Origin of the sequence: Actinomadura sp. NPDC047616 (assembly GCF_040642915.1) — a bacterium.
Classification (GTDB): Bacteria; Actinomycetota; Actinomycetes; order Streptosporangiales; family Streptosporangiaceae; genus Spirillospora; species Spirillospora miaoliensis.
This window is the reverse complement of record NZ_JBEYTB010000017.1, coordinates 129,309-184,902: the sequence shown is the minus strand read 5'-3', so window position 1 is coordinate 184,902 and position 55,594 is coordinate 129,309. Positions and strand designations below refer to the sequence as shown.

The window sequence follows — 55,594 nt, the reverse complement described above, 5'->3', positions numbered from 1 at the left end:
CAGACGACTTCGTCGGCGTCTTCTACCGGTGGGTGCGCGGTGTCTCCGGGATCGCCGCGGGCATGCAGCTGGCGCTGTCACCGCCGTTCGTGCTGCTGGTCGTGCTGATCGGCGGTGCGTATCTGATTACTACCGGTGGCATGGCACCGGCCGACCTGCTGCCCTTCCTGCTGCTCGGGCTGGGACTGACCGCCCCGGTGGCGGCCCTCGGGCACGGCTTCGACGACATGCAGGCCGCACGGCGCGCGGTCGGCCGGATCCGGGACGTGCTCGCCGTGCGGTCGATACCGGAGCCCGCGCACCCGGTCGCGCCACAGGGGCACCGGGTGGAACTGCGTGACGTCCGATTCGGTTACGAACCCGGTCGCGAAGTGCTGCGCGGGATCGACCTGGTGCTCGAGCCGGGGACGGTCACCGCGATCGTCGGGCCGTCGGGAAGCGGTAAGTCAACGCTGGTCCAGCTGTTGCCGCGGTTCTTCGACCCGACCCACGGTTCGGTCGTGCTCGGCGGCGTCGATCTGCGCGAGGTCGGCAGCCGGGAGCTCTACCGGATGGTCTCCTTCGTCTTCCAGGACGTTCGCCTGCTGCGCGCGTCGGTCGCGGACAACATCGCGCTGGCGGTACCGCACGCCGACCTCGACGACGTGGTCCGCGCCGCCCGGCAGGCGAACATCCACGATCGGATTCTCGAACTGCCGCGCGGATACGACACAGTGATCGGCCAGGAGGCCGGACTGTCGGGCGGCGAGGCGCAACGGATCGCGATCGCCCGCGCACTGCTCGCCGACGCGCCCGTCCTGGTGCTGGACGAGGCGACCGCCTTCGCCGACCCGCACACCGAACAGGCGGTGGGCCGGGCCCTGGCGGCGCTCAAGGGCGATCGGACGATTCTGGTGATCGCCCATCGCCTGGAGACGGTCGCCGGCGCCGACACCGTCGTGATGCTGGAGGGCGGGTCGATCGTCGAGCGCGGTGCACCCGCCGAGCTGCTGGCACGAAACGGAAAGTTCGCCGCGTTCTGGCGGTCCCACCGGTCGGTGGCCGCCGACGAGGCCGAACCCCATGGTGGCGTACTGCAAGGAGACGAGCCCCGATGATTCGAATGCTGCTGCGCGTGCTGGGACACCAGTACGCCCAGCCGGTCCGTCGCACCGTGGCCTTGATGACGGTGACCGCGGTGGCCGAGGGTTTGTCCTACGCACTGCTGGTTCCCGTGCTGCGGGCCCTGTTCGGGAGCACACCCGAAGACGCCCGGCCCTGGCTGATCGCGTTCGGGGCCGCGGTCGCGGCCTACGCGGCGCTGCGCTATGTCAGCGACCTGTCCGGTTTCCGTGTCGGGACGACACTCTTGCGGGGCATGTATCACCGGCTCGGCGATCATTTGGCCCGGCTGCCCATCGGCTGGTACAGCGCGGGCCGCGTCGGGGAGGTGTCGGTCCTGGCCGGCCGCGGCGTCCTGCAGGCGATGAGCGTGATCGCGCATCTGCTGGCCCCGTTCATCTCCGCCTGCGTGACTCCCCTGACGATCGTCGTCGTGATGCTCGCCTTCGACTGGCGCATGGGACTGGCCGCGTTGGCCGCCGCACCGGTCGTGGCGGCGATCCAGGTCTGGACGGGACGCTCGATGGCCGCCGCCGATACCGAGCGCGCGAAACGCGACCGTGAGGCCACCGCGCGAGTCATCGAATATCTCCAGGCGCAGCCGGTGCTGCGAGCCGGCGGCCGGACCGTCGAACGGTTCCGGTTGCTCGACGACTCGCTCCAGGAAGTGCAGCGCGCGTCCCGCCGCACCGTGCTGTCGGCGCTGCCCGGCACCTTGGGCCTGACGCTCGCGGTGCAGGCGATGTTCACCGTGTTGCTGGTCCTGGGCGCCTACCTCGCGCTCGGCGGGAACATCGGGGCGGCGGAGCTCCTGGCGATCCTGGTGCTGGCCGCCCGCTGCGCCGATCCGCTGCTGTCGCTGTCGGACATCGGGGGCAAACTGCGCGGTGCGCGTTCCGAGCTGGCGAGACTCGACACGGTGCTGCGCACCGAGCCGCTGCCGGAAGCTCGCGAACCGATTCAGCCGGTGGGCCATGACCTGGAGTTCGAGTCCGTTACCTTCCGGCACGGCCACCGCACCGTGCTCGACAACGTGTCGTTGTCCGTGCCGGAGGGACAGCGGCTCGCCGTCGTCGGACCGTCGGGCGCGGGCAAGAGCACATTGCTGCAGTTGCTCGCGCGGTTCTACGACGTGGACGCGGGCGTGGTGCGCGTGGGGGGCGTGGACGTACGCGCCATCAACACTGAGGTGTTGATGGAGCAGATCGCCATCGTCTTCCAGGATGTCTATCTCTTCGAGGGCACGATCGAGGAGAACGTGCGACTCGGCCGTCCCGACGCCGACGAAGCCGAGGTGCGGGCGGCGGCGACAGCGGCGCGGCTGGACGAAGTGATCGAGCGACTGCCCGGCGGTTGGGAGACGAATGTCGGTGAGGGCGGCGCACTGCTGTCGGGAGGTGAGCGCCAGCGCGTCTCGATCGCACGAGCACTGCTGAAGAACGCGCCCATCGTGCTGCTGGACGAGGTGACCTCCGCGCTGGACCCCGTGAACGAGGCGGCCGTCCACGACGGCATCGAGCGGCTGATGGCGGGCCGGACGGTGGTGATGGTGGCGCATCGGCTGCGGACCGTCCAACGCGCCGACCGCATCGTCTTCCTGGACGGCGGCCGAATCGTGGAGGAAGGCAGCCACGAGGAGCTGCTGCGTCACGGCGGCCGCTACGCCGATTTCTGGAACATGTCCCTGACAGCGGCGGCGAGTGGGTCGGACGTCAGTGAACTGGGGCACGACAGCGGTCTGTGATCATGACTGGTCGCGACATCGGCGGAATCGGCCACTCCCTCGCGACGGACGCGTCCCCATGCTTCGCCTTGCCTCATCCGCGCTCGCGGAGGTAGGTCTCCAGCTCGGCGGCCCCGGCCAGCATCGCGCGCCCGCGGGCGCACAGCCGGCCGCGCCAGTCGCGCAGGGCGGCCTCCAGCGGCTCCAGCCCGCCGGCCGCCCGCACCTGGGCGATCAGCGGGGCGATCTGCTCCAGCAGGTAGCCGCCCCGCCTGAGCTGGTGGGTCAGCCGGGCGTCCCGCACGGCGGCCTCGTCGTAGACGCGGTACCCGGTCCGCGGGTCGCGGCGCGGGCGCACCAGCCCGGCGCGCTCCCATTTGCGCAGCGTCGCGGGCCGGATTCCGAGCTTGCCCGCCAGCGGTCCGATGAACATGCCGCCGGGGTCGGACACCGCGGCCGGCTCGGACACCGCGCCGGGATCCAGGTCGCGGAGGGCGCTCTCCACGGCCTGGAGGGTCCGGCGGTCCTCGAGGAGCTGGGCGTGGCTTTCGTCGATGATGCGGAACGCCTCATCGACCGCGCCCTGGTTCACCGCCCGCATGATCGACGCCGCCGTCTGGTGCCCGTGGCCGGACACCAAGGCGAGGAACGCGCTCAGGGCCAGCGCGTGCAGCGGGGTGTAGATGCGGTAGCCGTGGGCCGTGCGACCGGCGGCAGGAAGGATGCCGGCCTCCTCGTAGTTCCTGACCGCCTGCGTGGACAGACCGTGCCCGCGCGCCAGGTCGACCGGTCTGAGCCGCTTGCTGGTTTGAAGGTCCCGTCCCATGTTCCTGCCGACGCCGCGCTGAAGTCTCAATTATCAGTCCAACGATACCGTCAAGATCATGGCTATTGACATCAAGGACATCGCCCATGCCGTCAATGCCGCCCGGCCATGGGTGCTCCCCCAGGGGGGCACCCATGGCGAGGACACTTTGCTCAACCTGCGCAACGAGCTCTTCCGGCAGATCGTCGGGCAGGAGGGCTGCCGATCGAGCATGACGGGCCTGGTCGTGGACGACCGCGTCGCCTCGGGCACAGGCACCCTCGACGAGGTCATGGAGCGCGGATTCAGCTTGGGTGTGACGTGCCGGCGCAGGCTGCGGAGCCGACGTGCGGCAGAGACTGCACGAGGTCCGGCTGAGCGAACTGCCGGAAAGCTCGACTGGTCCCGGCGTTGATCGACAGCTCCCAGTGCGGGCGCTCAAGGCGCCCAGAACCGGCCGATGCCGAGTCGGCCGCCGCCGGGGCTCTTGAGCGCCATGCCCTGGCCGAGACGATTCTCGCTGTTGCCCCCTCGAACGTCCTGGATCCCTCTCGTCCTGATCAGGGAGCACCCGTGGCTCGGGCACGCAGAAGGTCCAGCACGTCGGTCAGGGCCATCTGAATCCGGCCGTGGATCCGCGGGTTGAGCAGGGTGGTTCCGTCGAAGTCCCCTGCGGAGGCGAAGATCGCGACGGGCACGGTCAACGCCTGGAAGAAGCCGAAGAGGGGGCGCAGGGCATGTTCCAAGACGAGCGCGTGGTGCTCGCCCCCGCCCGTCGCAACGAGCATGACGAGCTTGTTGGCGAGCGCGTACTGCTCGATGAGATCGAAGAAGTGCTTGAACATTCCCGGATAGGACCCCCGGTACACCGGCACCGCAGCGATCAGGAGATCGGCGCTCTCGGCCAGCCGGAGGGCGGCCTCGACGTCAGGAGTAACGTCGTCGCGCTCGACGGCCCCGGTGAACGCCGGACCGAGTTCGTAGACGTCGATCCGGGACGTCTCGACGGGGAGCATCTCTGCCAGTGTCTCCAGGACGACGTCGACGAGGCCCATCGTCTTGGACGGGCGGTTCGGGCTGCCGTTGACGACCACGACTCGCAGAGCCGGCCCGGCCATGAGGGCGGCCTGCGTCGCGTCGGTGGCGGACGTTGTGGTGGTCATGCCGTCCGCCTCGCGGGCACGGCGGCCTCACGGCGTACGACAGGCGCGACCTCGGTGCCGAGGCGCTCGATCGCCTTGAGGTGCTCCTTCTGCGGCATGCCGCCGAAGCCCATCTGGATGATGGCGCGGCTGACGCCGTACAGCTCGTGGTAGGTGAGCAGCTTGTCGATGACCTCCTGCGGGCTGCCCACCAGCAGGCCGGATCCCGGCGACGCCTGCGCGTCGAACGCGGCCCGGGAGAGGGGAAAGCCTGCCCCGCGTTGGTGGTTGTTCTCCGCCATCCCCAGCGCGAAGTAGGGGTACATAGTCTCGCGCGCCTCCCGGGTGGTACGCCCGACGTATCCGTGGGTGTTGATGCTGATCGGCAGCGCGGCCGGATCGTGCCCGGCCCGCTCAGCGGACGCACGGTACAGCTCGACCGTCTGCTCGTGGAACGTCACCGGTCCCAGCAGGAGCGCCAGCGCCATCGGCAGGCCGAGCCTTCCGGTGCTGATCGCCGACGCGGGCGAACCGCCGACCCCCACCCAGATCGGGATGGGGTCGCCGTCCGCGCGGGGTGCGATGTCGGCGTCGACCAAGGGGGCGCGGAAACGCCCGGACCAGGTGAGCGGGTTCTGCTCGCGGATCTTGAGCAGCAGGTCGAGCTTCTCGCGAAAGAGCTCCGCGTAGTCCCGCAGGTCGTACCCGAACAGCGGGAAGGACTCGGTGTAGGAGCCGCGGCCCGCGATGATCTCGGCCCGGCCGCCCGACAGCAGGTCGATGGTCGCGAACTGCTCCCAGACGCGCACAGGGTCCTCCGAGCCGAGCACGGTGACCGAGCTCGTCAGCCGGATGTGCTCGGTCGCCTCGGCCGCGGCGGCCAGCAGAATCGTCGGGGCCGACCCGACGAAGTCGGAGCGGTGGTGCTCCCCGACGCCGAACACGTCGAGGCCCACCTCGTCGGCGACCTTCGCCTGCTCGATCGTCTCGCGCACGCGCTGCCGTGGTGACGGCAGCCGCCCCGTGGCGGGGTCCTTCGTGACCTCGCCGAAGGTCATGATCCCGATCTCGAACGTCATCTGTCGTTCCTCTCCGCTGCGTCCGCCTGCCGGGCACCTCCCGTGGCACATCTCTCTATAAGTTGTCTGCACAGCAAGCTATTCCGGGCGATGCCTGCGTGCGCAGGCATCTTTCGCAGTGCACGCCACCGATGCGGTGCGGCCATGGCCACTCGTAACCTGCAAGGTCATCTGCTGGGGCCTGCGCCCGGGTATCACAGCGTTTGTGCAGGTCAGCAGTGCCATCGTTGTATTCACGGCAGTTGTTTGAAACCCCGGCCCCGCGCATGGCTTCACGCTGGCTTTGTTATCGGCTCCCAGAGAACGGAGGTCCGCCGGTCGCGGCTGTTCATGGTCTTGCGCCGGGGTGCCGGGCCGTTCGCCACACCGCAGGGCTCCGCCGAGGCGGCGTCGACCGGCCGCGCACCGTCATCTCGGCCGAGGTGGCGGTCGGCACCCGCCCGGCTGGTGGAGCACACCGCCGCGCATCCGGACGCGTTCACCGACGTGGCCGGCACCCAGGGCACTGTCACCGTCTGGAGTGCTGGCCGTGGCGTCGCGTTGCTCAATATCATCACCCGATGACCTCACTGACGTTCGATCGCTACTGCGCGGAGATAGTCGCCCAGACCGATCTGCTGAGATCGCACGTCAAAGACGCGGACATGACCGCCCCCGTGTCCTCGTGTCCTGGCTGGAATCTCGGCCAGTTGCTACGGCACGTCGGCGGTGACCACCGGTGGGCCGACACGGTCGTACGGACCAGGGCCACCGAGCCCGTCTCCGACGAGCAGGCCAACGACCTTGCCGGCTACACCGACGAGGATGGAGCGGTGCTGGATCGTTGGCTCGCCGAGGGCGCCGCCCGACTGGCCGCGACCCTGCGCGCCGCCGGACCCGACGTGATCGTATGGAACCCGTCCGACACCGGCTGCAGGTCCGCCTCGTTCTGGGCTCGCCGCATGACGCACGAGACCGTCGTACACCGAGCCGACGCCGCGCTGACCACGGGTGCGGAGTACGAACTCGACGACGACGTCGCGCTCGACGCCGTGGACGAATGGATGGAGTTCTCCACGGTCCCCGAGGCGTACGAGCCCACGCCGGACGCACCAGGCCTGCTCGGGCCCGGCCGTACGCTGCATTTTCAAGCGGGCGCGGCGGCACGGTGGCTGATCGACCTCACCGGCGCCAGACCGACGTGGCGACGCGACGGCGACGGCTCATCCGACGAGCCCGCGGTTGTGGTGCGCGGACCGGTGAAGGACATACTCATGTTCCTCTACCGGCGGCCTACGCCCCACGTCGAGGTACGCGGCGACACGGACCTGCTCGACCTGTGGCTGACCCGCACCGGATTCTGGCTCGGGGCATAGCCCACATAAGGCCGGGAAGTTAAGGAATCTCGCCGGAACGGGACTGTCACCGCGTGCGGGCCGCCGCGGCGGTGCCCGCGCATCCTGCCAGGTAAAGGGAACTCGCCGGAACGGGACCGTCACCGCCCCGTCCCATATGCCGAGGCGCGCGACGCTCCGGGCCCGGGTCTTCGACAGGCGTGTCCCTGCTGCCGGGTACGCCGAGCGTCGCAGTCCTGCTGCCGCATTCCCCGACCAATGAGAGGTCGCCGGAGGCGATCAACGGCCCGGCGTAACGGAAAGAACCGCCAACGCACGGTGCTGGCGCCGCCCCGGCGCGCTTCTTATGTCGGCCCACGAACGGTCCGCACTGCGGCCGGGGTGTAAGGCTCCGGCGTGTGCATCGTCCCCTGGCGAGACGACGCCGCGTCAGCGGGCGAGGTCGGCCGTCAACTCGACTGCGGTCGCGAGGTCCTTGGCGAGGGCCTGGCGTTCGGCCGCGGTCAGTTCCATCGTTTCGACGTCGGCCAGCACTGCCGCCGCGCCGTCCCGGTCTCCTGTGCGCAGTCGCAATTCGGCCAGGTAGACCAGCGCGGGCAGGCGCTGGGCGGGCGGCGCGTCGGCGTGCCTGGCCAGCCCGTTCTCCAACACGCGGATTCCCGCAGTTTCGTCACCGCGGGCATCGGCCTGCCGCGCGGCCGTGGCCACTATCCGCGCCAGCCGGCCCTCCGACGGGTCGGGCTCGTCGGCGTCGTCCTTGTACCTGCTGATCCGCACCCAGTTCCCGCCGGGATCGACCACCATGAACCCGCCCGCGGTGCCCTGCATGCGCCGTGGCCGGGTCATGCGCGGTATCCCCGACACCGGGATCTTGCCGTATGCGCGGCGCAGTCCCGCCGCGAACGCCGCGTGCAGCGCCTCGGTGTCCGGGACGAGCACGACCACGGTCGCCATGGACTGCGCCGGGTCGAACTCGGGGACACCGAAGAAGTGCAGCTCGATCCCGCCGCGAAGGACGGCGGCGTACGGGTTGGGGCGCTCTTGACGGTAGGTCACCTCGAAGCCGAGCGCCTCGTAGAACGGCAGCACGTCGTCGAGGTGGCGGCAGGGCAGGCACGGGATCACGGTTTCGGCGCGCATGCAAAACATCGTACAGCGTCCAGAGTTTTGGGGTCGGTCGCCGAGCCCTGACGGGCCTTGAGGGGTAGCCGAGGACGACCAGCGCCTGGTGGGCCGGCACCGGCACCAGTGAAATCTCCGCGTGCAGCACAGTGACCAGGGTCGACTCGCTGCCGACCAGGGCACGCGACGCGACCTGCGGGCCCTGCGCGACGCCAACCTGGCGCGGATCCGCACCCGCTACCCCGACATCCCCCACCGCGTGTCCGGCTACAACCTGGACGCGTTGCTGGCCAGCCGGGTATCGCTCGTGGACAATCCGGCCGGGATGCGTCTGGTCTCGCCAATGCCTGCCGTCGGCACGCATTGGCGACACCCCGCTACAGCTCGCGCGGAGCGGATTCGCCAGGCCACCGCCGGAACCGAACATGAACACGACCCGTTCAGCTCCGCCGGTCATCAGCGGCAAACGGCCCCCTGCAGCCTGCCCACCAGCAGCATCGAGATCGCGGCGAAGATCAGGTGGATGGACATGCGCCACCGCCAGGACAGGTAGGTGGTGAGCGCACCGCCAAGCAGCAGCCCCAGGCCTTCGCCGGCGGCCGAGACCGCCCCGTAGACGCCGAACGCCTTGGCCCGCTACCTCTGGAACTCGACTCGTCGTGTTGTGGGCCGCCTGGATCGTTCGTTCGCGCGGGGTTCTGACGACCACGAGACGCCGGCGCCCCGATCTCTGTAACAGCGCGGCTCTGTGACATAGGTCATCCACCGGGGGTGTTACAAAGCGATGGGGGCTGGCGTCTTGTGCGTGTGGCAGTGCGAGGAGCGATCAGGCAGGAGTCGGGCATGAGCGAGCGCAGCGAACGAACCGGGGGCACAGCCGAGCCGCTCGATCACGCCGGCCGCGTGGACTCGGTGGACTCTGCGACTGAGGCGTTCGTTGCCCACCGAAACCTGCTGTTCACCGTCGCCTACGAGATGCTCGGTTCGGCCACCGACGCCGAAGACGTCCTGCAGGAGACCTGGCTGCGATGGGTGGGCGTCGATCAGGCCACGGTGCGGGAGCAGCGTGCCTACCTGGTGCGGATCGTCACCCGGCAGGCGCTGGACCGGCTGCGCGCGCTCGGCCGGCGCAAGGAGTCCTATGTCGGACCATGGTTGCCCGAGCCGTTGCTGACCGCACCTGACGTGGCGGAGGACGTCGAACTCGCCGACAGCGTCTCGATGGCGATGCTGCTGGTGCTGGAGACGCTGCAGCCGACCGAACGGGCGGTGTTCGTGCTGCGCGAGGTGTTCGACCTGGACTACGACGAGATCGCCGAAGCCGTCGACAAGACCCCCGCCGCGGTCCGCCAGCTCGCCTACCGGGCACGGGCGCACGTCGCCGCACGCCGACCACGGGGCACCGTCTCCCCCGCCGAGACCCGAGCCGCACTCCACGCCTTCCAACGAGCGGTCCAGACCGGCGACCTGCAAAGCCTGCTCGACATCCTGGCCCCGGACGTCGTCGCCCTCAGCGACGGCGGCGGAGTCAAGCATGCCCTGCTGCGTCCCGTCGTGGGCGCGGAGAAGGTGGCTCGCCTGCTGGCGAGCGGATGGAACAAGCACGGCGTCAAAAGGTCAGTCGAGCCGATACAGGTCAACGGCAGCCCGGGCCTGCTCGTCCGGCTCAACGGCGAGATCGACGGCGTGCTGGCGGTGCGGGTCGACAACGGCTACATCGCCGGCCTCTACCACGTCCGCAACCCCGAGAAGCTGTCGCATGTGGAGCAGCAGACCGAGGTAAGCCGCTAAGGCAAACGACCTGCAACCGCTACGCCCCCGCACACGGCCAGTGTCACGAGAGGCTTCCGGCGGACGAGACGTCGGCGACACGGCCTCGACCGGTGCTCCATGGGGGCGTGGGCGGCGGCGCCGCAGGTCGCGAAGCCGCCCGAGTTGTGTCCGATGACGACCGTGTGCCCGGTGCAGGGCGTTGGCGTCGGTGATCAGGGCGACGATGCGCATGCTGCCGTCCGGCGGGAGTTCGTGGGCGTGAAGCCCCGCGGCCTCATCGGAGCAGGACGACCCGGGGCGTGGCACGCCCACCCGCGGAGCTGATCATCGGCGTGCGTCTTGGGGTTCGCCGCTGCTCCAGTTCCATTGGGTGAGCGTGCTGCGCATCAACCGGGCGGCGGTTGACAGGTGGCTGTCAGCGCTCCAGTAGACGGTGACCGTACGACGGCAGTCGGGGCTGTCGACGGCGATCCAGGCGGCGGGGACGCCCGTGGCGCTGCGGCGGGCGAAGACGGGGACGAGGCCGATGCCGAGTCCCGCGCCGATCAGCTCCGCGATGGCGCTGGGTTCGTCGCCTTCGCAGACGATGTTCGGGGTGAGGTCTCGTGCGGCGAAGAGCCGATCGAGCAGTCCGCGCAGCCAGTGCCCTTTGCGGGCGGTGATGAAGGGCTGGTCGGCGAGTTCGTCGATGGTCACGGACGTACGGCCGGCCAACGGATGGTCGAGTGTCGTGACCACCTCCACCGCCTCGTCGAACAGCCGTGCCGACTCCAGGCCTTCGGCGTGCAGCGGCTGCGAGGCGACGCACAGATCGACCTCTTGTGCGCGCAGGCGGCGGGCCATGTCCTCGGCCGGCGACCAGTAGAGCTCGATCTCGACGGAGGGATGGGCGCGCTTGTAGGCCGCCAGCGGCCCGGTGAGGGTGAGGAAGGTCTCCGACGCCAGTCTCACGGTGCCCAGACCTCCGCTGGTGGCCTCGGCGACGGCGCGTCGTCCGGCCTCGAGTTCGCCGAGGGCCCGTTCGACGTGATCGCGGAAGAGCTTGCCCGTGTCGTTCAGCCGGAGCCGGCCGCTCCGGTCGAACAGCGGTGTGCCCAGCTCGCTCTCCAACCGGGCGATGGTACGGCTCAGCGAGGGCTGGGCGATGTGAAGCTCGTCGGCTGCCCGGCTGAGGTGCTCCAGCCGCGCCACGACCAGGAACTGCTTGAGCGAGTTCAGCTCCATCATGCCTCCGGCGACATAACCCCATAGCAATATTGATCTTAGACAAGATAACTCAAAGGTCATAATCTCCGGGGGCGTTCATACATGGAGATCACAGTGAGGAGGATCCCTCATGGCCCCCAGCAGTCCGGGATCCGCTGCCGCGCGTCGGACAACGCCGACCGGGTGGGTCTTCCGGGCCGTCGTCAGCGCGCACGTGGTGGCGATCACCGGCCAGCCGGTGTTCGCCGGGGTGTATCTGACCGGCGACTTCGACAGCCTGCGCTGGCACGCGATGGGTGCCGACGTGGTCACCTCCGTCGGCTACGTGCAAGTGATCGCAGCGATCGCGGTATGGGTGCGGTTGCGTCAGCGCTGGCCGTTCCTGGGCACGATGGCGGTGGTGGCGGCCGAGACGGTGCAGTACTTCGCCGGCCTGGAAGGCGCACTGTGGTTGCACATCCCGTTGGGAGTGATGACCGTCGTCGCGCTCGTCGTGCAGTTCCTCGCCGTCTGGCGTCAGCCTCTGCTGCGGCGGGAGGCCCGCGATGCGTGAGCAGGAGGAGGGCCGCGGCCTGACCAGGCGGCGGATGCTCGGCGTCGGCGGGGCGCTCGGGCTGGTGGCGGCCGCCGGGCTGTCGACCTCGGCCGCGCTGGCCCGCCGGCCGTCGATCACCGGTGCCGAGCTGCGCAGCGCCGTACCGCTGCCGCCGCCCTTCCAGGTGCCGCTGCCGATTCCCGCCGTGCTGAAGCCCGTCGGCACCTCGGGCGGCGCCGACCATTACGAGATCACCCAGCGCGAAGCGAGCGCGGAGATCCTGCCCGCCGTCAAAACGCCGCTATGGACGTACGGGGGCACCTTCCCGGGGCCGACGATCGAGTCGCGCCGCGGCCGTCCGGTCACCGTGACGCACCGCAACGAACTGCCCCTGCCGACCGTCGTGCACCTGCACGGCGGACGCACCCCGGCAGCCTCCGACGGATACCCGACCGACCTCGTCCTGCCCGAAGGCCGGCACGACGCCGCCACGCACACGGGGCACGGCTCCGGGCATGGCATGCACGATCCACGGGCCGTGGTGACCAAGCTGACGCGGGACTACACCTTCCCGCTGGACCAGCGGCCGACGCTGCTGTGGTACCACGACCACCGGATGGACTTCACCGCGCCCGCGATCTGGCGGGGCCTGGCCGGGCTGCACATCGTCCGCGACGACGCCGAGGACGATCTCGGCCTGCCCGCGGGGCCGCGTGAACTGCCCCTCATGATCGCCGACCGTGCGTTCGCCGCCGACGGCGGCCTCGCCTACCCCGCGCTCGACCCCACCCTGCGGGAGCGGCCGGGTGTCCGCGAGGCGTATCTCGCCGGAGTCCTCGGCGACGTGATCCTGGTCAACGGCGCCCCGTGGCCCGTGCACGAGGTCGACGCGGCCCGGTACCGGCTGCGCGTCCTCAACGCCTCCAACGCCCGGCACTACGAGCTCGAAGCGGTCACCGACGACGGACGTCGGCTCGATCTCGTCCAGATCGGCGCCGACCAGGGACTGCTCGCCGCCCCGGTCACCCACGCGTCGCTGCCGATCGCGCCCGCCGAACGCTACGACGTGATCGTCGACTTCTCCGGTGTCCCGATCGGCGGCCGCGTCAGGATCCTCAACCGGCTCGGCTCGGGCCGTACCCGCGACGTGATGGCCTTCCGCGTCGCACGCCGCGCCGCCGATGACAGCCGCATCCCCCGCACGCTCTCTCACGACCTGCCGGTCTGGAGACGATCGGAGGCCGTCCGGGTGCGCGACTTCGCCTTCCGCGCCGGGCGCATGCGCGGCGACCATGGCTGGCTGATCGGCGGGCTGCCGTTCGATCCCGCCCGCTCCGATGTCACCACCCGTCTCGGCGACGTGGAAGTGTGGCGGCTGGTCGCCGACGTCCACCATCCCGTCCACCTGCACCTGGTCGGCTTCCGGGTGCTCTCGCGCAGCGGCAGGCCGCCGCTGCCGCACGACGCGGGCCTCAAGGACACCATCTCGCTCCGGCCGGGCGAAGCAGTGGAGATCATCACCCGTTTCGACGGCTACCGCGGCCGTTACCTCTTCCACTGCCACAACGCCGAACACGAGGACATGGGGATGATGGCCAACCTCGAGATCATCTAGAGGCGTCGCGTTGCCTCACTCCAGCGCACGACCGTCATCGACCCCGTGCCCGCACCGCTCCACCACGGGCTGGACGAACATTCGAGCCAGCCGTGGTGGGGCCGGCGACGGCGTTCCGGCCCGGGACAAGCCGCGTGACGTCTTCGGTGAGGCTTCTCAGCGTGGCGGAGAACACCCCCGGGACGCACCCCACCAGATTGCCGTTCGTAGTGCGAACTAATATTGTTCGTTCTACGAACGAGATGTGGAGGAATCATGGGTGCTGTCGTTGCGGTCATCGGTGGAGGGTACGGGGGTGCGGCGGTCGCCAAGGCACTGGACGCCGAGACCGACGTGGTGTTGATCGAACCCAAGGACGCGTTCGTCCACAGTGCCGGAGCGTTGCGTGCGCTGGTGCAGCCCGATTGGGCGGGCAACATGTTCTTCCCGTATGACCGGCTGCTCCGGCGCGGCACGGTGGTCCGCGAGCGCGCGGTGTCGGTGGATCCGGGCGGTGTCACCCTGGCGTCGGGCGGACGTGTCGACGCCGATTTCGTCGTCCTGGCGTCCGGGTCCGGCTATCCCTTCCCCGCCAAGATGGACACCGACTCGTCCGACGAGGGGCTGGCGCGGTTGCGGGCTGCGCATGACGAGCTCGCGGGTGCGCAGCGGGTGCTGATCGCCGGCGCCGGGCCGGTCGGGCTGGAGCTGGCGGGTGAGATCAAGGCGGTGTGGCCGGACAAGCACGTGGTGATCGTCGATCCGGCCGAGCGGCTGGTGGAGGGCTTCATGCCGGAGCTGCGTGAGGAGCTGCACCGCCAGCTCGACGCGCTGGGCGTGGAGCTGAGTCTGGGCACCGCCCTGGCCGAGCAGCCGCCCGTCGAGCCGGGACGCGCCAAGACGTTCGACGTCGCCACCACCGGCGGAGCGATCACGGCCGACATCTGGTTCCGCTGCTACGGGGTGCGGACCAACGCTGACTACCTGGCCGACGGCCGGGTCGCCGTGCGCACGCCGCAGGGGCGGGTCCGGGTGACCGAGACGCTCAACGTCGAAGGGCACGACCGGATCTACGCGATCGGTGACGTCACCGATCTGGCCGAGGCCAAGATGGCGGCGAACGCGATGAAGCACGCCGAGGTCGTGGCGCAGAACATCATCGCCCAGGCGCGGGGTGAGCGGCCCACGGCCGTGTACCGGCCGTCTCCCGTCCCGGCGATCCTGCTGCCGCTGGGGCCGAACGGCGGCGTGGGACAGGCTCCGTCGCCGGACGGTCCCAGCCTGCTGCCGGCCGAGGTGATCAGCGAGTACAAGGGCAGGGAACTGCTGGTCGGACGCTTCGCCGAGCTGTTCGGCACCGCCTGACACAGCCCGGAGCGCTCAGCGGTCGGGCGAGGCGGAGGCTTCCTCCTCCCAGGGGAGGAAGACCTCCGGCACCTCGTTCTCCTCGACCAGGCGGCCGAGCAGATCGGCGAGCGTGGCGCGGCCGGTGTCGTCGAGGCCGGACGCCAGGGCCTCGACGCGGCGGCAGGTCTCGGCGTAGAACTCCTCTGCCAGCCGCGCGCCCTCGGGGGTGAGTTCGACGCGGACCATCCGTCCGTCCTCCGGGGTCTGCGCGCGGCGCACCAGGCCGCGCTGGGCGCTGCGGTCCACCAGGCCGGTGAGGCTCGACTTGGCCAGCCCCAGCACCTGCCCCAGTTCCCTCATGCAGTACGGCCGCGCCATCAGCACGCACAACAGCTGCCCTTGCTGCTGGGTCAGCCCAAAGGCGCGGCTCGACCGGGCGTATACGGCGTCCACCAGGAAAGACGAACGCACCAGCGCGGTCACGACCCCCATGTGCTCACCGACGGTTTTTCCCACGCAGCCAGCGTACGGCAGGCGGTGAGGACTTGACATCGGCGGGGTTCGTGACGCGAACTACCCGACTAACGCAAGAGCGAATCCTTTCGGAAATGACGATGACGGAACGCGGACCGATGTTCGGCATCGGGTCGTAGATGCCGGTCAGCGGCCCGGACAGCAGATCCGGCTGGATCCCGTCCGCCTGCAGGGCCCCGCCAGGGTCATCAGCTCAGCGGCGTTGCGTGCCAGCCGCTTCATCTCATGCACGGTGAGGATCACTGGCTGCTCCAGGGCGGGCCGGGGTCGGTGGCCGTCACCGGCAGAGGGGATTCCGGGGCGGGCCGCGGACTGGTTCAGCGAGCGGTACCGGTCGTCCCGGCCGGTCATCGACGAGGCGGCGGTGGCCGTGGGCCGCTCCCCGCCGACATCGCCACCGTCTACAACCTGCCGGGCGTCATCACCGACGCGCCGGTGCCGGTCACGCGCGACGGCGACGGCCGGTGGATCGGCGGTTCGGTCGGGCAGTGGGCCGAGGAGCTCACCGGCGCGGTGCTGGGGCACGGCGCAGCCGGCTTCGTGTACTTCCCGGCGCGGCGGCACGCTGCGTGACGTGGCGCTGGGACGCTGGGCCAGGGAGATCGTCCCGGCGGTGCGTGAGGCCGTCGCCCAGTCCGGCCGGGGCGGGACGGGACGGCCGTGATCCCGGTACGCTCCTGGGTTTCCGCACGAGCTTGTTGACCAGAGCCTGGGGGGATGACGGGGCATGACCATCGGCTGGGACGCGGTCGCGGACGTCGACTGGACGCGTTTGTTCCACGCCTATGGCGCGGCGGGTGACACCCCGGGCCACCTGCGGGCGCTGACCGGCGGGGACGTCGCCGCGCGGGGCGCCGCGCTCGAACATCTGTGGAGCGCGGTGATCCACCAAGGGACGCCCTGGGCGGTGACGGCCCCGGCGGCGCTGGTGGTGGCCGGGCTGGTGGCGGATCCGGCGGCCGCCGCGCCGGCCGCCGAGGGCGAGGCCGCACTGCGGGCGCCGCTGCTGGAGTTTCTCGCAGAGGTCGCGGCGGCGGGCCAGCCCGACCTCGGCGACGACGAGCTCTCCGCGATCGCCCATCCGCCCGGCGTCGCCGAGGAGGAGATCCAGGCGGCGTGGAACGCGATGCTCGACGACGACGACACCGAGGCGCTGGCCGATGCCGCGGCCGACGCGATCATCGCGCGGGTGGTGCTGGAGATTCGGTCGGTGGCCCCGGTCCTGCTGCCGCCGGTCGAGGCGGCCATCGCCGACAACGATCCGCGCGTGCGGGTCACCGCGGCCGACGCGGCGGCGTCGCTGCTGGCCCTGCCCGGGCTGGGCGGCCACCGCGGTCGGGTCGCCGCCCAGGTGGAGCAGGCCGCACGCCGCACCGCCCACCGGGACGAGCGGGCCGCGCTCGTGCTGACGCTGGGGCACCTGGGGGTGGCGCCGCGCGACTTCCTGGCCGACCCGGACCCGGCGGTGCGCGCCTGCGCGGCGCTCGCCCCGGCGCTGGAGGACGATCCGGCGGCCGCGGCGGAACTGCTGACGGCGCTGCGCCGTCCGGCCGAGGCCGACGCGTGGTTCACCGACCGGCCCCCGCAGTTCGGCATGCACGTGCGGTTCACCCTGCTGGACGCGGCGCTGCGCCGCGTCGGCGACTTCGAGCGGCTGCTGCCGCCGGCCCTCGCCATCGCCGAGATCACCAGCCCGTTCTGCGCCGACTCCGACTGGGGACGCCTGCTGGCCGCCGCGTTCCCCGACCCGGGCGATCCGCCCGCGCCTCCCGCCCGTCTCACCGACGCGCAGCGCGCCTACCTTCGCGCGCTGGTGGCCAACGAGAGCCTGTGGGACAGCAGGAACGGCAACGCCCATCTGGCGTTCAAGCGCGCCGGGCTGCCGCACGACCGCGACGCCTGCCGCCGTCTGGCCGAAGCGCCGTCCTGAACGTGCCCCCGGTCACATCGGCGCCCCGGTCACATCGGCGCCCCGGGATCCGTCATAGCGGTGACGAACCCGGTGAAGGAACTGTGAAGCATGAACGATCGTGATCTGCTGGCCGCCCGTTTCGAGGAGCACCGCGACCGCCTCAAGGCCGTCGCCTACCGCATGCTCGGCTCGCTCAGTGAGGCCGAGGACGCCGTGCAGGAGGCGTGGCTGCGGCTGAGCCGCACCGACGCCGACGAGGTGGCGAACCTGGGCGGCTGGCTGACCACGGTGGTCGGCCGGGTGTGCCTGGACATGCTGCGGTCGCGTACCTCGCGGCGTGAGGAGCCGCTGGAGCGGGGGCTGCCCGATCCGATCGTCAGCCGCGCCGACGGGCTCGATCCCGAGCAGGAGGCGCTGGTGGCCGACGCGGTGGGGCTGGCGCTGCTGGTGGTGCTGCAGTCGCTGGCGCCCGCCGAGCGGCTGGCGTTCGTGCTGCACGACATGTTCGGGGTGCCGTTCGAGGACATCGCCCCGATCGTGGACCGCACTCCGGCCGCGGCGCGCAAGCTGGCCAGCCGGGCGCGCGGCCGGGTGCGTGGTGCGGCCCCGGCGCCCGATCCGGACCCGCACCGCCAGCGTGCGGTCGTCGAGGCGTTCTCGGCGGCCGCGCGGGGCGGCGACTTCGAGGCGCTGCTGGCGGTGCTGGATCCGGACGTGGTGTTGCGGTCGGACGCCGGGCCGGCGGGCCCCGGCGTGCTGAACGTGATCCGCGGGGCCGCGACCGTGGCCCGGCAGGCGCTCACCTTCGCGCGGCTGACCGAGTCCGCGCGTCCGGCGCTGGTGAACGGGGCGGCCGGGGTCGTGTCGACGCGCGACGGCCGCCCGTTCTCGGTGATGAGCTTCACGATCCGCGACGGGCGGATCGTCGCGCTGGACATCCTGGCCGATCCCGAGCGGCTGTCCGCGCTCGACCTGACCGCCCTGGACGCGTCCTGACCTACCGCCCGGGTCGTCCGGTGGGCGGGACGTGGCGCAGCGCCCGCGCCGCCACGACCGCCAGCACCAGCGCGATGACCAGGCAGGTCAGCGCCGCGGCGGCCATCCCGGCGGTGAAGGCGTCGCGCGCGGACGCCAGCAGCCGGTCGCCGACCGGCGCGGGCAGCCGCCCGGCGGCCGACACCGCGCCCGCCAGGGTGTCGCGGGCGTCCGCCGGGACGGCCGCGCCGAGCCGGTCACGGTAGACGGCGGTGCCTGCGCTGCCGAGCACGGCGACGCCCAGCGCCACGCCCAGTTCGGTGCTGGTCTCCCCCAGCGCCGACGCCGCGCCCGCCTTGTCCTGAGGGGCCGAGCCGACGACGAGGTCGGTGCCCAGCGCCGTGGCGGGGCTGGAACCCAGGAAGACCAGGGCGAGTCCGGCCACCACCGGCGGCGGCCCCCAGGCCGCGTCGGCCTGGGCGAGCAGCAGGAACCCGGCCGCCGCGACCACCAGCCCGGCCGCGACGACATGGCCGGGACGCAGGCGCCGCGCGGCGATCGGGGCGGCGAGGGACCCGACGCCGAGGGCGGCCGCGGCGGGCAGCAGCCACAGCCCGGCCGTCAGCGGCGAAAGCCCCTGGACCAGCTGCAGGTACTGCGCGGCGAACAGGTAGATGCCGCCGCCGACGGCCGCGCCGAACAGCAGGATCGTCAACGCGCCGGTCAACGCGCGGTCGCGGAACAGGCGCAGGTCCAGCATGGGGGCGGGCGACCGGCGCTGGCGCCGTACGAACGCCGCGCCCGCGACGACGCCGAGCGCGACGGCCGCGACCACAGCGGGACGCGGCCCCTGGACGGGCAGCTCCTTGACGCCGTAGGTGATCGGCAGCGTGGTCGCCAGCGCCAGCGCCACGGCGGCCGGGTCGAGCCGCCCGGCACCGGGCACGCGGTGCTCCGGCAACAGGAAGGGCGCGGCGACCAGCAGCAACCCCATGACGGGCACGGCGAGCAGGAACACCGAGCCCCACCACAGGTGCCGCAGCATGACCCCGCCGACCACGGGGCCGAGCGCGAAGCCGGCCGAGAACGTCAGGGCCCACAGGCCGACGGCGAGCCCGCGCTGCCGGGGGTCGCGGAACATCGTGCCGATCAGCGACAGCGTGGACGGCATGAGGGTGGCCCCGGCGACGCCCATGAGCGTCCGGGCGGCGATCAGCATCTCGGGGCCGGTGGAGCAGGCGGCGGCGACGGAGGCGGCGCCGAACGCCGCCGCCCCGATCGTCAGCAGCCGGCGGCGGCCGACGCGGTCACCGAGCACCCCCATGGGAACGAGCAGCCCAGCGATCATGAAGCCGTAGACGTCGATGATCCACAGCATCTGGGTGGGGCCGGGCGCCAGGTCGGCGCCGAGCTGCGGCACCGCCAGGTGCAGGACGGAGGCGTCCAGGGACAGCAACAGGGTGGGCAGGGCCAGGACGGCCAGTCCGGCCCACTGCCGCGGGCCGGCGGACGACGACGCGGAAGACGACGCGGACGGAGCGTGCGCGCACACGGATTGACTCCAGGAAGACTCGACGCGATCAGACGCGATTCGACGAACGGAACCGAACGAGATCGCTTCGGCGTCGAGCACACGGCGTCAGTCGGGCCGTGTGGAGCGCGGCGGCACGGCGCGTCGCGCCGTCACCCGGGCCGGGTGCGGCGGGACGGGCGCAAGGAGCCGATCAGGCCGTGGCGGGCCCGGACGCCGAAGCGAACGCGGAGACCACGCCGGAAACCATGATCGTCAAGATCGTCCTCCAGGGCCGCGGGCGGGAACGTCACGGTGACGCTGCCACGTCCGGCCCGCCCGCGCAAGCGGCCCGGCCGGCGGCTCAGTCGACGCGCCGCGGCCCGGGTGCGACCTCGCGCACCACCACGTACCGGGGGTCGCCGCTCATCCGCGGCTCGGCCTTCCCGGACAAGCCCTCCAGCGCGGCGCGGATGGCGGCCATGCGGCCCTCGGTGTCGGAGGTCGCCTCGAAGTGCCGGTAGTCCGCCTCGGTGGCCCAGTGCACGATGTTGTAGACGCGGGTGCCGTCGATGCTGACGTGGAAGCGGGCCGACCGGTAGCCGGGGTAGAACCGCACCCAGCGTTCCTGGATCTCGGCGAACGCCTCCACGAGCTCGCGCTGGGTCTCGGGCCCGTCCACGGTGTAGTCGATGATCGAGTAGAACCCGTGGTCGGTGCTCATGGTGTCGCTCCTCGTCAGGATCGCGGTCCGGATCGGTTGTCTGGATCGTGCAACCTCGACCGCGGTTGAGGGCAAGTTCTCGGAGACGCCGCCCCGGGTGGACGCCGAGAAATTTTTCGGCTGGGATGTCGAGCCCGGGCCGGCCGCTCCGACTCAAGGGGCGACGGTGCCCGTCCAGGGCGCCGGACAGCCCGCAACACGGAGACCGAGACCGGAGACCAGACATGAAGTATCTACTGATGATCCACATGAACCCGGCGGCGTTCGACGCGCTGACCGAGGAGCAGCGCAACGAGATCATGAACGCGCACGAGCCGTTCCAGCGGGCGCTGAAGGAGTCCGGCGAGTTCGTCGGCACGCACGCCCTCGGCGACCCGTCCACCAGCGCGGTGGTGCGGGTGGAGGAGGGCGGGGCGACGGTGGTGACCGACGGCCCGTTCGCCGAGTCCAAGGAGCACCTGGCCGGGTTCTACGTGGTCGAGTGCGACAGCCGCGAGCGCGCCCTGGAGATCGCCGCGACGATGCCGGAGGCGCGGCTGCTGGGCGTGGAGGTGCGGCCGGTGGTGTTCTCCGCCGGGGCGGACGTGTGACCGAGCCCGCCGCGGACGTCGAGGACCTGCTGCGCGAACTGGCGCCGCGGGTCCTCGGCCCGCTCGTGCGCCGCTACGGCGACTTCGGCGCCTGCGAGGACGCGGTGCAGGAGGCGCTGCTGGCCGCCGCCGTGCAGTGGCCGCGTGACGGCGTGCCCGCCAGCCCGCGCGGCTGGCTGATCACGGTGGCGGCGCGCCGGCTGACCGACCAGGTGCGCAGCGACCGGGCGCGGCGCGAACGGGAGGCCGCGGTCGCGGCGCTGCAGCCGCCGGACCGGTTCCTGGCGCCCGCCGCCGACGCCGGGTCCCCGGCCGGGCACGACGACACGCTGACGCTGCTGTTCCTGTGCTGCCATCCGGCGCTGTCGCCGGTGTCGCAGGTGGCGCTGACGCTGCGGGCCGTCGGGGGCCTGACCACCGCGCAGATCGCCCGCGCGTTCCTGGTGCCCGAGGCGACGATGGCGCAGCGCATCAGCCGCGCCAAGCAGCGGGTCCGGGCCGCCGGGGCGCGGTTCGCGATGCCCGGCGCGGCCGAGCGCGCCGAGCGGCTGCGGGCGGTGCTGCACGTGCTGTACCTGGTCTTCAACGAGGGGTACACCGCGACCGACGGCCCCGAGCTGCGGCGCCAGGAGCTCAGCGGCGAGGCGATCCGGCTGGCGCGGATGCTGCGGCGGCTGCTGCCGGACGACGGTGAGGTGGCGGGCCTGCTGGCGTTGACGCTGCTGACCGACGCGCGCCGCGCGGCCCGTACCGACGCCGACGGCGAGCTGGTGCCGCTGGCCGAGCAGGACCGCGGCCTGTGGGACCGGGATGCCGTCGCCGAGGGGACCGCGCTGATCACCGAGGCGCTGTCGCGGTGCCCGCTGGGCCCGTACCAGCTGCAGGCGGCGATCGCCGCCGTGCACGCCGAGGCCGGACGCGCCGAGGACACCGACTGGCCGCAGATCCTGGGGTTGTACGACCTGCTGCAGACGATCGCGCCGGGCCCGATGGTCGCGCTCAACCACGCGGTGGCCGTGGCGATGGCGCACGGTCCCGGCGCCGGGCTCGACCGGTTGAAGGCGTTGGAGGAGGACGGCCGCCTGTCCCGGCACCACCGGCTGCACGCGGTACGCGCGCACCTGCTGGAGATGGCCGGTGACGCCGACGGCGCCCGCGCCTGCTACCGGACGGCGGCGCGGCTGACCACCAGCCTGGCCGAGCAGCGCTACCTGGAGCGCAAGGCAGGCGGTCTCACCCGGCCGCCGGCGCCGCGGCGGTGACCCCCGCCGCCGCCCGCAGCGAGGCGCGGACGGCGTCGGGCAGCGCGCGCAGGCGGTGCGCCGGCAGCTCCAGCGGCGTGACGTCGTGGGCCCACGGCGCGGTGTCGGCGACCACGGTGCGCGCCTGCCGTTTGGTGAGGCCGTCGTGCAGGGCGATCAGCTGGTCCCGCCAGGCGTTGGCGATCTTCCCGTGCGCCCTGTCCATGATCGCGCGCAGGACGCGGGCCGCGTCGTCGTCCGGGGCGGGTGGTGTGCGCACCGCGTCCACCACCGGGCCGTGGGCGGTCAGCTCGTACACCGGTCGCAGCAGCGCGGCCGCGTCCGCCAGGTCGTCCGGAGGTTCGGCCAGGAACACCCGGACGTGCTCGGCGCGCGTGGCCAGCAGGGTGCGCACCAGCGCCGGTTCCAGTCCCGCGGGCAGCGCGACGGCGGCGTGCCGGACGGTCGCCGCGTACGGCTTGGCCAGCCAGGTCGTCAGCCGGGCCCTGGGCACGCCCGGGAGAACCCGCTTGGGCCAGTCCCCCACCAGCACGCCGGGCCGCAGGTCGGCCAGGTCGTCGGCGGTGAGCCGCAGCGCCGCCCGGGATTCGACGGCCTGCGGGCCCTGGGTGTAGATCGCGGCGCTGAACCGTTCGGCGCGGGCGGTGGCGGCGGGCAGGCTCTTGCCGGTGGGACGCAGCAGGTACAGGTCGGCGGCCGACCCGATGGCCTCGGCGCCGAAGTACCGGTTGAAGTCGGGGTAGACGGCCTCGGTGACGAGGTTGAGGTCGCGCAGGGCGTTCTGGACCTTCAGCGCGAGCATGGGGGTGCGGTCGCTGGCCCCGTAGGCCAGCAGCACCCGGCCGTGCGCGTGGTCGCGGAGGCCCTCCAGCGCGCGGGCCACGAACAGCCCGACGCCCTCGGCGGTGTACGGCGGGTCGGTGACGGCCAGGTCGGCGTGGCCGGCGGCCGACGGCGGCAGGCCGAGACGCAGGTCGGCCCAGCGGGTCCGCACATTGAGGCCGAGGTCGGCGGCGCTGGCGTCGATGTAGGCCAGGATGCGTTCGTCGACGTCCACGACGGTGGTCTCGACGTCGGGGTGGATCATGCCGACGGCCAGCGAGGTCAGGTCGTGGTCGCCCACGCACAGCAGCCGCGTGCCCGGCAGCCAGAACCGGGCGCCCAGCAGCAGCGCCCGGCGCACGACGGTGTCGGGCGTGGCGGCGACGTGGTCGAGGACGTGCCGGCCGCGCGGCGCCCGCCTGATGAGCGCGTCCATCCGCTCCACCACGGTGGCGTGCTCGGGCAGCAGGTGTGCCACCGGGTCAGCCGGGTCGAGGGGGCGGTGCCCGGTGCGCAGGGCCCCGGCGATCCGCTCGGCCTGCTCGGGCGTGAGGCGGAACCGGCCGTCGCCGGCGCGTTCCAGGGACAGCGCCGCCAGCAGGGACTCGACCGAGCGTCTGGGCGCGGCCGTTTCGCGGATCAGATCGGCCAGTGTCCACCATCGCCGGTCGGCCAGCAGGCTGAGCGCGGTGTGCGCCCGCCTGGGGTCCATGTCGGCGACGACCGGCAGCCCCGGTGCTCCCCCTTCGCCCATTGCCAAATGCTATCGGCACGGTTCGAGCGGTCGCGGGGCCCCGCGGCGCGGCCCCGAGGGGGGAAATTCGGTTGGTCGGCCGTCGCTGGGTCGGTTAGAACGGTCGGCATGATCCGCAAATATCCCCGTACTCCTCATATCGAGGGGTCCCGGCTGCAGCCCGGCGACCACGACGTGGCCGCCGTGCCGTTCCGGGAGATCGCCGGGCGGTACCTGGTGGTGGAGGAGAAGCTGGACGGGGCGAACGCGGGCATCAGCTTCGGTCCCGACGGGGAGCTGCGGTTGCAGAGCCGGGGGCATTTCCTGACCGGCGGGCCGCGGGAACGGCAGTTCGGGCCGCTCAAGGCGTGGGCGTCGTCGATGCAGCAGGTGCTGTGGCCGCGCCTGCGCGACCGTTACGTGCTGTACGGGGAGTGGCTGTACGCCAAGCACACCATGTTCTATGACGCGCTCCCCCACTATTTCTGCGAGTTCGACGTGCTCGACCAGGAGGACGGGACGTTCCTGTCCACGCGACGCCGCCGCGAACTGCTCGAGGGCACGCCTGTCGTGTCGGTGCCCGTCCTGCACACCGGGCCGTTGCAGCGGGTTTCGGAGCTGACGGCGTTGCTGGGGCCGTCCACGTGCCGTACGCCGCGCTGGAAGGACGCCCTGCGTGAGGCCGCGCTGGCGGGCGGCGCGGACCCCGGGCGGGTCGCGTCCGAGACCGACGGTTCCGAGCACATGGAGGGCCTCTACATCAAGGTGGAGGAGGACGGCCGTACCGTGGGCCGCTACAAGTGGGTGCGGCCCAGTTTCCTGACGACCATCCTGGACTCCGGCTCGCACTGGCAGGACCGTCCGATCGTCGCCAACGGCCTGGCCGACCCGGAGGTGATGTATGCGGGTCTTTGAGGAGCTGTGCCCGGCGCCGCCGCACTGGACGGTGCCGTGGCCGGAGATCCGTGAGGCGTTCGACTGGGTGCGCCGCATGGCGGGCGTCCCGCAGGACGCGGTCCACCACGGCGAGGGCGACGTCGAGACGCACACGCGGATGGCGTGCGAGGCGCTGGCCGAGCTGCCCGGATGGCGCGCCCGCCCGGCCGGCGAGCGGGTCCGGCTGTTCGCGGCCGTGCTGCTGCACGACGTGGCCAAGCCGCACTGCACGCAGATCGACGCCGACGGCCGCATCACCGCGCACGGGCATTCGCGGCGCGGCGACCTGATGGTGCGGCGGATCCTGTGGGAGCTGGGCGCGCCGATCGCCTGGCGCGAGCACGTGGCGGCGCTGGTGCGTCACCACCAGGTGCCGTTCTGGGCGTTGGAGCGCCCTGACCTGCAGCCGATCGCCTTCCGGGCGAGCCTGGTGGCGCGCAACGACGACCTGGTGCTGCTGGCCACCGCCGACATCCTCGGCCGCGTCTGCGGCGACACCCGGGAGGTGCTGGACAACATCGCCCTGTACGAGGAGTACTGCGCCGAGCAGCGCTGCCTGGACCGGCCGCGCCGGTTCCCGTCCGACCACGCCCGGTTCTGGTATTTCCGCAAGCCCGGCCGCGACCCCGACTACGCCGCCTACGACGACACGCGCGTGGACGTCACGGTGCTGTCGGGCCTGCCCGGGGTCGGCAAGGACCACTGGATCGACCGGCACCGTCCCGGCCGGCCGGTGGTGAGCCTGGACCGGCTGCGCGCGGAGCTGGGCGTTGACCCGGCCGGCGACCAGCGCCGGGTGGTGGCCGCGGCGCAGGAGCAGGCCCGCGAGCATCTGCGTGCGGGCCGGTCGTTCGTGTGGAACGCCACCAACGTCTCGCGCATGCTGCGCGAGCAGTGCACCGGCCTGATCGCGGGGTACGGGGGCCGGATCGAGCTGGTGGCGCTCGAGGCGCCGCCGGACGTGCTGCGCGCACGCAACCGGGGCCGTCCCGCCCCGGTTCCCGACGCGGTGATCTCCCGGCTGGTGGACCGGTGGGAGACGCCCGACCCCACCGAGGCCCACCGGGTGCGCTGGCTGTCGACGGCGTAGGGGCGGGTTCACGGGAACCTAGGCGGCGAGCAGGCGGTCGAGCAGTTCCCCGACGGCGGCCTGGCCGTCGGCGATGGCGGCCGCGTCGCCGTCCCTGACGGCGATGAGCAGGGCGACCTCGTTCATGGCGGCCAGCAGCATGTGCGCGAACACCTCGACGCGCTCGGCGGGCAGGCGTCCCTCGGCGGCGACGTTGCCCAGCGCCGCCTTGAGCATGCCGAAGCCGTGGCGCGCCTCGATCTCGCGCCAGCGGTGCCAGCCCAGCACGGCGGGCGCGTCCAGCAGCACGATGCGGCGCACGACCGGGTCGCCGGCGAGCCGTACCCAGGCCAGGCATCCGGCGCGCAGCGCGGCGACGGCGTCGGGGGCGCCGGCCGCGGCCCGGGAGACCTCGGTGCCGACGCCGGTCTCCACGCGTTCCAGGACGGCCGCGAACAGCGCGTCCTTGCCCGGGAAGTGGTGGTAGAGCGCACCCCTGCTGACCTGCGTCTCGGCGAGCACGGCCTCGATCGAGGTGCCCTCGTAGCCGTGCTCGGCGAACAGCCGCAGCGCGATGTCCAGCAGCCGGTCGCGGGTGGCCCGGCCCCTGTCGGCCTTCTTGTTCACGGTCCTCCGTCCATAGACAGACCGACTGTCGGTCTGTAATGTGTGGCGCGTTCTCCCGAACCGACCGTCGGTCGGTTATTTCCGGTCAGCCTAGCGGAGGCACCAGTGGAACTCGCCGAACTCGACGCCCATCGCGCCAGTGTCACCACGTCCCACGGCCCCCTGTCCTACGTCGACGTCGGGCAGGGGCCGGTCGCGTTGTTCGTGCACGGCGTCGGTACCAACGCCGCGCTGTGGCGCGGTGTCATCGGCGCCGTCGCCGACATGCGGCGCTGCATCGCCCTCGACCTGCCCCTGCACGGCCGCTCTCCCGCCGCACCCGGCCAGGACTTCTCCCTGGGCGCGCTCGCCGACGTGGTGGCGGCGTTCTGCGACGCGCTCGACCTGACCAGCGTCGACCTGGTCGCCAACGACACCGGCGGCGCGATCGCGCAGATCTTCGCCGCACGGCACCCGGGCCGGCTGCGCACCTTCACGCTCACCAACTGCGACACCCACGACAACATCCCGCCGGAGGCGTTCAAGCCCACCGTCGAACTGGCCGAGGCCGGAGTGATCGCACAGACCGGCCCCCGCCTCGCGTCCGACCCGGGGCTGCTGCGCGCCGGCGCCATCGGCGCCGGTTACGAGCACCCCGACCGGATCGGCGACGAAGTCCTGCGGTACTACGCCGAGCCGGTGCTCGGCACGGCGGAGACCGCGCGGGCGTTCGAGCGCCTGCTGACCGAGCTGAAGCCGGACGACCTGGTGGCCGCCGAGCCCGCGCTGCGCGAGCTGCGGGCTCCCACGCTGGTGGTCTGGGGCACCGGCGACCAGTTCTTCGACGTCAAGTGGGCGTACTGGCTGCGTGACACCATCCCCGGTGTCACCGAGGTCGTCGAGGTGCCCGGCGGCAAGCTGTTCTTCCCCGACGAACGTCCCGGCGACCTCGTCCCCCACCTGCGGCGCCACTGGGACGCCCACCCCGCCTAGAGTCCGCGCGCCCGGGTCATCCGGTTCTGTCGGCGTGGGCGCGGAGGGTGTCGGCGAGACGGCGTACCGCGTCGCGCAGCTCGGCGGGGCGGCGGATGACGAACGGCCAGCCCAGCCCGGCCAGCATGCGCGCCATGCCGTCCAGGTCGTCGGCGCGGGTGGTCATCAGGACGCCGCCGTCCACGCGCGACAGCGTGGCGGTGGAGGCGGGGACGCGGCGCCGCGCCTCCTCCAGCGTGGTGTCCAGCACGACGTCGACCTGGTGGGCGTAGGGCACGCGCGCCAGGGACCGGGTGACGTGCTGCACGGGGTCCAGGTCGTCGGGGACGTCGTAGGTGTCGGTGCCGGGCTCGGCCGACAGCACCCGGTCGACGCGGAAGGTGCGCGTTTCGCCGCTGCGGTGGTCGTGCCCGGTGACGTACCAGCGTCCCGAGTGGAACACCAGCCCGTACGGGTCGAGCTGACGTTCGCTCTCGGTGCCCTGCCAGGAGCGGTAGCGCAGCAGGACGCGGCGTCGCGCGCGTGCGGCACCGGCGAGGGTGAGCAGGGCCGCGGTGGCGGGCGCGGCCGCGTCGCGGGGCGCGAGGGTGAAGTCCAGGGTGTCCTGCAGGGCTTGCACGCGTTCGCGCAGCGCGGCGGGCAGGACGCGCTGCACCTTGGCCAGGGCGCTTTCAGTGGCCTGGCCGGGGAGGCCGACGCGTCGTCCGGCCAGCAGGCCCAGGACGACGGCGGTGGCCTCGTCGTCGTTCAGCATCAGCGGCGGCAGCTTGTATCCGGGCATCAGCCGGTAGCCGCCGTAGCGTCCCCGTTCGGCCACGACGGGCACGCCCAGCTCCTCCAGGCGGGTGGCGTAGCGCCGGACGGTGCGTTCGTCCACGCCGAGCCGGCGCGCCAGTTCGGCGCCGCCCATGCGGTGGTTGGCCTGCAGCAGCTCCAGCATGGCCAGCATGCGGGTCGTGGGATGTGACATAAGGCACCCGATTAATCCGGACGTGGTCTGACCGGATTTGATTCTACGGTTGAGACTCCAGACAACAGGGAGGGCTTGACCATGGCGACGTTCGTGTTGGTGCCGGGCTACTGGCTGGGCGCGTGGGCGTGGGAGGAGGTGGCGCGCGACCTGCGCGCCGCCGGGCACGAGGCGATCACGGTGACGCTCACCGGCCTGGCCGAACGCGCGGACGAGGCGACACCGGAGGTCGACCTCGACACCCACGTCGACGACGTGCTGACCGTGCTCGACGGCCGCCGCGACGTGGTGCTGGTCGCGCACAGCGGGGCGACCATGCCGGTGACCGGCGCCGCCGACCGTGCGCCCGAGCGCCTGGCGCGCGTGGTGTACGTCGACAGCGCCCCGCTGCCGTCGGGCTGGGCGCAGCAGGACTTCAACGAGCCCGAGCAGCAGGCCGCGATCGAGAAGCAGGTCGCCGACGAGGGCGACGGCTGGCGCATCCCGGTGCCCGCGTTCGACCCGGCCGAGGACCCGCAGAGCCTGGAGGGCCTGTCCGAAGAGCACCTGGCGCGGATGCGCCGCCGCGCGACACCGCAACCGTTCCGCACCGCCACCCAGCCGCTGGTGCGCCCGGCGACGGTCCCGCCGACGCCCAAGGCGTTGATCGCCTGCACGTTCCCGCTGGACACGGTGCGGCACCTGGTGGCCGCCGGCAACCCGGCGTTCGCGATGCTGGCGGGGCCGGAGTGGACCTTCCACTCCCTGCCGACCGGCCACTGGCCCATGTTCTCCCGCCCCGCCGACCTGGCGGCCCTGCTGGACGAGCTTCGACCGTCGGCGGCGGCGTGATGTGACGTCGACGGCCGGATCCCCGGCGGCCTGTGGCCTGCCGGGGTCAGCGCAGCAGGGAGTAGGCCAGGGCCGCGGCGATCGCGAGGGCGTAGGCGGCCGACGCGGCCGCGACCGCGCGTGTGCGGCGCGCCTCGTCCCAGCCGGTCAGGGACAGCACGGCGGCCAGGGCGGGCAGGACCAGCACGCCGTGCAGGCTGACGGCGTGGACGGGCTTGAGGAAGCCGGCCACCCGGTAGGCCTCCTGCTGGTGGCCCGCCGACGCCTCGATCACCCCGCGGGCGATCATGGCGGCGCCGGTGGCGAGCCCGGCCATCAGCGTCGCGAACCCGGCGCGCACCGCCAGCAGCATGCTGGGGGTGACGCGCGGGTTGGGCCGCAGGGCGGCGACGGCCATGGCGGTCAGCACCACGATGAGCACGCCGCCTCCGGCCGCCAGCACCGTCGACACCGCCGAGTCGAACGGCGTCTCCCGGTTGAGGTGGGACGGCACGCCACGCCAGGCCTGCAGGGTGATCCCGCCGACCTCGACGACGCAGTCGGCCGTCAGCACGCCCAGCAGCACGGCGCGGGCGCGTTCGCCCAGCGGCAGGTGGGTGGCGACCCAGGTCACCGTGATCAGTGTCAGGCCGAACGACAGCCCGAAGGTGACCGGCTTGCGCCAGGACACCGGCCCGTCCCACGGTCCGCCGTCCACCGCGAAGACGACCAGGTGGAACAGGCCCGAGGCGATGAGCGCGGCGCCCACCGCCACACCGGCGCGTTCGGCGCGTCGCCGGAACGGCGCTGCCACCACGTGCAGTCTCGGTCGTGGCGGGTGGGCTGGACTCGTCGTCGGAGCAGGCATCGGACCGTTCCTTCGGGGCGCCGGGCGCTGACCCGTTCATGGTGGTGTCCGGTTCCTGCGCGGGCGTCGTCCGTGGGGCTACATCCGCACTACGCGAATCCGCGTACGCCGGGGGCCTGCGCGTACTCCGCCGCCGCGACGGGCGCGGTCACACGGCTTGGGCGACCGCCATCCCGCAGTAGGCGGCGCCCAGTCCGGCCGCGATCGAGGCGGCGGCGTTGAGCACCGCGTAGGTGCGGGCGCCGTCCTCGGCCAGGCGCAGCGTCTCGTAGCCGAGGGTGGAGTAGGTGGTGAGCGCTCCGCACAGGCCGGTGCCGGCCAGGGCCATCGTCCCGTGCCCGGCGGGCAGGGCGGCCAGGAAGCCCAGCAGCGCCGACCCGGTGATGTTGACGGTGAAGGTGCCCCAGGGGAAGACGCCGTCGTGGCGGGCCTGCACGAAGCGGTCGGCCAGGTACCGCAGCGGCGCGCCCACCGCCGCGCCCAGCGCGACCAGCAGCACGGCCGGGACGCTCACCGCTCGTCCCCGCGGCCGGCGTAGCGGATCACCTCGACGGGGTCGATGATGACCAGGCCCTCGGCGACCAGCTCGTCCAGCTGGGGCAGGAACGCGCGGATCCTGTCCTCGGCGTCCACGATGATGATCGCCAGGGGGAGGTCCTCCGACAGCGACAGGATGCGGGAGGTGTGGATGCGGCTGGACGCCCCGTAGCCCTCGATTCCACGCAGCACGCTGGCCCCCGCGAGCCCGGCGGCGTGGGCGCGGTGCACGATCTCGTGGTAGAGCGGCCGGTGGTGCCAGGTGTCGCTCTCCCCCACGAAGATCGTCAGGCGGAGCGCGGAGCCTTCCAGCTTCATGGTCGTCCTTCCGTGCGCGGGCGGTCCTCGCGGCGGCGCGCGACCGCGCGGGCCAGGGCGCGCGTCAGGTGCACCCCGGTGAACACCGCGGCCAGCGCGGCTGTGGGGGTGGCGGCCAGGTAGATCAGCGCGGTCCTGGGCGCGCCGGCCTGCAGGGCCTGCTGGGCGTCGACGACGTAGGTGGAGAAGGTGGTGAATCCGCCGAGCACGCCCACGCCCAGGAACGGCCGGACCAGCCGGTGCGCCTCCCGGATCTCGGTGATGGCGACCATGAGCACCCCGATCAGCAGGCACCCGGCGGTGTTGACGCCGAAGGTCGCCCAGGCGAAGCCGCCGGGCGCGTGGGGGAAGGCCACGGCGACGCCGTGGCGGGCGAGCGCGCCCGCCATCCCGCCGGTGGAGATGACCGCGAGCGTCGCCCACGGCACGCGGCGCCGGGCGGGAGGCCGGTCGGCGTGCAGGTCGACCTGCGCGGCGGTCCGGGCGTCGGGCATGCGGATCTCCTACCGGTATGACGACGTCATCGGTAGGGACCGTTGGCGTCCCTGTTCACAAGGACGCGGTTGCCCCGCACGTGGGCGGGGGCGGTGGGCCCCACCACCGCTCCCCCGAGGGTCGCCCTCGGGGCTCGCCCCAGCATAGCGACCGGCCGGTCCCGGCTGGACCACGGCCCGGTTGGACGACCGGCCCCGGGTCAGGGGGCGGTGAACGTGCAGGGCAGGCGTTTGATGCCGTTGATGAAGCTGGACAGCAGCAGGTCGGGCTCGCCGTCGGCGCGGATGTCGGGCAGCCGGGTGAACAGTTCCTGGAACATCACCGTGATCTCGCGGCGGGCCAGGTTGGCGCCCAGGCAGTAGTGCGGTCCGGGACCGCCGAACCCGACGTGCGGGTTGGGCGAGCGGGTGATGTCGAACCGGTCGGGGTCGGGGAAGACGGCCTCGTCGCGGTTGGCGGAGTTGTAGAACAGCATGACCTTGTCGCCCTTGGCGAGGGCATGGCCGTTCAGCTCGTGGTCGCGGGTGAGGTTGCGGCGGAAGCAGATGACCGGGGTGCTGTAGCGGACGATCTCGTCCACGGCGCCGGCGATCCGCGCGTCGAAGTCGTCCAGCAGCAGGTCGCGCTGGTCGGGATGGTCGGTGAGCAGCTTGAGCCCGTGGGCGATGGCGTTGCGCGTGGTCTCGTTGCCCGCCACCACCAGCAGCAGGAAGAACGTGCCGAACTCGCGGGCCGACAGCCGCTCGCCGTCGACGTTTGCGTTCACCAGCGCGGAGGTCAGGTCGCCGGTCGGCGCGGCGACGCGTTCGCGGCCGAGGCGGGCGGCCAGGCGGTGCAGCTCGCGGGCGGCCCAGGCGACCTTGGCCAGGCCGAGGCCGGTGCGCAGGCGTCCCATCTCGGGCGTGATGCCGGTGTACTCGGGGTCGGTGTTGCCCAGCACGATGTTGGTGAGCCGGACGACGCGCGGCTGGTAGTGGTCGGGGATGCCGAGCATGTCGCAGATGACCTCGACCGGCAGCCGCACGGCGACCTTGGCGACGAAGTCGCCGGGGCCGGAGGCGATCAGGTCGTCGACGATGCGGGCGGCGCGGCGCCGCACGTCGTCGTCGGTCTTGGCCAGCATCCGCGGGGTGAACGCGCGGGACACGATGCGGCGGATCTTGGCGTGCCGCGGATCGTCCATGTTGATCATGGAGTCGACGTAGCGGTTCAGCCAGCTCGGCGAGTCGATGACGCTGGTGGCGTTGGGCTCGCTGCTGAAGACCTGCGGATTGCGGCTGGCCTCGGTGACGTCGGCGTGCCGCACCAGCGCCCAGAAGCCGTCGCCGCGCCGGGTGAACGGGACGGGCGGGTCGGGATAGCGCACCGGCCCGGGCTGGGCGCGCAGCACCGCGAACGCCGCGGCCCGCTCGCGCGGTGCACGGGCCCAGAACCCCATGTCGCTCAGATTGATGGCGTCGAACGCCGGACCGGTCCGCTCGGTGGTCACCGCCGCGTCACCTTCCCTCGTCGCTGCCCCCATGCTCGAGTAAGCGATCATTTACGTCAATGCCTCGAATGTCCGGTGTGACCCGATAGACATCGATGCCGCCTCAGTGCACGAGCACGATCTTGCCGCGGGCGTGGCGGGTCTCGCTCAGTTCGTGTGCGGCTGCGATCTCGTCGAGGGGGAACGCCGCCGCGACCGGTACCCGCAACCGGCCCGCGTCGGCGAGGGCCACCGCCGTCGCGAGGCCGTGCACTGCCAGCGGGTCGGCGCCGGCTCCCAAGGCCGTGCCCGTCCGGTCGGCCGGCGCGCCGTGCGACAGGTGCACACCGTGGGCCGCGGCGGTGAGGTCGGCGGCGATCGTCACCACGCGCGCCGCGTCCCCGACGATTTCGATCAGGTCGGGCAGCGCCCCTCCGGCGCAGTCGAACACCGCGTCCACCCCGTTCGCTGCCAGCCCGCGGACCCGGCCGGCCAGCCCCGGACCGTACGTCGTCGGCACGGCACCGAGGGAACGCAGGAAGTCGTGGTTGTGCTCGCTCGCCGTACCGATGACGGCGGCACCGCGGGCGACCGCGAGCTGGACGGCGATCGTGCCCACCCCACCGGCCGCCCCCTGGACCAGCACGGTGTGGCCGGCGCCGACCCCGAGCCGGTCCAGGACCCGGGTGGCCGTCTCGACACCGCCTGCGGCGCCGCCCGCCTCCTCCCAGCTCCACGCGGCCGGTCTCGGCGCCCAGGCCACCAGGACCGCGTAGTCGGCATTGGCGCCGCGCGCGGACGGGTCGGTCATGCCGAACACCTCGTCGCCGACGCCGACGCCCGTGACGCCGTCGCCGACCTCGTCCACCACGCCCGCTGCCTCCATCCCGGTCCGGTGCGGCAGCGTCACGGGCACCACGTCGCGCAGCGCCCCCGAGCGGATCAGGGTCTCCCCGGTCGAAAGTCCCGAGGCCCGGACGGTGATGCGGATCTCGCCTGGTCCGGCGTGCGGCTCTTCGACCTCGGCGACGTGCATGACACCGGGTGGACCGTATTGCGAGAATTGGGCAGCTCTCATGTGCCGGACCGTAACGGAGCGCCCTGTCCGTCTCCCTAAAGTGAGAGCGGTGACGGCCCAAGTGGTTCAGAAACTGCGCTCGGACGCCCGGGACAATCGGGAACGGATCCTGGACGTGGCCCGCGCCGCCTTCGCCGCCGAGGGCCTCGACGTGCCGATGCGGGAGATCGCCCGGCGCGCGCAGGTCGGCGTGGCCACCGTCTATCGACGCTTCCCGACCAAGGAGGCGCTGCTCACGGCGGCTTTCGCCGAGCAGATGGCCACGTGCGTCGCGGTCGTCGAGGAGGGCTTGGCGGCCGCCGACCCCTGGCAGGGGTTCTGCCAGGTGATCGAGGGGTTGATGGCGGCGCACGCCCTCGACCGGAGCCTTGCCCGCGCTCTCGCCTCGCAGTATCCCCAGGTGTTCCACTTCGCCCAGAGCCGCGACCGCGCGCTGCGCGGCCTGGCCGAACTCGTCCAGCGCGCCAAAGACGCGGGCGGGCTGCGGACGGACGTCGGGGTGGAGGACATCGTGCTGGCACTGATGGCGAACGAGGGCCTCCGGGCCGCGTCACGGGAGACGAGGGTCGCGGCTTCGCGCCGCTTCGCGGCCCTGATGATCCAGTCCTTCCGGGCGGACCCGGTCCCCGCGCCCCTTCCCCCGGCGGTCCGGCTACCTCTCCCCATGCGCCCATGAGGCATGCGGACGGCCCACCGACGACGGCGACCAGCCTCCAGCCGACCGACCTGCGGTGACCGGTCTCCCTTCCGCAGGGCCGGCACGGCTGGGTCGTGGATGCGGTGGACGGTGATCGGATTTCGGCTTCGCCGGAGGGCTCGGCGGTGTATTCATGTACTTAGCCAAGTCCCTAAATGCCCTGGGGGGAACGTGTCCGACCTGCGTACAGACGACCGCGGGGCCACCGCGTCCGACGGCGGCGGCGACGGCGGCGGCGGCGGTTCGGCCTATGACCGGCTGATCGGCCTGCTGGAGGGGGGCGGCGCCCGCTACCGGCTCATCGACCACGCTCCCGAGGGCCGCACCGATCTGGTCAGCGCGATGCGCGGCAACGATCCGGCGCAGGCGGCCAAGTGCATCGTGGTGATGGTGAAGCTGGACAAGAAGACGCGGCGCTACGTGCTGGCGGTGGTGCCCGGGGACCGGCGCGTGGACCTGGGCGCGGTCAAGCGGCTGCTGGGCGGCGGCTACGCGGGGTTCGCGGCCACCGAGGTCGCCGAGCGGCTGGCGGGCAGCGTGAGCGGGACGATCCTGCCGTTCTCCTTCCATCCCGACCTGGAGCTGGTCGTGGACCCGGCGCTGCTGGAGCACGCGGAGATCTTCTTCAACGCCGCGCGGCTGGACCGGTCGATGGCGCTGGACACCGCCGACTACCGGCGGCTGGCGCGGCCGCGGCCGGCCGCGATCGCCGAACCGCCCGCCGACGCCTCCACCGGCACGTCGGCGGACGGCTCGGCGGACGGCTCGGCAGGCGGTGCGTCGGCGGGCGGTTAGGGGGCGGTCAGCGGGTGTAGCCGAGGCCGTGGCCGAACGGGTAGAGGGTCTGGCCGGAGTCGCCGGCCACCGGGATCGTCACCGGCAGCCTGCCCGACGGCGCCAGCTCGCCGAACAGCACCTTGGCCGCCGACCGCAGCGCCTCGGCGGTGTAGGAGTAGGTGGCCAGGTAGGTCGGCGCCTCGGTGAAGTAGGCGATGTCGTACGGGTCGCGCACGGCGATGACCACGACCGGTTTGCCGGTGGCGACCAGCGCCTTGACCAGGTTCGCCTGCCCGGGGCCGTTGTGGGGTTCGGTGGGCGTGGACGGCTTGACGTCCCACGCGCGGTTGGTGACGGCGACGACCAGGTCGGCGTCGCGTGCCGCGGCGACGGTCTCGTCGATGCGCTGCTGGGTGGGGCTCAGCCCGGTCTCGCGCACGGTGGCGGCGGCGCCGCGGCGGGCCAGCTCCTCGCCGAGGGTGCGGGTCGTGGCGGCGCCCCATCCGGCGACCAGCACGTTGCGGGCGCCGGGGCGCAGCGGCAGCAGCCCGGCGTCGTTCTTGACCAGCGTGGTGGTGCGGTCGGTGGCGCGCTGGGCGGCGGCCAGGTGCGCGGCCGCGCCGACGACCCGGTCGACCTTGGACTCGTCGGCGAACGGGTCGCGGAACAGGCCGCGCTTGCGCTTGAGTTCCAGGACGCGGTAGACGGACTCGTCGAGGCGGCGTTCGGTCAGCTCGCCCCTGTTGACGGCCTCGACCACGGCGCGCAGCTGGGTGGGGAACTGCCCGGTCCCGGCGGTGTCGGCGGGTGGTTTGAGCAGCATGTCGGCGCCGGCCTTGAGCGCCAGCACGGGGACGCGGTCGTCGCCGTACTTGTCGCGCACGCCCTGCATGTCCAGGGCGTCGGTGACGACGACGCCGCGGTAGCCGAGGCGCTGGCGCAGGATGCCGGTGAGGATGGGCCGCGACAGGGTGGCCGGGTCGCCGGACGGGTCGAGCGCGGGCACGACCAGGTGCCCGGTCATGATGGCGTCGACGCCGCGTGCGATGGCCGCGCGGAACGGCGGCAGGTCCAGGCGCTCCCACTGCTCGCGGGTGTGCTCGATGCGCGGCACGCCGGTGTGGCTGTCGGTGCGGGTGTCTCCGTGGCCGGGGAAGTGCTTGACGGTGGGCGCCACGCCGCCGGCGCTGTACCCGTCGACCTGCGCGGTGACCATGCGCGACACCAGTGCCGGGTCGGAGCCGAACGACCGCACCCCGATGACGGGGTTGGCGGGGTTGACGTTGACGTCGGCGACGGGGGCGTAGTCGGCGTTGACGCCGATGGCGCGCAGCTCCCGCGCGGTGACGGCGGCCAGCGCGCGGGCGTCGGCGGGACGGCGTCCGGCGGCCAGCGCCATGGCGCCCGGCGACTGGGTGGCGGGCGGCTGCACGCGGGCGACGATGCCGCCCTCCTGGTCGATGGAGATCAGCGCGGGGACGGGGACGCGCTGGGCCAGGGCGGCGCGCTGGATGCCGTTGGAGAAGGCGGCCAGCTGGCGGGGGTTGTCGACGTTGGCGGGGTCGGCGCCGTAGTAGATGATGCCGCCGGGTTTGTAGCGGGCGATGACCTGGGCGGCGTTGTCGACGCCGTACAGGCGGCGGTTGCGGGCCACGTCCGCGGGGTCGGTGGTGTCGGCGCTCTTGCCGTACACCTGCAGCACGAACAGCTGGGCGGCCTTCTCCTCCAGGGTCATCGCCTTGATGATCCGCGTCAGCCGCGGGTCCTTGCCCGGGGCGGCGAGGGCGTCGGTGACCGGAGTCACCAGCGTGGCGGCCAGGGTGGTGGCGGCCAGGAGGGACAGGCGTCGGCGACGGTGCATGACGGCTCCCTGCGATGGCATCGTCGCCGCCCCCGGACGACCATGATCATGTGTGTTCCCCCGGCACGCTAGACATCCGCGCGGGGCCCGTCAACGGCAGACGTCCACGACGTCGCCCGCTCGCCGGTCGCGTTCGCCGTGTCACCGCGCCGCCGTCGCGCGCCGTCGCCCGGCGCCCGAGGGAGCGCGCGGAGCGGGGGTGAGAAGGCGGGACGGGCGGCCGGCGCGTCCACCAGAGTTGTGACCGTTTCTCAGACGGTTGGTGCCAGACTTGGAATCTGGGGTCCGTCTGGTGCGCCCGGCTCAGTTCCCGCTCGTCATTCAAGTGGGCGCGGGCCCGTGAGGCAACCGGTTTATGCCACTGCCTCACACGCCGCGGCCCCGCCGCCCATGCCGTGGTTCGGCCCGTGCCCGGCTCACTGCGCGGTGTCGCCGGGCCAGGGGGCGAACAGGGAGGCGTACACGGCGCGGTCCCCGTCGGTGACGACCTGCCCGGCCAGGTGGGCGCCGGTGACCGTGGACAGCCGCAGGCCGAGGTAACGCTCCTCCTCGGTGAGCTCGACGGGGCCGGTGGGGACGTCGGCCAGCCATCCGGCGACCTGCGCGATGCGGGCGGCCCGGTCGCGGTCGAGCGCGGCGCGCAGCTCGGGCAGGCAGGTGGCCGGAAACGGCCGCGCCTCGGAAGGCGGCCCGGCCTCGGCGTGCCGCTGTTCGGCGTGCCAGGCGGCGACGCCGTAGGCGAAGCAGACCAGGGCGGTCCACACGTCGGCGAAGTAACCGGGGTCGGGGGCCAGCTCCAGCCCGGCCAGCCGTCCGTCGACGAAGAACAGCGCGCCCAGTTGCCCGGGTTGCAGTTCCAGGCGGCTCTGGAACTGGGTGAGCACGGGACGCTTGCGCGACAGGATCTGTTCCAGGTGCCCGCGCGCCGGCAGCCCGTAGCCGCGGTTGAGGGCGGCGATGTCGTCCCACAGCTTGGAGAAGTCGTGCACGCCGCGCCGCTGCAGCGCGCGGGCGCGCAGTTCGACGGGCAGGACGAAGAACCACTGGTCGCGTTCGGTGAGGTAGCCGCCCTGGGACGCCTGGACGCAGGCGGCGTCCTCGAACATCAGGCTCTGCCCGGCGGCGATGAACGCCGAGCGGCACAGCGCGTGGTTCTGCGCGGCGTCCTGGATGTAGCCGATGTGCAGCGGGACGATCGCCACGCCGTCGGCGGCGCCGTTGTGCAGCTCGACGCGGCCGTAGCCGTCGACGCGGGCGAGTTTGAGGCCGCGGCGGGGCGGGACGATGCCCGGGTAGGCGGGCCCGGAGATGGGGACCATGGTCAGCGCCCCGGCGCGCTGCGGGGTGCCCAGGCGGTGCCCGGCCAGGCTGAGCGGGCCGGGCATGAGGGTGTCCAGCGTGGTGGTGGCGGCGCCGGACGTCGCGCCGGGTGTGTCGCGGATCGTCATGCGGCGATCCCTCCGATCTGTGCGGCCTGCCGGTCCAGGGCGTCCAGGCGGGTGCGCAGGGCGGTGCGCAGCCACGGCTCGCCGGCGGCGCAGTGCCCGAACATCCAGGGCAGCAGTTCGTCGAAGTCGTCCTGGTGCCAGAACCCGCGTTGCGGCAGCGCCGGGGCGGGACGGCGCAGGGTCAGGTCGTCGGTGGGCGTGAACATGGCGTGGCAGAACAGCACGGGGGTGGTGACGCCGACGTGCGGCAGGGTGGCCGCGACGCGGGCCAGGTCGCCGGGGAAGACGTTCTCGTAGCCGTCGGACACCACGGCGACCAGGTCGGGGCCGGCGGCCAGCGCGTCCAGCACGCCGGTGGCCAGGTCGGTGGCGCCGCGCGGGACGCGTTCGTCGCCGCCGACCTCCACGACCTCCACCCGGTCGCAGACCTGCGACAGCACCATGCGCAGCGCGGCGGCCTGCGACATCAGGGCCCATTGGCGTTCGCCGTAGCCGCGCATGGACGCCGAGGCGTCCAGCACGAGCGCGACGGTGCCCGGGAAGCGGGGGTAGGCGGCGACGGCGGCGGCCAGGTAGCGGCCGAGCGCCACGTACAGTTCCTCGGCGGGGCCGCCGCGGTACAGGTGGACGAGGGTGGCGGCGATGTCGCCGCGGTTGGTGGCGGTGACGGTGCCGGGGTACCGGCGTGCGCGTTCGACGGCGAGCACGGGTTCGTGTGGGGCGGTGGCCTCCTGCGGGCCCGCCGCGTACAGCGCGGGGACGCGCCGGAGGGCGTGGTGCGGTGCGGTCAGGAACCGCAGCAGCCGTCGTTGCAGGTAGTCCGAGCCGGTGTCGCCGTCGGCGATGCGGCGGGCGCAGCCGCGTGCGGTGGCCTTGCCCAGGGCGTGTTCGAAAGAGTCCAGCAGGGCGGGGCGGCGCGCGGCGATGAGGGCGTCGGCGTCGGGGTGCTCCAGGACGAACCGCAGCGCGGCGCGGGTGGTGTGCTTGTGGTTGGCGCGCAGGCGGCGCAGGCCCAGCAGCACGGTGATGACGTGGGCGGGCGGCAGCGCCAGGGTCAGGACGCGGGCGAGGCGGGCCAGGGTGGCGCGGGTGGCGTCGTCGAGCCCGGCCTGGGAGGCGGCCAGCACCTGCAGCAGGACGCGGGCGCGCTGCCAGGGCCGCACGCCGGGGGCCAGGGCGAGCAGCGCGTAGCCCTCGGGGTCGGCGGTGTAGGCGGCCCTGTGCAGGTCGGCGTCGTCCCAGCACAGGGTGCCGCCTCGGGGCAGCGTGAGCGGGACGGCGTGCGTCTCCAGGTGGGTGAGGAGTGTGGGGGTGTCCATGATTGCCTCCGCACCCACGGAGTGTAGGAACGCGGGCGATCACCCCGACACCTATTTTTCGGTGTCGGGCTCCGGCGCGGACGTCTCGGACGATCCGTGCGGCAGGGCCGGCGGCGCGGTGCCGCCCGGGAGGCCGCGGCCGGGGGCGGCGGGTTTGGCGCCGTAGCCGCCGATGCCGCGTTCCAGCAGGTCGTAGGCGCGTTCGGCGGCGGCGTAGACGTCTTCGCGCATCTCTTCCAGCGACTCGCCGGCCATCTTGCGCTGCAGGATCTGCTCGACGAGCGTCCGCTGCACGGCGAAGATCATGGCGGCGGCGGCGCGGGCGGTGATGTCGTCGGGGTCGGCGTCGGTCTCGTCGGCGAGAACGGCGGCGAGCCGGCGCTGCGCGCGATGGGCGATCTCCAGTTGCTTGGCGGCCAGGGCGGGGCTCTGGCGGACGGTCCGGGCCCAGGTCTCCGAGCCCTCGTGGAACCCGGTCTGGTAGGCGTTCTGGTCCAGGCCTTCGATGAACAGGCGGCGGAACACCGCGGCGGCCGACTCGCCGGGAGCGCGTTCGGTGAACGCGCGCGCCGCCTGCTCGACGATCTCCTCCTGCCGGTCGAAGAACAGGTCCTCCTTGGTCCCGAAGTAGTTGAAGACGGTGTTGACCGACACGTCGGCGGCGCGGGCCACGTCGGCGATGGTGACGTTGTCGAAGCCGCGCATCATGAACAGCCCTGTGGCGATGTCGGCGATGCGCCGCCTGGTCTCGCGCTTCTTGCGTTCACGCAACCCGAGCCGTTCGGTGTCGCGCGCCTCCCCTCCCCCGGACCCGGCCTCGAATCCGGCCTGGGTCCCGGTCCCCGTTCCGGCCGGCGTCCCGGCCCCGCGATCGTCCGCCATGCCAGGAATTCTAGTCGCGATGGCGTCACTGAAAACTTGGTGCGACTCCAAATTTGTGGTTACTCTATCGACGTTTCCCCCATCCGATCCTGGAGGCAGACGTGATCGAGGCGAGCGGGCTGGCCCGCACCTTCACCACCAGACGCGGCACCGTGGAGGCGGTGCGCGGCGTCGACCTGTCCGTGGCGCCCGGCGAGATCGTCGGGTTCCTGGGCCCCAACGGCGCGGGCAAGACCACCACGCTGCGGATGCTGACCACGCTGCTGGCGCCCACGGCCGGCACCGCCACGGTCGCCGGGCACGACCTGCGCACCGACGCGGCGGGCGTGCGGCGCCGCATCGGATACGTGGCGCAGGGCGGCGGCGCCGGTCCCGCCGTTCCGATCGGCGAGGAGCTGGACCTGCAGGCCCGCCTGTACGGCGTGGGCGACCGCGCCGAACGGATCGCTAAGCTGTGCGCGCGGCTGGAGCTGGAGGGGCTGCTGGATCGTCCGGCGCAGGCGCTGTCGGGCGGGCAGCGCCGCCGGCTGGACATCGCGCTGGGGCTGGTGCACCGTCCGCCCCTGGTGTTCCTGGACGAGCCGACCACCGGCCTGGACCCGCACAGCCGCGGCAACCTGTGGGAGCACATCCGCCGCATGCGCGACGAGGACGGCACCACGGTCTTCCTGACCACGCACTACCTGGACGAGGCCGACGCGCTGTGCGACCGGATCCTCATCATCGACCACGGCCGGATCGTGGCCGAGGGCACGCCGGACGAGCTCAAGCGCCGCGTCTCCGGCGACGTGGTGATCCTCGAACTGGCCGACGCGCGGACCGGCGGCGGGCCCGACGCGGACACCGCCGGTGAGACCGGCGGAGGGGCCGACGGGGAGACCGGCGGGGCCGCTCGTGCGCGCGCCGCGCTGGCGGGCCTGCCGCAGGTGCGCGAGGCGGTGGTGACGGGATCGTCGGTGCGGCTGACCGTCGACCAGGGCGACCGCGCGCTGCCGCAGGTGGTGCGGGCACTGGACGCGGCGGGGGTGGAGATGACGGCGCTGCGGATGGCGCGTCCCACCCTCGACGACGTGTTCCTCACCATCACCGGCCGGTCGCTGCGCGAAGCCGCCGCCTGAATTTCCATGACACCGACGAGGAGGAGTTCCCGTGGATCTGCGACGTACCGTGCGTGACACGCGCCTGCTGTACATGCGTCATCTGCGTGCGACGCTGCGCGCCAGGGTGGCGGTGGTGTTCGGTGTGCTGCAGCCGCTGCTGTACCTGCTGCTGTTCGGGCCGCTGCTGACACGGCTCAGCGGCGTGCGCGGGTTCGGCGACCACGACGCCTGGCAGGTGTTCGTGCCGGGCGTGCTGGTGCAGCTGGCGCTGTTCAGCGCGGGCTATGTGGGGTTCGGCCTGATCGCCGACCTGCGCGCGGGCGTGGTGGACCGGCTGCGCGTCACGCCGGTCAGCCGGGTGGCGCTGCTGCTGGGCCTGGTGCTGCGCGACACCACGATCCTGGCCGTGCAGGCGGTGCTGCTGCTGGCGGCCGGGGTGGCGCTGGGGCTGCGCGCGCCGGTGGCCGGGCTGGCGATCGGCGTGACGCTGGTGGTGCTGCTGGCGGTCGGCATCGCCTCGCTGTCGTACGTGCTGGCGCTGGTGACGCGGCAGGAGGACGGGTTCGCGCCGCTGCTGGGGGCGGTGGTGCTGCCGCTGATGCTGCTGTCGGGGATGCTGCTGCCGATGAGCATGGCGCCGGGGTGGCTGGACGTGGCGTCGCACTTCACGCCGTTCCGGTACGTGGTGGACGCGGTGCGCGCCGCGTTCGTCGGTGACTACGCCTCGGCGACCGTCGCCGAGGGCGCGGCGGTGACCACCGTGCTGGTGATGGTGTCGGTGACGTTGGGCACCCGGCGGTTCCTGCGCGAGAACGCCTGACGCGGGGCCCGGCCCGGCAGGTTCAGCGGCTGAGGGCGTGCGCGGTGGCCGCGTCCCCCGGGTCTTCGGGGCCCCCCGCAGGGCCGGGACCGCCTGCGGTAACGGGGGCTCCGGCGGTGACGGGGCCGCCGATGGCGGACGCGGGGTCGGCGGGCACAGCGGTGTCGGCGGTGGCGCGCTGGGCGAGGAACGCGCCGGCCAGCACGATCGCGCCGCCCGCCAGCTGCACCGGCGCGAGCCGTTCGCCCAGCGCGGCCCAGGCCAGGAGGGTGGCGGCCACCGCCTCGGTGTAGCAGATGGCGCCGGCGACCTGCGCCGACAGCCGCTGCACCCCGGCCACGCCGGTCAGGTAGGCCAGCACGGTGCTGACGACGATGATCCAGGCGGCCAGCAGCCAGCCGGGGGCGGCGTGGTCGCCGACGGGCACGGTGGCGGGCAGCACGTCCCAGGGCAGCGCCCAGGGCGCGGCGGGCACGACCAGCACGGCCGCGGCGACCATCGTGCCCGCCGTGGTCATCACCAGCGGGTCGACCTGGCCGGTGAGGCGGTCGACGAGCAGGAAGTACCCGGCCTGGCAGGCGGCGGCGCCCAGGCCGGCGGCCAGTCCCAGGGCGTCCAGCCGCAGGCCGGTCCACACCTGCACCACCATGGTCAGGCCGACCATGGCGACGGCGACGCCGGCGACGGCCGAGCGGTGCACCGGCGCGCGCCGCACCAGCCGGGTCCAGCCCAGCACCAGGATGGGGCCGCAGAACTCCAGCAGGATGGCCACGCCGACGGGCAGCCGCGAGGCGGCCACGAAGTAGAACGCCTGCGCGCCGGCCACCCCGGTCAGGCCGTACCCGACCACGTACGGCAGGTGGGGCCGCACCGAGCGCGCCGCGGCCGCGCAGCAGCAGGGCCAGCGGCACCAGCACCAGGGTCGCTCCGGCGATGCGCAGCCACACCGCCTGCCAGGGGGTGAGCCCGGCGTGGATGAGGGCCTTGCCGAACGGCCCGGACGCGCCGAAGCACACCGACGACAGCACCGCCAGCGACAGCCCCACGGTGCGCGTGCGCGCGGCGTCCCGCATGGTCCCTCCCCTCACGCGAAGTACATGAGCATCCTGCCATAACGCTCCTTACAGCGTCGATGTCCGGACTCGTTCCGGCTCGTACCGGCCGGGTGGCGTTCGCCGGAACCGTCGGGCGCGTCATCGGGGAGGACTACTATTCGCGGGGTGAACTGGCACGCGGCCGGGGCGGGACTCGGCGGAACTGGGGGCGGAACGGCCGGCGACCTCTTCACCGCGGTGGAGGCCAACGTACGGGAGCTGGTCGCCTCGCCCTGGTGGCGCACCGCCCCGCCGCAGCAGCGCGCCGAGCAGGTCGTGGCGCGGATGCTGTGGGGCTCGGGCGAGTGGTGGCTGTTCGGCGCGTGGGGGCGCTGGTACCGCTGCGGCCTGGACGGCGTCTGGCACCCGTGCCCTCCCCCCACCGACCCGGCGGAACGACGCGTCGCCCAGCCGGCGCCGCGCGGCGCGGGCACTCCTCCGGTGCCGCCGCAGCTGTTCCCCACCGGCCCCGACCTGACCGCCGGACGCGTCGCCTCGCTCGGTTTCCTCGGGGCGCCGCCGGAGACGGCGGTGGTCGCGCGCATCCAGCAGGCGCTGACCACGGCGTGGGCGGTCAACCCCGCGCAGTTCGCCCAGCAGGACCCCATGTTCCAGCCCGGCACCCCCAGCACCGTGGTGGCGGCCTGGAGCGCGCTTCTGTGGTGCGCGGGCGCTCCGGTGGTGCTGACGGAGAACCCGCTGATCGAGTCGTTCATCCCGTTCCTGACCACGCCCGCCGAACGGCTGCACTGGATGATGCCGCCCGACTTCGGCACCCTGGCCGGGTACTACATCAACCGGCTGCAGGCCGGCGACGGCGCCGGGGCCGCGCACATCGCGCGGGTCATGTACGAGGTGGCGGCGGGGTTGCAGGCCGACGCGCGGTTCCGTCCCGGCGCCGACGCGCTGGCGGCGGTGACGGCCGCGTCGCTGCGGCTGGTGCAGCAGGACATGGCCACGGCCCGGTACGGTCCCGCGGCGATGCTGCAGGAGTGGCGGCGCCGCTGCCCCGCCGAGTTCGCCACGCCCATGGTGCGCGACGCCGCGCCCGGCGAATACCTGCGGCTGGCGTTGTACGACCTGCAGCAGGTGGTGGCGGCGCTGACGGGGGCGCGCGCGCCGGTGTCGACGGGGGGCCGTCCGCATGACGACGTGCGCCGCGCCGGGATCGCGTTGCTGGCCGCCGACCTGCAGGCCGCGCCCAACGCGGTGCCCGCGCTGCACCGCTGGCTGGATCCCGACAGCGCCCGCACGCTGCACGCGGTGCTGACCGACCCGGCCAACCCGTTGCGGCAGCTGTGGCCGCGCGACGGCCGCCTGCCCGAGGCGTTGCGCAGCACCGACGCCGACGCGCTGTCGTGGCTGCTGGCCACCACCTACACCATCGGGCTGACCTGGTGCCGTCTGGCGCAGGTGCCGCCCCCGGCCACGGGGTTCGCGGTGCCGCAGGCGGTGGCGGCCGAGCTGACCAGCCCGGCGCTGCACTCCCCGCCGTCCACCGACGAGCTGAGCGCCTGGGACATCATCAAGGCGGCGCGTGCGCACCTGGCCGCCGAGCGGCAGGCCGCCGGGGAGTCGGCCGACCAGCCCGTCGCCCCGCCTCCCCCCGAGCCGCCGCCCGCTCCCGCGCCCCAACCGCCGCCCCCGGAACCGCCGCGTTCGTCGGGCGCGCCCGGTGCGCCGGGTGGCCCAGGTGGGTCGAGCGCGCCGGCCTCGGCGCAGCCCGAACCGCCGCTGGGGATGCCGCCCGCGCCGGCGCCCGTGCCCCCGTCGTCTCCGTCTTCCCCGTCGTCTCCGGTGCCGCCGCCGTCGTCTCCGGTGCCGCCTGCGCCGCCGACCGCGCCGGTGTGGCCGGGCGCCGGCCCGAGCGCCGCGCCCGGGGCCGCGCCGGGCGCCGTCGCGGGGGGTGTGCAGCAGGGCGTGGGCGGAGCCGAGGTGGAGGCCACGCATCTGGATCCGGGGCCGTTCGCCACGCAGGTCGACCCGGAGGCCACCTCGCGTGATCCGCTGCCTCCCCCGCCCGCGCCGGTGTCGGATCCGCCGCCGCCGGTGCCTCCCGCGCCGTCGCTCGAGGCCGGTCCGCAGATCGCCGAGGCGTACGGCATCCGGTTCCTGTGCGGCGCCGACGACATCGAACGCGTCGTGACCGAGGTGCGGCGCCGCGGCAAGTGGGCGCAGCGGCTGCGCGGTCAGGAGATGTCCACCGCGTCCATGCCGGCGCTGCTGCTGATCGGCGCGCCGTCCAGCGGGCAGCGGCGGCTGGGGCGCATGGTGTCGCGTGCGCTCGCCGACGTGCGGGTGTCCAGCGGAGAGGTGCACGGCGTGCACGCCGAGGAGGTCCGCGGCCGCGGTCCGGCGGGGCTGCGCGGTGTGCTGGACGAGCACGCCGGGCACACGCTGCTGCTGGACGGCCTGGACGCGCTCGTCCTCGACGATCCCCAGGGCGCCGCCTACGCCGAGCACCTGTACGAGGCGCGGCTGGAGGGCGTCAGCGACACCACGCTGCTGGCCACGTGCGAGCCGGCGCGGGTGGCCGAGCTGTCGGCGGCGGCGCCGGAGCTGATGGCCGACCTGCGCGCGGTGCGGCTGCCGGACATGAACGAGCCGCGTGTGCGCGCGGGCCTGCTGGCGTTGCTGGCCGAGGAGCGGCGGCTGCGGCTGGGGCCGGACGCCTGGGAGGTCGTGCACCGTGACCTGGGCGGGCTGCGCGGCCGGGGGCGGCTGACGGGGGCGCGGCTGGTGGAGACCTATCTGGACCGCGCCGTCACCCGTCATCTCGGCCGGGCCGACGCCACGCAGGCGCTCGACAACGCCGACACCCTGACGTTGACCGCGGCCGACGTGGAGGGGCTGGCCGCGGAGCTGTCGCGCTGACGGACCGGGCCGCGGCCCGGTCCGCCGGGACGGCCGTCACCGGCCGCCGGTCAGGCCGCGACATGTGGCGCATGAGGGCGTGTGCCGCGGCCTGGCGTGCGGTCAGGCGCGCGCGGTTTCCAGGTGCAGCACGGCGATGCCGCAGTCGAACGTCCGCGAGCCGGCCAGGCGGAGCCGGTGGTAGCCGTCGCCGTCGGGGAACACGGGCATCCCGGAGCCGAGCGCGACCGGGTTGACGAACAGGTGCAGCTCGTCGATCAGCCCCTGGGCGATGAGCGCCCGGGTGAGCGTGCCGCCGCCGCAGACCATAATGTCGCCGCCGGATTCAGCATTGAGCTTGTTGATGGTCGCGGCGACGTCGCCGCCCGCGACGACGGCGTTGTTCCAGGGGGACTCGGTGAGGCTGTTGGAGATGACGACCTTGGGCGTGTTGTTCATCTTGTCGATGCCCTCCTGGGTCTCGCCCTCGGGGCCGGACTCCCAGGCGGGGATGAACCCTTCGGCGAGCCTGCGGCCCAGGACGATGCAGTCGACCGGGTCCCAGATCTTCTCGACGTAGGCGTTGATGTCGTCGGTCCAGGGGCCCGTCACCCAGTCGAGTTCTCCGTTGGGGCCGGCCATGTAGCCGTCGACGCTGATCTGGAGCTGCAGCTTGACCGTGCGCACGAGGCGGTTCCTTTCGGTGTTCTGGCGTGTCTGTTGTGGTGTGTCCGTGCCGGGGTGCGGGAAGGTGCGGCGGAGTGTGCGAGGGCCGCGGGTCGTCAGTCGGGTGACTCGGTGAGCAGGGCGTCCATCCGGCCGATCGACTGGGCGAAGATGTCCGTCGCGCCCAGGCGCACCAGCTGGTCCATCTGCTCGCGGGAGTCGAACACCGAGTGCACGTGCATGCGGGTGCCGCCGTCGTGCTCGGTGAGGCGCACCCGTACCTGGGTGGTCGGGATGTCGGGGACGGGCACTCCGTCGTCGTCGGCGAAGCCGTCGGTGAACTCCAGGGACGTCGGCGGTTCGACCGAGTCGATCCGCCACCAGCCGCGCGACGTGCGGCCGTCGGGGCCGGTCATGAGGTAGGTGACCGTGCCGCCGGGGGTGAGGTCGTGCTCGTCCACGGCGGTCGTGAAGCCGGGCGGCCCTCCCCACCAGCGCTCCAGCCGGCGCGGGTCGGACCACAGCCGCCATACCCGCTCGACGGGCGCGTCGAAGTCGGCGACCACGGTGAGGGTCAGGGCGTCGTAGTCCTTGTCGACGCGGGTCACGGTCATGTGTTCCGTCCTTGCGTGGTGGTGTCCGCCGCCGGGCCGGGATCCTCGGCGAGCAGCCGCGCCATGCGGTCGACGCGTCCGCGCCAGGTGGCCTCGAGTTCGTCGAGGGCCTGCCGCGCGCGGCGCACGGCGTCCAGGTCGGTGCGCACGAGCTGCTCCCTTCCACGGCGTTGCTTGGTGACCAGACCGGCCCGCTCCAGCACCGCGACGTGCTTCTGCACCGCGGCGAAGCTCATCGGATAGGCGTCGGCCAGCCGCGACACCGACAGCTCGTCGCGCACGCAGCGGCGCACGATGTCGCGGCGGGTGGCGTCGGCCAGCGCGTGGAACAGGTCGTCCACGGCCTCGTCGGTCAACCCATCTACAACCATTTGGTTGTACGTTAGCGGAGTCGTCGGTGTCCCGGCAACATCGACGCCGGAACGCGCGCGGACACGGGCGGACACGGACGCATCAGCGCGTTCGCGACGGTCCGGGAAACGCGCCCGAAGGGTAGGAATAATGTCGGCGGCGTCGGTGACCATGGAGGCGTGGATCGCGTGGACCGGCTGCTCGCCCTCATCGCCGAACTGCGCGCCGCCGCCCCCGACCCCCTGACCGTCGACGAGCTGGCCGAGCGGCTGGGCGTCAGCGCCCGCACGGTGCGCCGCGACCTGGAGCTGCTGACGCACGGCGGCCTTCCGGTGCGGTCCGAGCGGGGCCGCGGCCATGTCCTGGCGCCCGAGCCCGCGCCGCCGCCGATGAGCGAGGTCGCCTCGCTGGTCGGCCCGGTGCGCGACACGCTGGCGGCAGCGGTGCGCTCCGGCCGCGTGGTGCGCCTGGCCTACACCGACCAGTCCGGTGCGCGCAGCTTCCGCGACGTCGAACCGCAGGGCCTGGTGGTGGGCCCGCACGCCGACTACCTGGTGGGCTGGTGCCGCATGCGCGACGGGCCGCGGATGTTCCGCGTCGACCGCATCGGCGCCGCCTACCTGGCCGGCCGCGCCGCCGCCGCACGCGACCTGGACGAACTGCTGGCGGCGCTGCGGGTGCCGCTGCCGCGTCCGCCCGCCGACGACGGCCCGCACGGCCCCACCGGCGCCGGACGCGCCCGCGCCTGGACGCTGGACCGGCTGGAGTACGTGCGCGCGCGGCTGCGCGAGGCGACCGCCGAGGTGCGCGACGGCGGGCCGGGCGCGGCGGCCCTGCGCACGGTGCTGGCGCACCTGGCGCGATGGACGCGCTGGCAGGTGGCGGCGATCCGGTCGGCGGCCACCGGGGCGCCCCCGCCGGAGCGGGACGTGCCGCCGGGGTTCGGCCGCGCGATGCCGGCCGAGGAGCGGGAACGGGTCATCCAGGACGCGATGGCGCTGCGGTCGCTGGGCGAGCTGGCCCGCGACCTGCAGGAGGTGCTGGCGGGCCTGGGACACTGGGCGGCCGGGTGCGACGACGCGCTGTGGGAGCGTCCCGTCGCCGACCCTCGCCCGTCCGGGCCGCCGGGCCCGCGGCGGCCGCTGGCCGACGTGCTCGCCGGGTGGCGCGGCCCCCTGGCCCACATCGAGTGGCACCTGGACCGTCTCGCCGAACACCCCGAACGCCCCGTCGACCTGGACGAGGACGACGAGCTATGGGCCGTCGACCGCTGCCCCCTGCAGGCCTGACGGCTCGCGCGGGCCCGCCGCCCCCGGTAGGCCCGCCGGCCGTCTCAGGGCCTTTGCGCGCCGTTCTCCCAGCCCTCAGAGAGCGGACGCGGGGCGGTGCCCGTTGACGCCGCGCAGGACGCGAGTGAACCACACGACCTTCCCGGGCGGGTCGGGACGGCAGCCGAACGCGGTGGCCAGCGCGGCGACCAGCAGCAGCCCGCGGCCCTCCTCCGACCAGCGCGGCGCCTGGCCGCACGGGCGGGCCGGCGCCGCCGGGTCGGCGTCGGTGACCTCGGCGACCAGGCACGTGCCGTCCAGCCGCAGCCGCAGGCGGACGGGCGGGGCGCCGTGCACGACGGCGTTGGCGACCAGCTCGTCGATCATGAGGACGACGTCGTCGACGTCGGTGGCGTCGGTCACCCGCCAGGAGCGCAGCGCGCGTGCGGTGAGGGCGCGGGCGTGGGCGGCGGCGGGGGTCTCGGGGGCCAGCTCCCAGGTCGCGGCCCGCGCCGCCCTGCGTGCCGGTCCGTCGGTCTCCATGTCGGTGTTGGCGGCCACTGCCGGACTCCTCACCTGTGGCGGTTCCCGCGTCACTCCAGGTCGTTCCCGTTCCGCCCGCCGTACGACTCGTGCGATGGACGGATCTGGCCGTGCCGCGAGCACCCCGTGTCGGCGGCGGTCAGGGACGTTCGCACCCCGGCCGTGCACAAGGTGGGACGCCGCCCGGACCGGGCGGGTGCACGCGCCTCACACAACCCTCACTGCCGGGTCAGGTGGCCGTGGCGCACCCCGATGGGAATGAGCACTCCCCCGATGCCGTTATCGTGGTGGGTGTCGGTGTGGCATGTGTCCCCCGGGCTCTACCCTTTGCCTTCGAGGAATACCGCCGGGCCGTACGGCTCGGGCAGGAGCTTCGTTGTGCCTTTCGCCGCGAGGCGACCACCACACCGGCCTGAACGTCAGGGCCCCGGCGGGCGATGCGCCCGCCGGGGCCTCTCATAGCAGGGCGGGTGTGACGAGCGGAACCCGCCGCATCACCCGTCCTGCTACGAGATCGCGGTGAGCACCGCCGCGGCCACCGCCGTCAGCACCGCGAACACCGCGACCGCCACGGCCGCGATCAGGCGGATCCGGCGGCGCCGCCGCGCCCGGCCCACCTTCGCGCCCGCTTTCGACAGACGATGGGCCAGCCGCGGGTCGTCCTCGCTGAGGCGGGTCTCGATCTCGGCGAGGATCCGCTGCTCCTCCATCGACAGCGCCATGCCATACCTCCGGGGGCGGGTTGAAGTGCCTTGTTCTTGCCCCGGCAGCAAGATCATTATCCCCGTCGGGCGGTAACCGTCGCGCCCCGTGCGGGAGCGCTCTCACGCTGCATCCGGTCCAGGGCCGTGACGTAGTAGGTGTAGGTGCGGCCGGCCTTGGCGGTCGGGTCGAAGATGCCGCCGCCGCGCACCGCCGTCAGCAACGTCCCCGCCGTGACGGGGGCGCACGCGGGACGCTCGCCGTCCACCCGGTACACCGCGTAGCCCACCGCGTCCTCGGAGGCGCCCCACGTGACGCGCACACCCCCGTCGGCGCCCTCGGCCCGCACACCGTGGGCGGGCGCGGGCCCGTCCCCCGCCTTGCTCTTGTCATCGGCCGCGGGCGCCACGGGCGGCAGCGCGGGAGTCCCGTAGTGGTCCTTGCGCAGGCGGGCGGCGAACCCGTGCCGGTTCTCCGCCAGGTCCGAGGCGCTGAAGAACACGTCGCCGCGCACCTGCGGGTAGCGGGCGTTGAGCTTCAGGTGCCGCGACAGCTCCTCGGGCTTGCGCCAGGCCGCGTCCTCCCCGACGCGGTAGGCGGCCTGCCCGATCGTCAGCTGCACCTTGGTGCCCCGCACCTGGCGGGCCCACCACTCCACCAGCTTGGCGTAGTCGGCGCGCGCGTCACCGATCGTCCAGTACAGCTGGGGCGTGACGTAGTCGACCCACCCTTCGCGGATCCATTTGCGGGTGTCGGCGTGGATGTCGTCGTAGCTCTGCAGCGCGCGCGTGGGCGACCCGTCGGGGTCGCTGGTGTCGTTGCGCCACACGCCGAACGGGCTGATGCCGAAACGCACCCACGGCTTGGCCTGGTGGACGCGTTCGGACACGGTCCTGACGAGGGTGTCGACGTTGTGGCGGCGCCAGTCGTCCTTGCCCATCCCCTTGCCGTAGGTCTTGTAGGTGGCCTGGTCGGGGAACTCCCCCGCGCCGGCCTCGGGGTAGGGGTAGAAGTAGTCGTCGAAGTGGACCGCGTCGATGTCGTACTTGCGGACCACGTCCATCACGGCCTTGACGACCAGGTCCCGCACCTCGGGCAGGCCCGGGTCGTACCACAGGCCCTTGCCGTACTTGCGCACCCAGCCGGGGTTGCGGCGGGCGGGGCTGTCGGGCGCGAGCTTCTTCAGGTCGCTCTGGCGGCTCACCCGGTAGGGGTTGAACCAGGCGTGGAACTCCAGGCCGCGGGCGTGCGCCTCGTCCAGCATGAACTTCAGCACGTCGTAGCCGGGGTCCTTGCCGGGCGTGCCGGTGATCCACTGCGACCACGGCTCGTACGGGGAGTCGTAGAAGGCGTCGGAGTTGGGGCGGATCTGCACGAACACCGCGTTGAGGTTCATCGCGCGCGCGTTGTCCAGCAGCCGGCGGAAGTCGGCCTTCTGCTGGTCGGCGGCGCGGCGGCCGTCCCTGGGCCAGTCGATGTTGCCGACGGTGGCGATCCACATGCCGCGCAGCTGGCGTCCCTTGGACCCGTCGGGCGGCGGCACGTCGGGGCATTCGGCGCGCGTGCCCGCGGCGCCCGGTGCCCTGTCGCCCGCCCTGCGTTCGTCGGCGCCGCCCAGCACCGGCACGCAGCCGGCCGACGCGGTCAGCGTTCCCGTGGCCAGCGCGCCCGCGGTCAGCGCCCGCGCGAGCGCACCCGGCGTCCCCTTGTTCGTCCAGACCATGACGAGCCATTGTTACGCACCCGTTGCCGTGCTCGACGCCAAACGCGAATGCGCGTGTGATGCCCGGACGTCCCGATCGGCCCCGATCGTCCTCGGGTCGTCCTTCGAGCGCCGACCGTTCGGTGCGGGCGTCGTCCGCGGGCGGTCACGCAGGGTTGCGATCTTCGAACGTCCGTTCTATCGTCCAAACGTTCGATGGAACGGGGGTGGGGCCGATGCGCTGGGACAACCTGCGGCTCGACGACGGTGCGGAGCCCGGCCCGGTGGCACCGCTGATCGAACGGCGCGCGATCGCCCGCACGTTCGACACGCCCGGTTTCCGCGGCATGACCTTCTACGAGGTGCAGGCCCGTTCGATCATCAACCGTGTTCCGCCCGCGTCCCGCATGCCGTTCCAGTGGACCATCAACCCCTACCGCGGATGCTCGCACGCGTGCGTCTACTGCTGCGGCGGCGACACCCCGATCCTCATGGCCGACGGCCGCACCAAGCCTCTTCGGGAGGTGCGCGTCGGTGACCGCGTCTACGGCACGCGCCGCGAGGGACGCCACCGCCGTTACGTGGTGACGGAGGTCCTCGACCACTGGCAGACGGTCAAGCCCGCCCACCGGGTCACGCTGCGGGACGGCACCCGGCTCGTCACCAGCGGCGACCACCGGTTTCTGACCGGCCGCGGCTGGAGGCACGTCACCGGCGGGGAGCCCGGGGCCCGGCGGCGTCCGCACCTGGCACCGGGCGACGGCCTGGTCGGCACCGGGCGTTTCGCCACGCCGCCGAAGGTCGACGACGACTACCGCCGCGGGTACCTGTGCGCGGTCCTGCGCGGCCTGGGGCACATCGGCCCGCACCGGGTCCGCCCGCCCGCGGGCGAGGCCGACGTACTCGCCAGGGTGCGCCGGTATCTGGAGCATTTCGGCGTCGCCTGCGACGGCGCCCGGCCTGTCACCCGCGAGCGGGTTCCGCGTGGGCCGGCGGAGCGTCACGCCGAGGGGATCGGTGTCCGCGGCGCCGTGGCGGTGGCCGCCGTCGAGCGGCTGACACGATGGCCGCGACCGCCGTCGCGGTCGTGGCACACGGGTCTGCTCGCCGGGCTGTTCGACACCGGCGCCGACGATGATCACACGGTGTCACGGATCGCCGTCGCCGGCACCGAGATGTTCGGCGGGCTGAAGGACGCCCTGGCCGAGCTCGGCTTCACCTTCACCGCCGACGCCTGCGCCGGGGCGGCGCCGCGCGGTGTCCGCCTCACCGGCGGGGTGCGGGAGCGGCTGCGGTTCCTGCACATGGTCGCCCCGGCGGCCACACGCAAGTGGCCGGTCGAGGGCGCGGCGGTGGCCAGCGACGCGTCGCTGGCGGTGGTGTCGGTCGAGCCGCTGGGCTTGGAGGCGCCGCTGTACGACATCACCACCGGCACCGGGGACTTCATCGCCGACGGGGTGGTGTCGCACAACTGCTTCGCGCGCCGCTCGCACGAGTACCTGGACCTGGACGCGGGCGCCGACTTCGACTCGAAGATCGTGGTGAAGGTGAACGCGGGCGAACTGGTGCGGCGGGAGCTTGCGGCGCCGCGCTGGCGCGGCGAGCACATCGCGATGGGCACCAACGTCGACTGCTACCAGCGCGCCGAGGGACGCTACCGGCTGATGCCGCCGATCCTGGAGGCGCTGCGGGACGCGGCCAACCCGTTCTCCATCCTGACCAAGGGGTCGCTGATCCTGCGTGACCTGCCGTTGCTGGTGGAGGCGGCCCAGCGCACCGAGGTCAGCACGGCGGTGTCGGTGGGGTCGGTCGACCGGGAGCTGTGGCGGCTGGTGGAGCCGGGCACGCCCGCACCGGACAAGCGGCTCGAGGTGTGCGCGGCGCTCAACGACGCGGGCGTGCGCTGCGGGGTGGTGATGGGGCCGGTGCTGCCGTACCTGAGCGACTCCCCCGCCCAGCTCGAGGAGGCGGTGCGGCGGATCGCCGAGGCGGGCGCCACGTCGGTGACGGCGATCACGCTGCACCTGCGGCCGGGGGCGCGCGAGTGGTACCTGGCGTGGCTGCGCGAGCACCACCCCGACCTGGTGACGCCGTACGCGCGGCTGTACCGGGGCGGCGCGTACGCGCCGCGTGAGTTCCAGCAGCGGATCTCGCAGCGGGTGCGGGAGCTGGCGGCCAAGTACGGCATCGACCGCCGTTCCCCCGGGCACCGCGGCTCGGCCCCGGCCGGAACCCAGACCTCCGGCAAGCCGTCGTCCGGCGAGCCGTCGCCCGGCGAGCCGGAGCAGCTGTCACTGCTGTGAGCCTAGGACGTGTGGAGTTCCAGCAGCCGCGCGGTGACATCGGCCAGGCGGGCGGCGTCGGCGGGTGAGAACAGGCCGTCGCCCACGCTCATCTCGGTGTGCAGGTGGAACGCGGTGAGCGGCTGGGCGGGCGGGTGGTCCAGGAGCCGCAGCAGGGGCGGGACGACGTCGGTGGCGGGCTTGGCGAGGGCCTTCTGGCGGGTTCAGGGCACGGCGTGGGAGCCGGACCCGGACCCGGTGGCGCAGCGGCGCCTGGTGGAGGCGTTCCTGGCGGCCGCGCGGGGCGGGGACCTCGACGGCCTGCTGGCTGTTCTCGATCCCGACGTGGTGCTGCGCGCCGACAGCGGCGGGACGTTCCCGGGCGGTGTGCGGACGCTGCGCGGCGCGCGGGCGGTGGCGGGGCAGGCCGCCACCTTCCGGCGTATGGCGACCGCGTCGGTGACCCGTCACGCGCTGGTCAACGGCACGGCGGGGCTGGTCAACACCATCGACGGCAGGTTGATTTCGATCATGAGTTTCACCGTCGCCGGCGACAGGATCGTCGCGATCGACATTCTGTCCGACCCCGACCGGCTCGCCCGCCTCGACCTGGCGGGACTGGAGCCCTGACCACGCCTGCTGTC

General features: G+C 73.1%; 54 protein-coding genes (1 of these 54 running past the window's edge). 26 read left to right on the top strand and 28 right to left on the bottom strand.

Features of this window, described 5'->3' with window-relative positions; genetic code table 11:
• Window positions 1-1,097 carry the 3' portion of an ABC transporter ATP-binding protein gene (locus ABZ801_RS33310; protein ID WP_360705581.1) on the top strand. 742 nt of this gene lie to the left of the window's left edge, so only the last 1,097 of its 1,839 coding nucleotides appear in the window; its start codon lies beyond the left edge, outside the window; its stop codon occupies window positions 1,095-1,097.
• 5 nt (window positions 1,098-1,102) lie between these two features.
• Window positions 1,103-2,845, top strand: a complete 1,743-nt coding sequence (locus ABZ801_RS33305) for an ABC transporter ATP-binding protein (protein WP_360705578.1) — start codon at window positions 1,103-1,105, stop codon at window positions 2,843-2,845.
• Between the two features lie 73 nt (window positions 2,846-2,918).
• Here the strand turns inward: ABZ801_RS33305 and ABZ801_RS33300 are convergent, their stop codons facing one another.
• Window positions 2,919-3,650 carry a TioE family transcriptional regulator gene (locus tag ABZ801_RS33300; RefSeq protein WP_360705692.1) on the bottom strand — a complete coding sequence of 244 codons (732 nt, stop codon included), beginning with the start codon at window positions 3,648-3,650 and terminating at the stop codon, window positions 2,919-2,921.
• A gap of 58 nt (window positions 3,651-3,708) precedes the next feature.
• Here ABZ801_RS33300 and ABZ801_RS33295 point away from each other — a divergent pair, with 58 nt between their 5' ends.
• Window positions 3,709-4,044, top strand: a complete 336-nt coding sequence (locus tag ABZ801_RS33295; RefSeq protein ID WP_360705575.1) for a hypothetical protein — start codon at window positions 3,709-3,711, stop codon at window positions 4,042-4,044.
• A gap of 145 nt (window positions 4,045-4,189) precedes the next feature.
• Here the strand turns inward: ABZ801_RS33295 and ABZ801_RS33290 are convergent, their stop codons facing one another.
• Both ABZ801_RS33290 and ABZ801_RS33285 read right to left on the bottom strand, forming a co-directional pair.
• Window positions 4,190-4,792: an NAD(P)H-dependent oxidoreductase gene (locus tag ABZ801_RS33290; protein WP_360705573.1), complete on the bottom strand. Its 603-nt coding sequence runs from the start codon at window positions 4,790-4,792 to the stop codon at window positions 4,190-4,192.
• The gene (locus ABZ801_RS33285; RefSeq protein ID WP_360705570.1) at window positions 4,789-5,850 is read right to left on the bottom strand and encodes an LLM class flavin-dependent oxidoreductase; all 1,062 of its coding nucleotides are present in this window, start codon (window positions 5,848-5,850) and stop codon (window positions 4,789-4,791) included. Before ABZ801_RS33285 ends, ABZ801_RS33290 begins: the two co-directional genes overlap by 4 nt.
• Window positions 5,851-6,410: 560 nt before the next feature.
• On the opposite strand from ABZ801_RS33285, the gene ABZ801_RS33280 reads away from it, so the two are divergent.
• Window positions 6,411-7,205 carry a maleylpyruvate isomerase family mycothiol-dependent enzyme gene (locus ABZ801_RS33280; RefSeq protein ID WP_360705567.1) on the top strand — a complete coding sequence of 265 codons (795 nt, stop codon included), beginning with the start codon at window positions 6,411-6,413 and terminating at the stop codon, window positions 7,203-7,205.
• Window positions 7,206-7,613: 408 nt separating this feature from the next.
• On the opposite strand, the gene ABZ801_RS33275 is transcribed toward ABZ801_RS33280, so the two are convergent.
• On the bottom strand, window positions 7,614-8,324 hold the full coding sequence (locus tag ABZ801_RS33275; protein ID WP_360705564.1) for a VOC family protein: 711 nt from the start codon (window positions 8,322-8,324) through the stop codon (window positions 7,614-7,616).
• 121 nt (window positions 8,325-8,445) lie between these two features.
• Between ABZ801_RS33275 and ABZ801_RS33270 the strand changes: the two genes are divergently transcribed.
• Window positions 8,446-8,859, top strand: a complete 414-nt coding sequence (locus tag ABZ801_RS33270) for a hypothetical protein (RefSeq protein WP_360705561.1) — start codon at window positions 8,446-8,448, stop codon at window positions 8,857-8,859.
• Between the two features lie 290 nt (window positions 8,860-9,149).
• A complete protein-coding gene (locus ABZ801_RS33265) occupies window positions 9,150-10,097 on the top strand; it encodes an RNA polymerase sigma-70 factor (RefSeq protein WP_360705558.1) in 948 nt (315 codons plus the stop codon).
• A gap of 306 nt (window positions 10,098-10,403) precedes the next feature.
• Here ABZ801_RS33265 and ABZ801_RS33260 read toward each other — a convergent pair whose 3' ends face one another.
• Window positions 10,404-11,366, bottom strand: a complete 963-nt coding sequence (locus ABZ801_RS33260) for a LysR substrate-binding domain-containing protein (protein WP_360705555.1) — start codon at window positions 11,364-11,366, stop codon at window positions 10,404-10,406.
• A 49-nt stretch (window positions 11,367-11,415) separates the two neighbouring features.
• On the opposite strand from ABZ801_RS33260, the gene ABZ801_RS33255 reads away from it, so the two are divergent.
• The 3 genes from ABZ801_RS33255 (at window position 11,416) to ABZ801_RS33245 (ending at window position 14,779) form a co-directional block, all read left to right on the top strand.
• Window positions 11,416-11,838: a hypothetical protein gene (locus ABZ801_RS33255; RefSeq protein ID WP_360705552.1), complete on the top strand. Its 423-nt coding sequence runs from the start codon at window positions 11,416-11,418 to the stop codon at window positions 11,836-11,838.
• Window positions 11,831-13,435, top strand: coding sequence for a multicopper oxidase family protein (locus tag ABZ801_RS33250; protein WP_360705549.1), 1,605 nt, complete (start codon window positions 11,831-11,833; stop codon window positions 13,433-13,435). Before ABZ801_RS33255 ends, ABZ801_RS33250 begins: the two co-directional genes overlap by 8 nt.
• 255 nt (window positions 13,436-13,690) lie before the next feature.
• On the top strand, window positions 13,691-14,779 hold the full coding sequence (locus tag ABZ801_RS33245) for an FAD-dependent oxidoreductase (RefSeq protein ID WP_360705546.1): 1,089 nt from the start codon (window positions 13,691-13,693) through the stop codon (window positions 14,777-14,779).
• 15 nt (window positions 14,780-14,794) lie between these two features.
• Here the strand turns inward: ABZ801_RS33245 and ABZ801_RS33240 are convergent, their stop codons facing one another.
• Entirely contained in the window at window positions 14,795-15,277 is a 483-nt protein-coding gene (locus ABZ801_RS33240; RefSeq protein WP_360705544.1) for a MarR family transcriptional regulator, read from the bottom strand.
• A gap of 243 nt (window positions 15,278-15,520) precedes the next feature.
• On the opposite strand from ABZ801_RS33240, the gene ABZ801_RS33235 reads away from it, so the two are divergent.
• The 3 genes from ABZ801_RS33235 to sigJ all read left to right on the top strand — a co-directional run bounded on the left by ABZ801_RS33235 (window position 15,521) and on the right by sigJ (window position 18,203).
• Window positions 15,521-15,868, top strand: a complete 348-nt coding sequence (locus tag ABZ801_RS33235; protein ID WP_360705541.1) for a hypothetical protein — start codon at window positions 15,521-15,523, stop codon at window positions 15,866-15,868.
• A gap of 154 nt (window positions 15,869-16,022) precedes the next feature.
• Window positions 16,023-17,225 carry a hypothetical protein gene (locus ABZ801_RS33230; protein ID WP_360705538.1) on the top strand — a complete coding sequence of 401 codons (1,203 nt, stop codon included), beginning with the start codon at window positions 16,023-16,025 and terminating at the stop codon, window positions 17,223-17,225.
• A 90-nt stretch (window positions 17,226-17,315) separates the two neighbouring features.
• The gene (gene sigJ / locus ABZ801_RS33225) at window positions 17,316-18,203 is read left to right on the top strand and encodes an RNA polymerase sigma factor SigJ (RefSeq protein WP_360705535.1); all 888 of its coding nucleotides are present in this window, start codon (window positions 17,316-17,318) and stop codon (window positions 18,201-18,203) included.
• A gap of 1 nt (window position 18,204) precedes the next feature.
• Here sigJ and ABZ801_RS33220 read toward each other — a convergent pair whose 3' ends face one another.
• Window positions 18,205-19,734 (bottom strand): MFS transporter, encoded by a 1,530-nt coding sequence (locus ABZ801_RS33220; RefSeq protein WP_360705532.1) that lies wholly within the window; start codon window positions 19,732-19,734, stop codon window positions 18,205-18,207.
• Between the two features lie 322 nt (window positions 19,735-20,056).
• A complete protein-coding gene (locus ABZ801_RS33215) occupies window positions 20,057-20,416 on the bottom strand; it encodes an antibiotic biosynthesis monooxygenase (RefSeq protein WP_360705529.1) in 360 nt (119 codons plus the stop codon).
• A 224-nt stretch (window positions 20,417-20,640) separates the two neighbouring features.
• Between ABZ801_RS33215 and ABZ801_RS33210 the strand changes: the two genes are divergently transcribed.
• A complete protein-coding gene (locus ABZ801_RS33210) occupies window positions 20,641-21,006 on the top strand; it encodes a YciI family protein (RefSeq protein WP_360705526.1) in 366 nt (121 codons plus the stop codon).
• Window positions 21,003-22,268, top strand: a complete 1,266-nt coding sequence (locus ABZ801_RS33205; protein WP_360705523.1) for a DUF6596 domain-containing protein — start codon at window positions 21,003-21,005, stop codon at window positions 22,266-22,268. The genes ABZ801_RS33210 and ABZ801_RS33205 overlap by 4 nt, the downstream gene beginning before the upstream one ends.
• Here the strand turns inward: ABZ801_RS33205 and ABZ801_RS33200 are convergent.
• Window positions 22,240-23,844, bottom strand: coding sequence for a bis-aminopropyl spermidine synthase family protein (locus ABZ801_RS33200; RefSeq protein ID WP_360705520.1), 1,605 nt, complete (start codon window positions 23,842-23,844; stop codon window positions 22,240-22,242). The genes ABZ801_RS33205 and ABZ801_RS33200 overlap by 29 nt on opposite strands.
• A 108-nt stretch (window positions 23,845-23,952) precedes the next feature.
• Between ABZ801_RS33200 and ABZ801_RS33195 the strand changes: the two genes are divergently transcribed.
• Window positions 23,953-24,738: an RNA ligase family protein gene (locus ABZ801_RS33195; RefSeq protein ID WP_360705517.1), complete on the top strand. Its 786-nt coding sequence runs from the start codon at window positions 23,953-23,955 to the stop codon at window positions 24,736-24,738.
• Complete coding sequence (locus ABZ801_RS33190; protein ID WP_360705514.1) at window positions 24,725-25,849, top strand: AAA family ATPase; 1,125 nt, start codon at window positions 24,725-24,727, stop codon at window positions 25,847-25,849. The genes ABZ801_RS33195 and ABZ801_RS33190 overlap by 14 nt, the downstream gene beginning before the upstream one ends.
• Window positions 25,850-25,867: 18 nt before the next feature.
• Here the strand turns inward: ABZ801_RS33190 and ABZ801_RS33185 are convergent, their stop codons facing one another.
• Window positions 25,868-26,455, bottom strand: a complete 588-nt coding sequence (locus ABZ801_RS33185; RefSeq protein ID WP_360705511.1) for a TetR/AcrR family transcriptional regulator — start codon at window positions 26,453-26,455, stop codon at window positions 25,868-25,870.
• Window positions 26,456-26,560: 105 nt separating this feature from the next.
• Here ABZ801_RS33185 and ABZ801_RS33180 point away from each other — a divergent pair, with 105 nt between their 5' ends.
• Window positions 26,561-27,427, top strand: a complete 867-nt coding sequence (locus ABZ801_RS33180) for an alpha/beta hydrolase (RefSeq protein WP_360705508.1) — start codon at window positions 26,561-26,563, stop codon at window positions 27,425-27,427.
• Between the two features lie 16 nt (window positions 27,428-27,443).
• Here ABZ801_RS33180 and ABZ801_RS33175 read toward each other — a convergent pair whose 3' ends face one another.
• The gene (locus tag ABZ801_RS33175; RefSeq protein ID WP_360705505.1) at window positions 27,444-28,397 is read right to left on the bottom strand and encodes a YafY family protein; all 954 of its coding nucleotides are present in this window, start codon (window positions 28,395-28,397) and stop codon (window positions 27,444-27,446) included.
• A gap of 81 nt (window positions 28,398-28,478) precedes the next feature.
• Here ABZ801_RS33175 and ABZ801_RS33170 point away from each other — a divergent pair, with 81 nt between their 5' ends.
• Complete coding sequence (locus ABZ801_RS33170; RefSeq protein ID WP_360705502.1) at window positions 28,479-29,228, top strand: alpha/beta hydrolase; 750 nt, start codon at window positions 28,479-28,481, stop codon at window positions 29,226-29,228.
• A 46-nt stretch (window positions 29,229-29,274) separates the two neighbouring features.
• Here the strand turns inward: ABZ801_RS33170 and ABZ801_RS33165 are convergent, their stop codons facing one another.
• The 6 genes from ABZ801_RS33165 to ABZ801_RS33140 form a co-directional block, all read right to left on the bottom strand.
• Window positions 29,275-30,021 (bottom strand): hypothetical protein, encoded by a 747-nt coding sequence (locus ABZ801_RS33165; RefSeq protein WP_360705499.1) that lies wholly within the window; start codon window positions 30,019-30,021, stop codon window positions 29,275-29,277.
• Between the two features lie 202 nt (window positions 30,022-30,223).
• Window positions 30,224-30,589, bottom strand: coding sequence for a CrcB family protein (locus ABZ801_RS33160; protein WP_360705496.1), 366 nt, complete (start codon window positions 30,587-30,589; stop codon window positions 30,224-30,226).
• Complete coding sequence (locus ABZ801_RS33155) at window positions 30,586-30,930, bottom strand: DUF190 domain-containing protein (RefSeq protein WP_344946163.1); 345 nt, start codon at window positions 30,928-30,930, stop codon at window positions 30,586-30,588. The genes ABZ801_RS33160 and ABZ801_RS33155 overlap by 4 nt, the downstream gene beginning before the upstream one ends.
• Window positions 30,927-31,424 carry a CrcB family protein gene (locus tag ABZ801_RS33150; RefSeq protein ID WP_360705493.1) on the bottom strand — a complete coding sequence of 166 codons (498 nt, stop codon included), beginning with the start codon at window positions 31,422-31,424 and terminating at the stop codon, window positions 30,927-30,929. Before ABZ801_RS33150 ends, ABZ801_RS33155 begins: the two co-directional genes overlap by 4 nt.
• A gap of 200 nt (window positions 31,425-31,624) precedes the next feature.
• Window positions 31,625-32,863 carry a cytochrome P450 gene (locus tag ABZ801_RS33145; protein ID WP_360705689.1) on the bottom strand — a complete coding sequence of 413 codons (1,239 nt, stop codon included), beginning with the start codon at window positions 32,861-32,863 and terminating at the stop codon, window positions 31,625-31,627.
• A gap of 154 nt (window positions 32,864-33,017) precedes the next feature.
• Window positions 33,018-33,971 (bottom strand): NADP-dependent oxidoreductase, encoded by a 954-nt coding sequence (locus ABZ801_RS33140; RefSeq protein ID WP_360705490.1) that lies wholly within the window; start codon window positions 33,969-33,971, stop codon window positions 33,018-33,020.
• A gap of 49 nt (window positions 33,972-34,020) precedes the next feature.
• Here ABZ801_RS33140 and ABZ801_RS33135 point away from each other — a divergent pair, with 49 nt between their 5' ends.
• Window positions 34,021-34,647 (top strand): helix-turn-helix domain-containing protein, encoded by a 627-nt coding sequence (locus ABZ801_RS33135; protein WP_360705487.1) that lies wholly within the window; start codon window positions 34,021-34,023, stop codon window positions 34,645-34,647.
• A gap of 192 nt (window positions 34,648-34,839) precedes the next feature.
• Window positions 34,840-35,463 (top strand): YbaK/EbsC family protein, encoded by a 624-nt coding sequence (locus ABZ801_RS33130; protein WP_360705484.1) that lies wholly within the window; start codon window positions 34,840-34,842, stop codon window positions 35,461-35,463.
• Window positions 35,464-35,470: 7 nt separating this feature from the next.
• On the opposite strand, the gene ABZ801_RS33125 is transcribed toward ABZ801_RS33130, so the two are convergent.
• The 4 genes from ABZ801_RS33125 to ABZ801_RS33110 form a co-directional block, all read right to left on the bottom strand.
• Complete coding sequence (locus ABZ801_RS33125; RefSeq protein WP_360705481.1) at window positions 35,471-37,306, bottom strand: glycoside hydrolase family 3 protein; 1,836 nt, start codon at window positions 37,304-37,306, stop codon at window positions 35,471-35,473.
• A gap of 416 nt (window positions 37,307-37,722) precedes the next feature.
• Window positions 37,723-38,754, bottom strand: coding sequence for a DUF6569 family protein (locus ABZ801_RS33120; RefSeq protein ID WP_360705478.1), 1,032 nt, complete (start codon window positions 38,752-38,754; stop codon window positions 37,723-37,725).
• Window positions 38,751-40,073, bottom strand: coding sequence for a hypothetical protein (locus ABZ801_RS33115; RefSeq protein WP_344946181.1), 1,323 nt, complete (start codon window positions 40,071-40,073; stop codon window positions 38,751-38,753). The genes ABZ801_RS33120 and ABZ801_RS33115 overlap by 4 nt, the downstream gene beginning before the upstream one ends.
• A gap of 51 nt (window positions 40,074-40,124) precedes the next feature.
• Window positions 40,125-40,955 (bottom strand): TetR/AcrR family transcriptional regulator, encoded by an 831-nt coding sequence (locus ABZ801_RS33110; protein WP_344946184.1) that lies wholly within the window; start codon window positions 40,953-40,955, stop codon window positions 40,125-40,127.
• 101 nt (window positions 40,956-41,056) lie between these two features.
• Between ABZ801_RS33110 and ABZ801_RS33105 the strand changes: the two genes are divergently transcribed.
• Window positions 41,057-42,073 (top strand): ATP-binding cassette domain-containing protein, encoded by a 1,017-nt coding sequence (locus ABZ801_RS33105; RefSeq protein ID WP_360705474.1) that lies wholly within the window; start codon window positions 41,057-41,059, stop codon window positions 42,071-42,073.
• Window positions 42,074-42,104: 31 nt separating this feature from the next.
• Window positions 42,105-42,875 (top strand): ABC transporter permease, encoded by a 771-nt coding sequence (locus ABZ801_RS33100; RefSeq protein WP_360705471.1) that lies wholly within the window; start codon window positions 42,105-42,107, stop codon window positions 42,873-42,875.
• A gap of 22 nt (window positions 42,876-42,897) precedes the next feature.
• Here ABZ801_RS33100 and ABZ801_RS33095 read toward each other — a convergent pair whose 3' ends face one another.
• Window positions 42,898-43,746 (bottom strand): DMT family transporter, encoded by an 849-nt coding sequence (locus ABZ801_RS33095; RefSeq protein ID WP_360705468.1) that lies wholly within the window; start codon window positions 43,744-43,746, stop codon window positions 42,898-42,900.
• 349 nt (window positions 43,747-44,095) lie between these two features.
• Here ABZ801_RS33095 and ABZ801_RS33090 point away from each other — a divergent pair, with 349 nt between their 5' ends.
• Window positions 44,096-46,843: a hypothetical protein gene (locus ABZ801_RS33090; protein WP_360705465.1), complete on the top strand. Its 2,748-nt coding sequence runs from the start codon at window positions 44,096-44,098 to the stop codon at window positions 46,841-46,843.
• Between the two features lie 102 nt (window positions 46,844-46,945).
• On the opposite strand, the gene ABZ801_RS33085 is transcribed toward ABZ801_RS33090, so the two are convergent.
• From ABZ801_RS33085 to ABZ801_RS33075, 3 genes are all read right to left on the bottom strand, one after another.
• Entirely contained in the window at window positions 46,946-47,509 is a 564-nt protein-coding gene (locus tag ABZ801_RS33085; RefSeq protein ID WP_360705462.1) for a dihydrofolate reductase family protein, read from the bottom strand.
• A gap of 95 nt (window positions 47,510-47,604) precedes the next feature.
• Complete coding sequence (locus ABZ801_RS33080; protein ID WP_360705459.1) at window positions 47,605-48,102, bottom strand: SRPBCC domain-containing protein; 498 nt, start codon at window positions 48,100-48,102, stop codon at window positions 47,605-47,607.
• Window positions 48,099-48,473, bottom strand: a complete 375-nt coding sequence (locus ABZ801_RS33075) for a metalloregulator ArsR/SmtB family transcription factor (RefSeq protein ID WP_360705456.1) — start codon at window positions 48,471-48,473, stop codon at window positions 48,099-48,101. Before ABZ801_RS33075 ends, ABZ801_RS33080 begins: the two co-directional genes overlap by 4 nt.
• 159 nt (window positions 48,474-48,632) lie before the next feature.
• On the opposite strand from ABZ801_RS33075, the gene ABZ801_RS33070 reads away from it, so the two are divergent.
• A complete protein-coding gene (locus ABZ801_RS33070; RefSeq protein WP_360705453.1) occupies window positions 48,633-49,742 on the top strand; it encodes a WYL domain-containing protein in 1,110 nt (369 codons plus the stop codon).
• A 75-nt stretch (window positions 49,743-49,817) separates the two neighbouring features.
• Here the strand turns inward: ABZ801_RS33070 and ABZ801_RS33065 are convergent, their stop codons facing one another.
• From ABZ801_RS33065 to ABZ801_RS33055, 3 genes are all read right to left on the bottom strand, one after another.
• Window positions 49,818-50,282 (bottom strand): ATP-binding protein, encoded by a 465-nt coding sequence (locus ABZ801_RS33065; RefSeq protein ID WP_360705450.1) that lies wholly within the window; start codon window positions 50,280-50,282, stop codon window positions 49,818-49,820.
• A gap of 488 nt (window positions 50,283-50,770) precedes the next feature.
• A complete protein-coding gene (locus ABZ801_RS33060) occupies window positions 50,771-50,986 on the bottom strand; it encodes a DUF3040 domain-containing protein (protein WP_344946211.1) in 216 nt (71 codons plus the stop codon).
• Window positions 50,987-51,042: 56 nt separating this feature from the next.
• On the bottom strand, window positions 51,043-52,689 hold the full coding sequence (locus ABZ801_RS33055; RefSeq protein WP_360705447.1) for a family 10 glycosylhydrolase: 1,647 nt from the start codon (window positions 52,687-52,689) through the stop codon (window positions 51,043-51,045).
• Between the two features lie 215 nt (window positions 52,690-52,904).
• Here ABZ801_RS33055 and ABZ801_RS33050 point away from each other — a divergent pair, with 215 nt between their 5' ends.
• Window positions 52,905-54,971, top strand: coding sequence for an intein-containing Rv2578c family radical SAM protein (locus ABZ801_RS33050; protein ID WP_360705444.1), 2,067 nt, complete (start codon window positions 52,905-52,907; stop codon window positions 54,969-54,971).
• 180 nt (window positions 54,972-55,151) lie between these two features.
• Window positions 55,152-55,580: a nuclear transport factor 2 family protein gene (locus ABZ801_RS33045; RefSeq protein ID WP_360705441.1), complete on the top strand. Its 429-nt coding sequence runs from the start codon at window positions 55,152-55,154 to the stop codon at window positions 55,578-55,580.
• Window positions 55,581-55,594: the final 14 nt, after the last annotated feature.

Bases quoted from the DNA above. Each gene is read 5' to 3' on its own strand.
- ABZ801_RS33215 (WP_360705529.1), bottom strand. From the start codon at position 20,416: ATGAGCACCGACCACGGGTTCTACTCGATCATCGACTACACCGTGGAC.
- ABZ801_RS33300 (WP_360705692.1), bottom strand. From the start codon at position 3,650: ATGGGACGGGACCTTCAAACCAGCAAGCGGCTCAGACCGGTCGACCTG.
- sigJ (WP_360705535.1), top strand. From the start codon at position 17,316: ATGAACGATCGTGATCTGCTGGCCGCCCGTTTCGAGGAGCACCGCGAC.
- ABZ801_RS33190 (WP_360705514.1), top strand. From the start codon at position 24,725: ATGCGGGTCTTTGAGGAGCTGTGCCCGGCGCCGCCGCACTGGACGGTG.
- ABZ801_RS33110 (WP_344946184.1), bottom strand. From the start codon at position 40,955: ATGGCGGACGATCGCGGGGCCGGGACGCCGGCCGGAACGGGGACCGGG.
- ABZ801_RS33060 (WP_344946211.1), bottom strand. From the start codon at position 50,986: ATGGCGCTGTCGATGGAGGAGCAGCGGATCCTCGCCGAGATCGAGACC.
- ABZ801_RS33050 (WP_360705444.1), top strand. From the start codon at position 52,905: ATGCGCTGGGACAACCTGCGGCTCGACGACGGTGCGGAGCCCGGCCCG.
- ABZ801_RS33080 (WP_360705459.1), bottom strand. From the start codon at position 48,102: ATGACCGTGACCCGCGTCGACAAGGACTACGACGCCCTGACCCTCACC.
- ABZ801_RS33280 (WP_360705567.1), top strand. From the start codon at position 6,411: ATGACCTCACTGACGTTCGATCGCTACTGCGCGGAGATAGTCGCCCAG.
- ABZ801_RS33195 (WP_360705517.1), top strand. From the start codon at position 23,953: ATGATCCGCAAATATCCCCGTACTCCTCATATCGAGGGGTCCCGGCTG.
- ABZ801_RS33200 (WP_360705520.1), bottom strand. From the start codon at position 23,844: ATGGGCGAAGGGGGAGCACCGGGGCTGCCGGTCGTCGCCGACATGGAC.
- ABZ801_RS33075 (WP_360705456.1), bottom strand. From the start codon at position 48,473: ATGGTTGTAGATGGGTTGACCGACGAGGCCGTGGACGACCTGTTCCAC.
- ABZ801_RS33250 (WP_360705549.1), top strand. From the start codon at position 11,831: ATGCGTGAGCAGGAGGAGGGCCGCGGCCTGACCAGGCGGCGGATGCTC.
- ABZ801_RS33260 (WP_360705555.1), bottom strand. From the start codon at position 11,366: ATGACCTTTGAGTTATCTTGTCTAAGATCAATATTGCTATGGGGTTAT.
- ABZ801_RS33290 (WP_360705573.1), bottom strand. From the start codon at position 4,792: ATGACCACCACAACGTCCGCCACCGACGCGACGCAGGCCGCCCTCATG.
- ABZ801_RS33275 (WP_360705564.1), bottom strand. From the start codon at position 8,324: ATGCGCGCCGAAACCGTGATCCCGTGCCTGCCCTGCCGCCACCTCGAC.
- ABZ801_RS33245 (WP_360705546.1), top strand. From the start codon at position 13,691: ATGGGTGCTGTCGTTGCGGTCATCGGTGGAGGGTACGGGGGTGCGGCG.
- ABZ801_RS33210 (WP_360705526.1), top strand. From the start codon at position 20,641: ATGAAGTATCTACTGATGATCCACATGAACCCGGCGGCGTTCGACGCG.
- ABZ801_RS33230 (WP_360705538.1), top strand. From the start codon at position 16,023: ATGACCATCGGCTGGGACGCGGTCGCGGACGTCGACTGGACGCGTTTG.
- ABZ801_RS33255 (WP_360705552.1), top strand. From the start codon at position 11,416: ATGGCCCCCAGCAGTCCGGGATCCGCTGCCGCGCGTCGGACAACGCCG.
- ABZ801_RS33140 (WP_360705490.1), bottom strand. From the start codon at position 33,971: ATGAGAGCTGCCCAATTCTCGCAATACGGTCCACCCGGTGTCATGCAC.
- ABZ801_RS33055 (WP_360705447.1), bottom strand. From the start codon at position 52,689: ATGGTCTGGACGAACAAGGGGACGCCGGGTGCGCTCGCGCGGGCGCTG.
- ABZ801_RS33170 (WP_360705502.1), top strand. From the start codon at position 28,479: ATGGCGACGTTCGTGTTGGTGCCGGGCTACTGGCTGGGCGCGTGGGCG.
- ABZ801_RS33295 (WP_360705575.1), top strand. From the start codon at position 3,709: ATGGCTATTGACATCAAGGACATCGCCCATGCCGTCAATGCCGCCCGG.
- ABZ801_RS33150 (WP_360705493.1), bottom strand. From the start codon at position 31,424: ATGCCCGACGCCCGGACCGCCGCGCAGGTCGACCTGCACGCCGACCGG.
- ABZ801_RS33115 (WP_344946181.1), bottom strand. From the start codon at position 40,073: ATGGACACCCCCACACTCCTCACCCACCTGGAGACGCACGCCGTCCCG.
- ABZ801_RS33155 (WP_344946163.1), bottom strand. From the start codon at position 30,930: ATGAAGCTGGAAGGCTCCGCGCTCCGCCTGACGATCTTCGTGGGGGAG.
- ABZ801_RS33145 (WP_360705689.1), bottom strand. From the start codon at position 32,863: ATGGGGTTCTGGGCCCGTGCACCGCGCGAGCGGGCCGCGGCGTTCGCG.
- ABZ801_RS33125 (WP_360705481.1), bottom strand. From the start codon at position 37,306: ATGCACCGTCGCCGACGCCTGTCCCTCCTGGCCGCCACCACCCTGGCC.
- ABZ801_RS33265 (WP_360705558.1), top strand. From the start codon at position 9,150: ATGAGCGAGCGCAGCGAACGAACCGGGGGCACAGCCGAGCCGCTCGAT.
- ABZ801_RS33305 (WP_360705578.1), top strand. From the start codon at position 1,103: ATGCTGCTGCGCGTGCTGGGACACCAGTACGCCCAGCCGGTCCGTCGC.
- ABZ801_RS33235 (WP_360705541.1), top strand. From the start codon at position 15,521: ATGCACGGTGAGGATCACTGGCTGCTCCAGGGCGGGCCGGGGTCGGTG.
- ABZ801_RS33175 (WP_360705505.1), bottom strand. From the start codon at position 28,397: ATGTCACATCCCACGACCCGCATGCTGGCCATGCTGGAGCTGCTGCAG.
- ABZ801_RS33285 (WP_360705570.1), bottom strand. From the start codon at position 5,850: ATGACGTTCGAGATCGGGATCATGACCTTCGGCGAGGTCACGAAGGAC.
- ABZ801_RS33120 (WP_360705478.1), bottom strand. From the start codon at position 38,754: ATGACGATCCGCGACACACCCGGCGCGACGTCCGGCGCCGCCACCACC.